Here is a 55,536-nt window from a genome sequence, read left to right on the forward strand (position 1 = left end):
TACACCGCGCTCGGAATACCTGTCACCGAGCCCATGGGATAAGTGCGTCCGGGGAAAGGGGAGCCTCGGCTATCAGGCGATTTGCGCAACAGAGCTGAGCTCGGGGCGAAAGTCGGTCAGCAAAATCCTGTTCGACCAACGCCTTGCCGGTTCGAGGGCGTTCGCATGAGGCCCCCGGGCGCAAAACGATCTGTGGACAGCCGCCTTGAACCCACCAGGACGGCGGCGCCGTGGGGGGTGGCGGACCGGGGCTCTGCCCCGGACCCCGGAATATTTGTGCCAAGAAGAAGCCCGATGTCAGTCCGGACGCGGCGGGCAGTGGTCGCCCAGCGGCGTGCCGTCGTAGGCCTTCTGGCCGCAGTCGTTGAGCTCGTGCCAGGTGTAGCCGCGGCCGTCGTCGGTGATGGCGGTGACGCGGTCGACGCCGAACTCGATGTTGCCTTCGCCCAGGAAGACCTGTGCGCGGCCGTCCTCGATCATCTCGCCGATATTCTCGGCGTCGAAGCAGCCGAACCAGAAGGGCGCGTTGCGCGGCTGGGCCCCTGGGTAGCTCTCGAAGCGCTCCGTCAGGTCGCCGAGGTCGGCCTCGGTGGTGAAGCAGGCGCGGTAGCGGATCGGCGAGGAGATCGCGTCGATCGCCTCGAAGTCCCCGAACGGGATCTGTTCGTGTCCGCCGTCGGGCAGGGCCAGCGTCACCTCGATGCCGGTGGGGTCCACGCGGTCGTAGTAGTAGAAGACCTGGAAGTAGTAGACGACGGCGCCGAAGATCAGCGCGGTTGCGACGATGAGGATGCCGAGGAGCTTGCCTGTCATGGGGTCAGGCCGCGTATCCGCCAGCCTCGGTCGACACGAACGCATCGGCGCACATCTTGGCGAGCGCGCGCACGCGGCCGATGTAGGCTTGGCGTTCGGTGACGGAGATCACGCCGCGGGCGTCGAGCAGGTTGAAAATGTGGCTGGCCTTGATGCACTGGTCGTAGGCAGGGTGGGCCATGACGATGCGGCGGCCGGTCTTGGGGTCCTCGGCGGGCTGCTCGAGGATGCGGGCGCATTCGGCCTCGGCTTCCTCGAAGTGGCGCAGCAGGACCTCGGTGTCGGCCACGTCGAAGTTCCAGCGCGAGTATTCCTCCTCGGTCTGGCGGAAGACGTCGCCGTATTTCAGCGCGATCTCGGTCTGAGGGTCGTTGAAGGGCATCTCCATCACGTGGTCTATGCCGAGCACGTACATGGCGAGGCGTTCGAGCCCGTAGGTCAGCTCGCCCGAGACCGGGTGGCAGTCGTGGCCGCCGACCTGCTGGAAGTAGGTGAACTGCGACACTTCCATGCCGTCGCACCAGACCTCCCAGCCCAGGCCCCAGGCGCCCAGCGTGGGGCTTTCCCAGTCATCCTCGACGAAGCGGATGTCGTGGTGCGCCATGTCGATGCCGATGGCGGCGAGCGAGCCCAGGTAGAGCTCCTGCAGGTTCGGCGGGCTGGGTTTGATGAGCACCTGGAACTGGTAGTAGTGCTGCAGCCGGTTGGGGTTCTCGCCGTACCGCCCGTCGGTCGGCCGGCGCGAGGGCTGCACGTAGGCCGCGGCCCAGGGCTTGCTGCCCAGCGAGCGCAGCGTGGTGGCCGGGTGGAAGGTGCCGGCGCCGACCTCCATGTCGTAGGGCTGCATCAGCGCGCAGCCCTTGCCCGCCCAGTAGGTCTGGAGCCGCAGGATGATTTCCTGGAAACTGCGCGGTTTGTCGGTGGTCTCGGCCATGGATCTCGCCCCTTCGCGTGTCGCGGCGTTGCATAGGGGGCGCGGCGGGAAGAATCAATTGTCTGTGGGGTGGCATTTTCGGCGTGCACACATTGCCGGGGATGCATAAGACTTGGCCGGAACACACTATTTTCCACCGGGATTGGATGACGGGATGACATATCGGCGCGGCTTGGCTTTGGCAGCGGTTCTGGTCATGGGGCAGGCGGCCTTCGCACAGGCGCCGGGGGGCGTCTACATCCAGGTCGAGGCCCGCTCGACCCTGTCGGGTGCTCAGGACAGCGCGCGCAGTTTCTCGCAGGCCTTCGATAACGTGAACGGCTTCGCACTCGGCAGCGGCTGGTACGGCATCGCGCTCGGCCCCTTTACCGAGGCGGCCGCCCAGCAGGAGCTCAACCGCCTGCGCGCCTTCGGCCAGATCCCGCCCGACAGCTACCTTGAGGAGGCCGCCGACTACGGCCGCCAGTTCTGGCCCGTGGGGGCCACCGGCGGCGCCACCACCGCCCCGGTCGAGACGCAGCCACTTGGCGAACCCGGCGAGGACACGGCCGAAAGCGCCGAGGCCCCGGCCGATCCCGCGCCGGTGCTTGAAACCCCGCGCGAGGCCCGCGAGGGCGAGCGCCTGCTGACCCGTGGCGAGCGCGAGCAGCTGCAGGTCGCCCTGCGCTGGGCGGGGCATTACAACGGCCGTATCGACGCCGCCTTCGGGCGCGGCACCCGCAGCGCCATGGCCAGCTGGCAGGGCGCCAACGGCTACGAGGCGACCGGCGTGCTCACCACCCGCCAGCGGGCCGACCTGCTGGGCCAGTACAACGCCGTCTTCGACGGGCTGGGCATGCGCCGCGTCACCGACAGCCGCGCCGGCATCTCCATCGAGATGCCCGCCGACGTGGTCTCGCGCGACCGCTACGATCCGCCCTTCGCCGTCTACGATCCCTCCGGCGACCTGCAGGCCCGCGTCCTGCTCATCAGCCAGCCCGGCGACAGCCGCACGCTGGCTGGGCTCTACGAGATCATGCAGACGCTCGAGATCGTCCCGCTCGAGGGCGAGCGCTCGCGCGACGGCGACAGCTTCCTGCTCACCGGCGCCAATGACGAGATCGTCAGCCACACCGAGGTCACCCTCTCGGGCGGCGAGCTCAAGGGCTTCACGCTGGTCTGGCCGGCGGGTGACGAGGAACGCCGCACACGTGTCCTGCAGCGCATGCAGTCGAGCTTCGAGCGCATCGGCGGCGTGCTCGACCCCGCGCAGGTCACCAATGACTCGGCCTCGGTCGACCTCGTCTCGGGGCTGCAGGTGCGCCAGCCGCGCGCCAGCGGCTCGGGCTTCTTCGTCTCGGAGAACGCCGTGGTCCTGACCAGCTACGACACGGTCGGCGACTGCACACAGATCACGCTCGACGGCAGCTATGACGCGCGCCTCGTTGCCGGCAACGCTGCCCTCGGCGCGGCCCTGCTGCGCCCCGAGGGCCGGCTTGCCCCGCGTGCGGTGGGCGCCTTCCGCGATGGCCTCCCGCGCCTGCAGTCCGAGATCGCCGTCGCCGGCTATCCCTATGGCGGCGTGCTCAGCGCGCCCACGCTGACCTACGGCACCTTCGAGGACATCCGCGGCCTTGGCGGCGAGGAGGGGCTGAGCCGCCTCGCGCTTGCCGCCGAGCCCGGCGACGCCGGCGGCCCGGTGCTGGACGAGGCCGGCGGCGTTGTGGGCATGCTGCTGCCTGCCGACGCCACCAGCGGCCAGCAACTTCCGCAGGACGTGCGTTTCGCGCTCCAGGCCCGGATGATCGCGCCGCTGCTGGACGAGGCCGGCGTCACCACGCCGCTCTCCACAGGCACCGCGCGCATGGCGCCCGAGGATCTCACCGAACGTGCCGCTGCGATGACCGTCCTGGTCAGCTGCTGGGACTGACCCGCGCCGCCTGACGGTATCCGCAACCTGAGGTAATTCCGGTCCGGCGGCGAAGTTCCCGCCGGACCCACCCCGCGCCCCCGGCCTTTCCCGGTTCGGCAAGGGCCTGCCGAAGGGGCAGGGGGTGTTTGGCGAGCCTTCGCCACCCGGCCACACGGCCCTCCGGCCGCTCTCGATTTCCACGCCACGTTGTCCTTCTCTGCCGAGGGGAGGAGATCCGGCCCGCCCCGGCGGCCGGCAGTGTAGCAGCGTAAACGGAACCGGAGTGCCATGCCCGACTTGCCCCTTTCCCGCCGTGATCTCTTCACCGGTGCCCTCGGCGCCGGCGCCTTCTTCCTCCTCCCGCGCGTCGCCCGCGCCGAACTTGGCCCCGAAATGCTGGGCCCCGAGGAAGCCTTCAGCTTCGACAGCCTGAAGGAACTGGCCCGCAACCTCGCGGGCGAAAGCTTCACGCCCATGCGCGTGGCCGACGCGCCGACGCTCGAACGCATCGACTACGATGCCCACGGCGCCATCCGCTTTCGCGAGGACAGGGCGCTCTGGGGCGGGACGCAGGACCGCGCGCCGGTGCATTTCTTCTACCCCGGGCGCTACTTCAAGGAACCGGTGCACATCTACGCGCTCGAAGGCGGCATGGCGCGCGAAGTGCGCTTCTCCAACGATCTTTTCGAGATCCCCGAGGACAACCCCGCCCGGCAGCTCGACGGGACCGAGGGCTTCGCCGGTTTCTCGGTGCAGGATCCCGAGCAGCGCGCCGACTGGATGGCCTTCCTCGGCGCCTCCTACTGGCGCACCGCGGGCTACAGCGGCCAGTTCGGCCTCTCCGCGCGCGGCCTCGCGCTAGACACGGCGATCGCCGATGGACCCGAGGAGTTTCCCCGCTTCACACGTTTCTGGGTGGAATCGCAGCCAGAGGGCGCCTTCATCGCCCACGCGCTGCTCGAGAGCCCCCGGGCCACCGGCGCCTACCGGATCACCTCGCACCGCCGCCATGATGGCGTCGTGCAGGACATCGAGGCGCAGGTCTTCCTGCGCGACGGGGTCGAGCGTCTGGGCATCGCGCCGCTCACCTCGATGTTCTGGTTCGGCAAGCACAACCAGCACGTCTCACCCGACTGGCGCCCCGAGGTGCACGATTCAGACGGGCTCGAGATTCACCTCGGCACGGGCGAACGCCTCTGGCGCCCGCTCAACAACCCGCCGCAGGCCACCGCCAACAGCTTTCAGGCGCAAAGCCCCACCGGCTTCGGCCTCATGCAGCGAGAGCGCAACTTCTCCGAGTACCTCGACGACGGCGTCTTCTATGAAAAGCGCGCCTCCGCCTGGATCGAGCCGCAGGGCGACTGGGGCGACGGCACGGTGACGCTGATCGAGCTGCCCACCGACGACGAGATCCACGACAACATCGTCGCCTTCTGGACCCCGGCGCAGGCGGCCGAGGCCGGGTCGGAATTCGACTTCGCCTATCGTCTGTCCTGGGTCGAGGACACGCCCGTCGCCCCCGAGGCCGCGCGCTACACCGCCTGCCGCATCGGCGCCGGCGGCGTGCCGGGGCAGCCGCGCCCCGAGGGGGTGGTCAAGGTGGTCTGCGATCTCGAGCCCCGCGGTTTCGAGGGCCTGGAGCCCGATCCCGAAAAGCTGCTGCCCATGGTTACCACCTCGCGCGGCGAGGTCTCGCTGCGCGCTGCCTACCCTGTGGTGGGGGCGGACTACTGGCGCGCCATCTTCGACCTCGACTTCTCGGGCCTGCCGCCGGGCGACGACACGCCCGTCGACCTGCGCGTTTACGTCGACAACGACGGCACCGCCATGACCGAGACCCTCGTCCTGCAACTCTTCCCCTCCCAGCTCCGCGACCTGCTCGAAGCCAGCACCTGACGCGCAGTGCCGGCCGCTGGCGCAACACCATCCCCTCCCCATGCCAGGGGGAGGGGATGGGGCGAGGTACGCCTGCAACCAGGTCCCATCGCCGGGCAAACGCGCTTCCCTCTCCCCTCGGGGGAGAGGGTCAGGGTGAGGGGGCGGCAAAGCCGAGAAACTCACGAACCAGACCGCCGACTCACTCCCGCCAAACCCGGGACATTCCTAACAACTGGTGAATCCGTCTCTGTAAGCCATTGATTCCTATAGAGCGAAAACATGTCCCGGCCCGGGACACCCCGGGACACCCCGGGACACGAAAAATCGCCGGCCCCGTTTCCGGGACCGGTGCCAGCCATCTCATGTGGTCCGGGTCAGACCTTCTTGGGCCCCATGGCAAGGATACAGGCCACGGTGATGATCGCCGCCACCAGCAGGTAGTAGCCGACGTAGGCCATCCCGTAGGTGCTCTGAAGCCAGGTCGCGATGTAGGGCGCCAGCGAGGCCCCGAAGATGCCCGCGAAGTTGAAGGTCAGCGACGAGCCCGTGTAGCGCACGTTGGTCGGGAACGGCGCCGCCAGCGCCGCACCGATCACCCCGTAGGTCTGCCCCATCAGGAACATTCCCACCGCGACGAAGGCATAGACCCCGGCCACGCCGGATTCGAGCAGCGAGGCCAGCGAGAACGAGAAGAGCCCGATCAGCGCTGTCACCACCAGCAGGAACTTGAACCGCCCCGTCCGGTCGGCCACCCGGCCCGCGATCACGATCGAAACCGCGAAGACCAGCGCCCCGAAGATCTGGATCCGCAGTGCGTCGAGGAAGGGGATCTCGATGACCTGGACGTTGTAGGACAGCAGCCAGGCCGTGCAGATATAGAAGAGCACGAAGGTCACCAGCGCCACGAAGGTGCCCAGGAACAGGCTTCGCTTGTGGTTGCGGAAGATGTCCGCCGCCGGCACCGCCGCCCGCTCGTCCTTTTCCACCGCCTTCGCGAACTCGGGCGTCTCCGAGATCGACAGTCGCACCCAGAGCCCGAGGCCGATCAGGATGATCGAGCTCAGGAACGGCAGCCGCCAGCCCCAGCTCAGCAGCGCCTCTTGGTCGATGAAGTGCAGCAGCACCCAGAAGAAGCCCGAGGACAGGAACAGCCCCACCGGCGCGCCGAGCTGCGGGAACATCCCGTACCACGACCGCTTGCCCGGAGGCGCGTTTTCCGTGGCCAGCAGGACCGCGCCGCCCCATTCGCCGCCAAGCCCGAAGCCCTGCCCGAAGCGGCAGAGCGCCAGCAGCAGCGGTGCCACCACGCCGATCTGCGCGTAGCTTGGCAGCAGGCCGATGATGACGGTCGATATCCCCATGGTCAGCAGCGCCGCCACCAGCGTCGCCTTGCGCCCGATCCGGTCGCCGAAGTGGCCGAAGACCAGCGCGCCCAGCGGCCGCGCGAAGAAGGCGATGGAGAAGGTCGCGAAGGAGGCCAGCAGCGCGGTCATCGGGTCGGCGCCGGGGAAGAACAGCGTCGGAAAGACCAGCACCGCGGCGGTTGCGTAGATGTAGAAGTCGAAGAACTCGATGGTCGTGCCGATCAGGCTGGCCAGCAGCACCCGGTAGGGGGCGTTCTTTGGTCGTGTCTCGGCGCCCAGGGCGTCGAGCGTGGGGGATGCATCAGACATTTTTATATTGCCGGGTAATTTTGTTTCTCATGGCCGTCCCGAAATGGGGCGGCTGTTGCGTCGACTGGCGCTATCCGCTCGCTTGCCCAAGCGAAAGGGTGTGCGCCCTGCCGTTTAGCGGGGTTGCGAAAATTGCATGGCTGCCCCGCCAAACGAAATCGGGCGGCCACTGGGGCCGCCCGTTCCGCAAGGATGTTCCTCGGGATCAGTTCTTGGACTTGTCGACCATGCGGCCGGCCGAGATCCAGGGCATCATGTCGCGAAGCTTCTCGCCGACCTGCTCGATCTGGTGCTCGTCGTTGATGCGGCGGGTCGCCTTGAACATGGGCTGGCCGACGGCGTTCTCCATCATGAAGTCGCGCACGAACTTGCCGGTCTGGATGTCCGTGAGGACCTCCTTCATGCGCTTCTTGGTCTCCTCGTAGGGCAGGATGCGCGGGCCCGACACGTATTCGCCGTACTCGGCCGTGTTCGAGATCGAGTAGTTCATGTTGGCAATACCGCCTTCGTAGATCAGGTCCACGATCAGCTTCACCTCGTGAAGGCACTCAAAGTAGGCCATCTCGGGCTCGTAGCCGGCCTCGACCAGCGTCTCGAAGCCCATGCGGATGAGCTCGACCAGGCCGCCGCAGAGCACAGCCTGCTCGCCGAAGAGGTCGGTTTCGCATTCCTGGCGGAAGTTGGTCTCGATGATGCCGGACCGGCCGCCGCCGATGGCGGAGCAGTAGGACAGGCCGATTTCCATGGCGCGGCCCGAGGCGTCGGTGTCGACTGCCACGAGGCAGGGCACGCCGCCGCCCTTGACGTATTCGCCGCGCACGGTGTGGCCGGGGCCCTTGGGCGCCATCATGATGACGTCGACGCCGGGCTTGGGCTCGATCAGGCCGAAGTGCACGTTCAGACCATGCGCGAAGGCGATCGCGGCGCCTTCCTTCAGGTTGTCATGCACGTACTTCTTGTAGGTCGCGGCCTGAAGTTCGTCGGGCATGGTGAACATCATCAGGTCGCACCAGGCCGCGGCTTCCTCGATGCCCATGACCTGCAGGCCTTCGCCTTCGGCCTTGGCCTTCGAGGGCGAGCCCTCGCGCAGTGCGACGACCACGTTCTTGGCGCCGCTGTCGCGCAGGTTCAGCGCGTGGGCGTGGCCTTGCGAACCGTAGCCGAGAATGGCGACCTTCATGTCCTTGATGAGATTGATGTCGCAATCGCGATCGTAATAGACGCGCATCTTGCTTCCTTCCTTCGGAGTCTGTCGCTTTGTTGTTCTGACGGTCTTATCGCGCCGTCGGGAGCGAGAGAGTTTGCGTTTTCGCGAGGAATTCCGGTATATGCGCGAGGATCATTCTCTGGTTTCTGGGTTTACGGTAAATTCATGCTTGATGACACTGATAGGCGTATTCTCAGGCAGATGATGGCCGCGCCCGAGCTTCCCAACGCGGAGCTTGCCGAGCGCGCGGCGGTCACGCCCTCCACGCTGGCCCGCAGGCTGGAGCGGTTGCGCACGCGCGGTGTGCTGAAGGGCACGCGCGGCCTCGTCCACTGGCCTGCACTCGGTTACGAGGTCGAGGTCTCGCTGCGCGTGACGCTGGACAAGACCGCGCCGCGTGCCTTCGACGAGTTCATCGCCGCCGCGCGCGAGGTGCCCGAGGTGCTCGAGATCCAGACCTTTCTCGGCTCGGTCGACGTGCGGCTGGCGGTGATCGCTAGGGACATGGCGCATTATCAGCAGCTCTACCGCGAGCGGCTGCTGACCCTGCCGCATCTCGCCGACATCGAGGCGCTGATGCATGTGGCGCAGGTCAAGGAAGGCGAGACGGTGCCGCTTTGATGGAGCTGGACGAGATCGACCGCGCGCTTGTCCGGGCCCTGTCCGAGGACATGAACGCCACCGCCGGCGCGCTGGGGCGTCAACTGGGCCTGTCGCAACCGGCGTGCTGGCGCCGCATCCAGCGTCTACGCGACGGTGGCGTGTTCCGGGGACGGCGCGTCGATCTGGACCTTCAGGCGCTGGGGTTCGGAGTGACCGTCTTTCTTGGCGTGAAACTGGCTACCAAGGGGCGCGTCAGCCTCGAGGATTTCGAACGCGCCGTCAGCGCCATCCCCGAGGTGCAGATCGTCGAGCACGTGCTCGGCCTCTTCGACTACCGCCTGCGGGTCGTGGCCCGCGATCTGCCCGATTTCGAACGGGTTCTTCGGCGGCGGATCATGACGTTGCCGGGTGTCGGCAACGTCGAGGCCAACGTGGTGCTGAGCGAGGAGCGGCGACCGGGCCCGCTTGGATAAGGACGGTCGCCGAAGCCCGCCGCCGTCTTCCCGGGCTACTGCTTGTAAGAGGCGAGTTGTTCGGCGCGCAGGATCGGCACCAGGTTGAGGTGACCCGACAGAGCGGTGGCCGGGGCGGCGCAGATGTCCGCTCCGGCGGCGTTGCCGGGACAGAGAGCGTGATCCGTGTGCAATCCGAGGTAGGCATTGCCCGCCACGATTTCGGACATCACGAAGGTGGCGTCGATCCCGTCGTGCTTGCGTCCCAGTGGTGCCTCTACCGACCAATCCTCAAGGCGGAATTCGAAGCCGGTTTCGGTCGCGGTGAACTCTCCGGGCAGTTGGAGGATGAAGAAATCCGGTCCGCCCTGCGGATAGTTGTGGATATGGACAGGGCCGAACAGCCCCTCCGGACCGGCATTGGCGAGCCGGTCAGGCGGCACGCCATCGATGCGCAGCACGAGCTCCTTGATATGGCCTGCCTCCGGGTCGAACAGGATGTAGGCCGCGCCCTTGCCAGGCACCGTGGAGCCCCAGTGTGCGGCCACCTCGTGCCCGGGACTGATCTCGGTCACAGCGCGTGACATTTCGGCAGCGGCCGGAGCGGCAGCCATCAGGCAAAGCACGGCCATGCGCGGAATCGCGTTTATCTTCATGTGATTACCTCTGGGTTTTCGAGTGGATCTCAAATGTGGGTAGAGATTTCGGCCTACCCATTTAAGGCGAGGTAAACCGTCACGAAGACGGGTGAGGATGTTCGCGTGCCGTTCACGCTGGAATTGTGTCAGCGCCTGTCGTCCCGCGCACCGACCCTGAAAAACCCTCGAGAATCCGCCTTTTCCGATAAAAATCGCTGGCGTAAGGACAAGGCGAATAACGGAGGCACTCATGGCATTGCGCGACGATATCGACCCCGATGGGCTCGACGAATTCTCGGTGGTCTTCACGGACCGTTCGCTCAACCACATGTCGGCGACGTTCCAGCAGGTGATGCGCGATATTTCCCGCATCTCGAAGGAGGTCTACGGCGGCAGCGGCGTGGCGCTGGTGCCGGGCGGTGGCACCTACGCCATGGAGGCCGTCGCGCGCCAGTTTGGCCGGGGCGCCGAGGTTCTGGTCCTGCGCAACGGCTGGTTCTCATATCGTTGGAGCCAGATCTTCGAGCCGGGCGGCTTCGCCGGCACGACCGACGTGGTGCTTGCTCGGCAGGCGGGCAACGGGGCGCAGGCGCCCTTCGCCCCCGCGCCGATCGAGGATGTGGAGGCGCGCATTGCCGAAGCGAAGCCCGACGTGGTCTTTGCGCCCCACGTCGAGACGAGTGCGGGCATCATCCTGCCCGACGCGTACATCGCCCGCATGGCCGCGGCGGCCCACGAAGTGGGCGCGCTCATGGTGCTCGACTGCATCGCCTCTGGCTGTGCCTGGGTCGACATGACGGCGACCGACGTCGACGTGCTGATCTCGGCCCCGCAGAAGGGCTGGTCCTCGACCCCCTGCGCAGGCCTTGTGATGCTCTCCGAGCGCGCCGAAGCGCGGCTGGAGCAGACCGTTTCGGACAGCTTCGCGCTGGATCTCAAGAAATGGCGGTCGATCATGGCGGCCTACGAGGGCGGGGGGCACGCCTACCACGCCACCATGCCCACCGATGGCCTGCGCCAGTTCCGCGATGCAATGGAAGAAACCGCCGCCTTCGGGTTTGCCCGGGCGCGCGAGGCGCAGTGGGCCCTGGGCGAGGCGGTGCGCGAGATGTTGGCCGAGAAAGGCGTGACCTCGGTCGCCGCCGAGGGCTTTGGCGCGCCGGGCGTGGTGGTGAGTTATACTGGAGATCCGGAGGTGAAATCGGGCCGCGCCTTTGCCGCCGAGGGCCTGCAGATCGCCGCCGGCGTGCCGCTTCAGGTGGGCGAGCCCGAGGGCTTCAGCACCTTCCGGCTGGGGCTGTTCGGGCTCGACAAGCTGCGCGACGTCCAGGGAACCGTGGCTCGTCTGCGCGCGGCGGTCGACAAGCTACTCTGATCCGGCGGAGCGCGCCCTGCGGGCGCGCGCTCCATTCCCCGGGGGCTTTGCCCCCGGACCCCCGGCAGGGGCGCTGCCCCTCTGGCGCGCGCGCCATTCACCCCGAGGTATTTAGGGCGAGAAGAAGGGCTGGTTTCAGCCCCGGGCGCCGAGGCCGAGCTGCATCATCGCGGTGCGGACGGGCTTCATGCCGTAGAGCGCGTCGAGGCCACTCGCGCGCAGGTCGCGCAGGCGGGGGGCGCTGAGCATGGAGATCCTGTTCAGTGCCGCGATGCCGGCGACGCGGGCGCGGACATCGGCGATCCGGGACCTGTGGTAGGTGTCGAGCATGGCGCGGTCGCCGAGGGTTCCGGGGCTGGCGCTGGCCAGCTCGGTGAGCTTCGCGATGTCCTTGAGGCTCATGTTCAGGCCCTGCGCACCGATGGGCGGCACTACGTGGGCGGCTTCGGCAACGAGGGCGAGCCGCTGTGCCGAGAGGTGCTCGGCCTCCTGCGCGATGATCGGCCAGATCGTCCGGCGCGAGGCGAGAGTGAGCGGGCCGAAGAGCCCGCAGGACCGGCGGGTCATCTCTGCCTCGAAGGCGGCTGTGTCGAGCTTCGCCAGGGCTTCGGCCTTCGGTCCTTCCTCCATCCAGACGATGGCCGAGCAGGGGCGGCCCTCGTGGTCGGGCAGGGGGACGAAGGTGAAGGGGCCGCCGGTGCGGTGGACTTCGGTCGAGACGTTGTGGTGGGGAAGGTCGTGGGTGACGGCGAAGGCGAGTGCCTTCTGACCGAAGCGGGTGGTCTTCACGTCGATGCCCGCGGCCTGCCGCATCGGCGAGTTGCGCCCGTCGGCGGCGACGACGAGCCGGACGCGCGGGCGGGTGCCGTCGGTGAGGGTGACGCGGGCCTCGGCCTCTCGGGTAAAGAGGGATGTCGTTCCGGCACCTGTGCGGTAGTCGACGTTTGCCATCTCGCCCAGGTGGGCCGCGATCTCGCGGCGCAGCAGCCAGTTGGGCAGGTTCCAACCGAAGGGGCGGTCGGAGATGTCGTCCGACTGGAAGTCGTGGCTGACGCGCGGTTCCGGGTCCGGGCCGCCGGCGTCGACGATCCGCATGGTCTGCAGGGGCATGGCCTGGGGGGCGAGGTGGCCCCAGAGGCCGATCTGATCGAGGAAGTCGCGGGCCGGCTGCAGGAAGGCGGTGCTGCGCAGGTCGGCGCCCTCGGCATCGCGGTCGGTGACGGGCGGGGTCGGGTCGACCACGAGGACCGAGAAACCGGCCTGTCCGAAGGCGGCGGCCGCGGTGAGACCGGCTATGCCGCCGCCCGAGACGAGGATGTCGAAGTCTTTGCCTGGCATGGCGGCGCTCTCCGGCTTGGCTATTTCCCGACGCTGATCAGGACGAGGATGACGAACATGACCGGGGTGAAGAGCACCGCCGGCAGGGCGAGGGCGACGAGACCCCAGGTCTTCACCGCGAGGATCGCGAGTGTGAGGACGATGACGAGGAAATACCAGATATGGCCTTCGGGATCGCGGGCAAGGTCGCGGGCGAACCAGCCGATGACCGGCAGGCTGTAAAGGAGGCCGCGGGGGCGGATGTCTATGGCTGTCATGGCGCTGCGTTTCCTGTTTCCGTGGCGCCTCAGATGGCGCGCGGGCGGTGCGGTTTCAAAGCGACATTCCGTCCGGGGAGGCCCTGTCCCGGGGTGTCCCGGGCCGGGACATCGCGTCGGTCTATAGAAATCAATGGGTTAGTTATGCGAATTCACCATTCGTTAGGATTGTCCCACACCGTGTCGCCCTGTCCCGGCATTCAAAGGCTGGCGGCGCGTGCGGCTGGATGACAGGCTGCGGGCATGGCGAGACTCGTGGCCCTGTCCGGACTGCCGGGCGTCGGAAAGACCACCCTGGCCCGCGCGCTGGCGCGGCGGACCGGGGCGGTGCACCTGCGCGTCGACACGGTCGAGGCCGCGCTGGCGCAGAGCACGCTGGCGATCCGCGAGGCGGCGGACGCGGGCTATGTCGTCCTTGCCGGCGTGGCGAAGGACAACCTTCTGCTCGGGCGGGACGTGATCCTCGACACGGTGAACCCCGTCGCGCTGATCCCGGAGATGTGGGCCGGGGTGGCGCGGGACACGGGATGCAAGCTGACCAATGTCGAGGTCACCTGCAGCGACCGGGCCCTGCATCGCAGGCGTGTCGAGACGCGGCAGAGCGATGTGCCCGGTCTTGTCGTGCCGAGCTGGTCCCAGGTGCTGGCGCGGGAGTTCGAGCCCTGGCAGGGTGACCGACTGGTGGTGGACACCGCCGGACGTGACGTGAGCGACTGCGTGACCCGGATCGTCGACACGATCCGGGAAAGCCCGTGAGCCCGGTCGCATGGGCTGCGGCGGGGAGGGCGCGGAGCCGGGGTTACCTCTCTTGTCGAGGGGCTGCATTCGGGAATCGCGCCCCGCTGGAGCCCGTAGCCTGCCCGGTCGGATATGGACCTGTAGCCACGGGCTCTGCGGGACGACCGCTGAAAGCAGGAAATCCCGGCAGGGTCGGCAGGTGACGACGTCGAGGTCGGTCGCGACAGGACTGGGCGACCCGGCTCAGCCTGCCTGCGCCAACGCAACCGCGTCCGGACCTGCCGGGAAATGCAGACGGTCTGTCTCGTCATGCGCTGCCTGCCAGACCGCTTCGGCAACATCGCGTTCCGATGTGGTCAAGGCGGGCGCCGCATAGGCTGCGAAGATGGGGGCCGCGAAGTCGGCATATGCTTCGGGGATCAGGTCGGCGACGTCGAGTTCGGTGTTCTGCGCAAAACGGGTGGTCGGGGCGTAGCCGGGCTCGACCAGTTTGGCGCGGAGACCGAAATGCGCAAGCTCGTGCGCGAGTGATCCCGTAAAGCCCTCGATCGCCTGCTTGCTGGCCGTATAGGCGGCCGCCAGGGGCATCGCGGCCAAGGTCACGCTGGAGGTGATGTTCACGATCACACCGGACCCACGCGCGCGCATGGCGGGAATGGCGGCCTGGACCATGGCCATCGTTCCCAGCGTGTTCGTTTCGAACACCTTTCGGACATGTGCCATCGGCGTCGCCTCGAAGGCCCCCACCACCCCGATGCCGGCATTGTTGACCAGGACGTCGACGGGGCCTGCGGCCTCGACCGCGGCCCGGATGCTGTCGGGATCGGTCACGTCCAGCGACAGCATCCGGAGGCGATCGGAAGCCACGAACAGGTCGTCGCGAGGCGTGCGCATCGTCGCGATGACCTGCCACCCCTGGTCGTGGAAATGGCGCGCGGTTTCGAGCCCGTAGCCCGACGAACAGCCGGTGATAAGGACGGTCTTCATGTCAGTCTCCTGTCTATGATGTTGACGAGACCGAGATAGCTGACACTATCTGGACAATCATCGACTGGAAGTCCGGATATCATTTGCGAAAGTCCAGAATGACCGATCCCCTGGAGCAGATCATGCGCCTCTTGCAGCCCAAGGCCGTCTTCTCGAAGGGGATCAGCGGCGCGGGTGACTGGGCCGTGCGCTACCCTGCCTTCAAACATCCAGGCTTCTGCGCGATGACGCTGGGAAGCTGCCTGCTCAAGGTGGAGGGGGAAGCGCCGGTCCTGCTGAAGGAAGGCGACTTTGTCCTCCTCCCCGCGACGCCAGCCTTCACGATGTCTTCCCCCGATGCGAGCGGGCGGATTGTCGATGCCGGCAGCATGACGTCACCCGGTGAAGAGGTTCGCCACGGTCGAAGGGACGGACCCGCGGAGATGCGTCAGTTCGGCGGCTATTTCGAATTTGTCTCGCCGGACGCGGCCCTTCTCGTGTCGATGTTGCCCCGGGTGATCCACATCCGCGAGGTGCCGCGGCTGTCCCGGCTCGTGCGGCTGGTCGGCGACGAGGCCGGTCGCGACGACGTCGGTCGTGACCTGGTCCTGGAGCGGCTGGTCGAGATCCTGCTGATCGAGGCGCTGAGAGCCGCGCCTGGCGCGACGGCTGGGCCGGGCCTGTTGCGCGGGCTGGCAGATGACCGCGTCGTGACAGCGTTGCGGCTGATGCACGGGGATATCGAGCGCAACTGGACGGCAAGCGAGCTCGCACGGAACGTCGGCATGTCGCGCTCCGCCTTCTTCGACAGGTTCCTGAGGACCGTCGGCATGACGCCGATGGACTACCTGCTGACATGGCGGATGGCCGTGGCCAAGTCGCTGCTGAGAGCCGGCCGGCTGTCGCTGGCCCAGATCGCGGGTCAGATCGGCTACGGATCCGCGAGCACATTCAGCACGGCGTTCAGACGCCATGTCGGCGAACCTCCGGGCCAGTTCATGAGGCGCGCGATGCAGGCGGGCCCGGTAGAGGAGCGTGGTGGAGCATGAGTTGCGGGCAGAGTCCGTCGATCGGTTCGGGCCAGGCCGACAACCGGCAGCGTGATAAGGGCCAGATCCTGCAGGTATCCCGGGGAAGGGCTGCCTCGGCATCGCCGCCGGGTCAGAGGCAGCCCCCCCGACCCGGCGAACAGGACCATTCAGCCGTTGATCGCGGCGAAGGTTTCCGCGAAGCGGCCTTCCGCCTCGGCGCGGCGCTGGAAGTCGACACGGCTCACGAGGACTTCGTCGGGCACCTCGTCGCGCGAGAGGATGCCGACGACCTCGTCCGTGAATGCCTGCAGGGGCATCGCCGCGGCGACCTTCGACTGGCCTGGTGTCAGTTCCGTCCCGACCAGCGGCGGTGCGATCTCGTGGACGGCGACCGACGTCCCGCGCAGCTGATGCCGTAGGGCCTGGCTCCAGGAGTGGATCGCGGCCTTGGTGGCGGAATAGACCGGGTTGGCGGCCTTGGGCACGAAGGCGAGCCCGGAGGACACGGTGACGAGCGCCGCCTTGGGACGGCCCTGCAGGTGTGGCAGCAGTGCCGCCGCCATGCGGATGGGGGCGGTGAGGTTCGTGGCGATGGTGCGTTCGGCCACGTCGAGCTGCACGGGGTCGGCGGTGTAGTCCTCGGCCTCCATGATGCCGGCGTTCAGGATGACGGTGTCGAGGTCCGGATGTTCGGAGAGAAGGCGGGCCGGAAAGCTGGCCAGCGCGGCCTCGTCCGTGACGTCGAGCGTGTAGCCCGCCATGGCGGGATTGGCGTCCAGCGCGGCCTGCAGGCTGTGCGGCTTGCGCCCGGTGATGATGATGCGGTTGCCCTTCGCCTGAAGCGCCTCGGCAAGGGCGCGGCCGATGCCGGAGTTGCCGCCGGTGATGAGGATCGTTCGGTTCGTGAGAGCCATGCGGATTTTCCTTTTCCAACAACTGGCCCGAAAATGATCCTCCTGCTATCCACGGGAAAGAAGGCACCCGAAAGATTTATACTTACCAAAAAGAGAGCATGGGCTATGACGGACGATGCGCTGCGGCGGGAGTTGCTGGATATCCCCCCGACCGACCCGGCGGTTGACCGCCTCGTGGAAGAGATCATCGGCCGGGTTGCCGACAAGTGGACGATGCTGCTGATCGAGATCCTGACCGAGCGGGGGTGCTGCCGTTTCGGGGAACTGTCCCGGGCCTGCGAGGGGATCAGCCAGAAGATGCTGACCCAGACGCTGCGCGCCATGGAGCGGGACGGGCTGGTGACCCGCACGGTCTATCCGGTCGTGCCGCCGAAGGTGGAGTACCGGCTGACGGACCTCGGACTGGGTCTCAGCAAGGCGTTCTGCGGCGTGTGGATCTGGGCCGAGGAGAATTTCCGCAGGATCGAGCAGGCGCGCAGCGACTACGCCGAACGGAAGGCGGCCGAGGGCGGCGCCGGCTAGGGCCGGTTCAGCGCAGAGCGCGCAGGAAGCCCGTCAGGTCGTCGGTGTGGTGGTGGATGTGGTCGGCGGGTTCCGGCGCGGGGGCGACGTGCACCGTGCGCATGCCCATGGCGTGGGGCGCGGCGAGGTTGCGGGCGTCGTCCTCGAACATGGCGCCGGTTTCCGGATCGAGCCCGTCGAGCGCGAAAACCTTTTCGAAGGCCGCGCGGCCGGGTTTGGGCGCATAGCCCGCGTTCTCGACCCCGTAGATCGCGTCGAAGGCCGCTTCCAGCCCGCGGGCCTTGAGAACCTGCGCGGCGTAGGGGGCGGAGCCGTTGGTGTAGACGATCTTGCGGCCGGGCAGCTGGGAGATGAGATCGGACAGGTGCGGGTCGGGTTCGAGCGCGTCGAACGAGATGTCGTGCACTTCCAGGAGATAGTCCTCGGGGGCGATGCCGTGGTGATGCATGAGCCCCGCCAGCGTGGTCCCGTATTGCGCCCAGTAGTCCTTGCGCAGCTGGTCGGCCCGCGCGCGACCGACGCCGAGGCGGCGCATGACGAAATCGGTCATCTTCACCTCGATCTGGTCGAAGAGGCGCATGGCGGGCGGATAGAGCGTGTTGTCCAGGTCGAAGACCCAGTTGCGGACATGGGAGAAGGCGGAACGTGGCATGTGATGTTGCTACGACGGGCGCGGGGGCGTGGCAATGGGGCAGGTTGAACGTCCCGCCGTTGGCGCTATCGTGGCCCGATACCGACGGAGGAGACGGACGTGCAGCAGGCCAGACCGGCGCAGAAGGATGCCTATGCGCTGATCCTCGAGGCGATCGATGGCGGGATCTACCGTCCCGGCGACAGGCTCGTGGAAAGCGAACTGGCCGAGCGCTTCGGCGTGTCGCGCACCCCGATCCGCGAGGCCTTGCAGCGCCTCGAGACGCAGTCGTTGCTGGTGCGGGACGGGCGGTCGCTGATCGTGGCCTCGCTCGACCACAACCAGATGGCCGAGCTTTATGCCGTGCGGACCGAGCTCGAGGGGCTGGCGGCGCGGCTGGCGGCCCGGCACGCCACCGCCGAGGAAATCCAGGTTCTGCGCGAGATGGTCGACGAGGACCGCGCGTTGCTGGACGATCCGCCGGCGCTGGCGCGCGCCAACAGGCGCTTTCACCGGATGATCCAGCTTGCCTCGCACAACCGCTACCTCGTGCAGCAGCTCGATCTCGTGCATCGGTCCATGGCGCTGATGGCGAACACTTCGCTGGCCGTGGCCGGGCGGGGCGAGGTGGCGCTGGGCGAGCATGCGGCGATTGTCGAGGCCATCGCGCGGCGTGACGAGGAGGCCGCCAACAAGGCGCTGCGCGACCATATCTCGGTGGCCTTCGTGACGCGACTGAAGCTCGACTCGCGGACGCGACTGGAAGGCTGAGCTCATCGCGGCTGCTCGGGCAGATCGTCGTCGGGATCGCCGGGCTGCGAGACGCCGTGCCGGGTCTTGTCCCAGTGGAAGGGGCGGAGGGCCGCTTGCCAGAGGCCGCGATAGAAGGCGAGACTGCCGAGCGGAAAATAGAACACCAGCGTCAGGATCCAGGGCAGCAGGCGGCTGTATGGTCCGCGGGCGAGTGCCGTGGCGGCGGCCACGATGCCGATGCCCTCGGCGCAGAGGAAGACGGTCACCATCAGCGCCAGAAGATTGCCGGTCAGCAGCGGGGTGAGCGGGTGCGGCAGGCCGACCAGCACCAGCCAGAAGGACCAGAGCACCGGGGCGAGGGCGAACTGCAGCAGGGTGGTCAGCAGCAGCGCCTGAAGGCCCAGGAAGCGCCAGGTGCCGAGATCGCGCCAAAGCCTCAGCGGGCGCCGTGAATGCACCCACCAGGTGACCGCGTAACCCTTGAGCCAGCGCGACCGCTGCCGGATCCAGGGCCAAAGCCGGTTGTTGGCCTCTTCCCGTGTGACGGTCGCGACAAGTTCGGTCCGGTAGCCGAGCCGGGCGAGGCGGATGCCGAGATCCGCGTCCTCGGTCACGTTGTGCGAATCCCATCCGCCCGCCGACTCGAGCGCGCTACGGCGAATGAAGACCGAGGTGCCGCCAAGCGGCACCGGCAGGCCAAGCCGCGCGAGGCCCGGCAGCATAACCCTGAACCAGGTGGCGTATTCGATGGTGAAGCAGCGCGAGAGCCAGTTGGCGCGCGGGTTGTAGAAGTCGAGGATGCCCTGCAGACAGGCGGTCTGTGGCGGGGCCTTTGCGAAGCGCGAGACGATCCGTTCGAGCTGGTCCGGGGCCGGGGCATCCTCGGCGTCGTAGATGCCGATGATGTCGCCGCGTGTGAAGTTCAGCGCGTAGTTGAGCGCGCGCGGCTTGGTCATGACGGTGCCCCGTGGCACCTCGACCACGCGCATCCAGGGCGGCAACGCGGCCTCGGCCAGCCCCGCACGGGTCGGTGCGTCGTCTTCTTCGAGGATCAGCACGATCTCGAGCCGCACCTTGGGGTAGGTCAGGCGGCCGAGCCGCGCGATCAGGGCGCCGGCGATGTCATACTCGTCGAAGAGTGGCACCAGCAGCGAGACCATGGGCAGATCCGCGGGCAGCCGTCTGGGATCGGGTGGTGCCGGGCGCGCGGCGCTTGCCACGAGGGCCGAGAGCTTCAGCAATTGCGAGACCGCGAGCGAGGCCAGCGCCAGCATCACCACCGCCGCGAAAAAGACCTGCGGGGCCAACGCGAGCGCCGCGACGCAGGGTGCGGCCAGACCGGCGGCGAGTGCCGCGCTGCACCAGGTGGCCTGAGCAAGATCGCGGCAGCTGTCGGCGGCGGGCAGGCGCTGCTCGGCCTGGCGGGCGAGGGCCGCGCCGTAGCGCATGGCGATCTCGGCGTGGATGTCGGCCTCTGACACCAGCGCCTTGGCGATCCGGGGCGGCGCGTCCGGGGACAGGTGCTCGAGCGCGGCGGCGAGGCGATCGGGATCGCAGGTGCCCACGACCAGCGCGTCGCCCTCGATTTTCCACGGCAGCACACCGTGGGACAGGCAGACATGCACGGGCAGGTAGCCGGTCACGGTGGCGTCGGGAGGATCGGAGGCGCGGTCGAGGCGGGCAAGACCCATGCTCTGCGCGCGGGCTTTCAGGACCTCGCTTTCGGACACCAGCCCTTCGCGGGCGAGCACGTCCTCGACAGGGGCGCCGGAGAGGCCGCTTTCGGCCAGCGCCCCGGCAACGGCGCGGGCCCCGATGGCACCCTCGGCCAGAAGCTGCCCGGCAGGGGTGCGCACGGCACGGGGGGGGGACCTGCGCCGCGCCGTCGCGTTCCACATCGGGTGACTGGACTTTCATGCGCGAGCTCCCGGCTGCCGCGCCGCAAGCTTCACGCAATCATGCTTAACGTTAGGTTAAACCTGCGAGGTGCCGGCGGTAGCGGCTGGGGGCGCAGCCGTGGCGCGCCGCGAAGGCGCGGCTGAAGTAGGCCGGGTCGTTGAAGCCGAGGTTCATGGCGAGGGGCGTGATCCCCGGGCGGGGAGACGCGCGGAGCGCCTCGGCTGCGCGGGCGAGGCGCTGGTCGAGGATGACGCCCTGCATGGTTTCGCCCCGGCGCTGGAAGACGCGCTGCAGGCTGCGCGGGCTGACGCCGAGCGCGGCGGCGATGGTGGCGGGCGACAGGTCGGCGTCGCCGAGATTGCGGGCGATGTGCAGCATGGCCTGCCGATGGAGCGAGAGCGCGTCCGCCGGCGCATCTTCGGCCGGTTCGGGGGCGAGCAGGCGGAAGGCGTCGAGCAGGGTGTCGGCGAGCACCCTCTGACGGGTTTCGGGGCCGTCGGACTGGAGCAGGGGCAGCACCGAGCGCAGGATCCCGGTGATGCAGGCCACGTCGGCGCGTCCGGCGCAAAAGCGGGTGCCGACGAGCGGCCCGGGATCGCCGTAGCGTGCAACGAAGTCCTCGAAGGGCAGGCGCAGGGTGACGAGGCGGCTTTCGCCGCGCGTGGACAGGCTCCAGTCGCGGGAGAGATCGCGCAGGTAGATGTCGCCGGGCCCCACGAGGACGGGGTCCGCGCCGGGGTGCGCGTAGCGGAAGCTGCCCGCGAGGGGCAGGCTGAAGAGGATCGCGTCGTCCGGTTCGCCGGGCGTGGCCTTGGCGGCGGAGGCGGCGCTGAAACGCATGACCGAGATCGTGGCGGACCCCGCCGTCATGCGTGCCGCCGCGCCGCGAAACCGGGCGGGATCGCGCGGCTGCACGCGGATCGCGCCGATGGCGCGTTCGCCCCACCGCATCCAGTGGGAAAGCGCGTCACGCGGGGTGTGGCCGGTCGTCGAAAACCGGTCCCATGCGGCGTGGGTCATGTCCTCCTCCCGGCTGCGCGGGGTCTTTGGCGGCAGGGGCCGGGCCGCCCCTCCCGGCGGTGCAGTGCAAGCCCCTGTCGCCCGGCTCCAAGCCCGGCAGCACGATCGCAGGTTAGGCTTGCCGCGACGGAGATGGCAAGACGAGGAGGAGAGTCATGACATCACTCGAGGAGAGACTTCAGGGCTACGGGTCGGCGCTGGAGATGCTGCGCAGTTCGCAGATGGGACCCTACCAGTTTCCCATCCCGGCGGAGTTTTCCAACTGGCGGGAGGAACAGCAGGCATGGCGCGAGGGCGTCGCGCTGATGGACCAGTCCTTTCACATGACGGATCTCTACGTGGAGGGGCCGGACGTGGTGCCCTTTCTTGCCAGCCTCGCGATCAACGGGTTCACGGGGTTCGGAGAGGGCAAGGCCAAGCAGCTTGTCTGCTGCGCCCCGGACGGTCACCTGATCGGCGACATGGTCCTGACCGGGCTGGGGCCGGAGCTGGTCAACGTGATCGGCCGTCCCACGGTGGCAAGCTGGATCGAGTTCAACGCATCGCTTGGCAAGTTCGACGTGCGCTGCGACCGCGACGAGCGCAAGCTCGACAATCCCAAGCCGAAGAAGACCTTTCGCTTCGAGGTGCAGGGACCGAAGGCCTGGGAGATGCTGGAGGGGCTGAACGGCGGGCCGCTGGAATCGACTGGGTTCTTCCGCATGGGCCACATCCGGGTCGGCGGACGGAGCTACCGCACCCTGCGGCACGGCATGGGCGGGGCGCCAGGGCTCGAGTTCTGGGGGCCGGTGGAGCAGTACGACGAGGTGAAGGGCCTGCTTCTCGAGGCGGGGAAGGCCTACGGTATGCGGAAGGTGGGTGCGCGGGCCTACGGATCGGCCACGGTCGAATCCGGCTGGTGGGGCTGCGTCTTTCCCGCGATCTACGAGGGCGAGGCCATGCGCCCCTTCCGCGAGTGGCTGCCCGCGATGAGCTATGACGGGCTGGCCTCGCTCGGGGGGAGCTTCGTCGGCGACAGCCTGTCGGAGTACCTCTTCACGCCGTGGGATCTAGACTACGGGCGGCTGATCCGCTTCGACCACGATTTCGTCGGACGCGAGGCGCTGGAGGCGATGGTGGAGCAGCCGCACCGGCGCAAGGTGTCGCTGGTGATCGAGCCGGAGGACGCGGTGGCGGTCTATCGCAGCCAGATGGGCGAGGGGCCGAAGGGCAAGGCGATGGAGGCGCCCTCGGCGCATTACGCGGCCTATCCGTTCGACGCGGTGCTGGACCCGGCGGGCAAGCGGGTGGGCGTGTCGTGCTACCTCAACTTTATCGCGCCGGACCGGACATGGGTGGCGCTGGCCTGTGTCGACGCGGAGCACGCGGCCGAGGGCACGGAGTTGCAACTGGTCTGGGGGGAGCCGGACGGCGGATCGGGCCGTCCGACGGTCGAGCCGCACGTGCAGATGCCGCTGAAGGGGACCGTGACGGGCTGGCCGTTCTCGGCCTCGGCCCGGGCGGGCTATCGCAAGGATTGAGAGGGGACGGTCGGGCCCTTGGCGGGTCCGGCCGTTCGGGACTGTTCAGCCCGCGGTGGCGGCCTTGCGGTCCATGTTCTGCGCGAAGCGTTCGAACAGGTAGAAGCTGTCCTGCGGGCCGGGGCTGGCCTCGGGGTGGTGCTGCACGCTGAAGACCGGGCGGTCCTGCATGCGGATGCCGCAGTTGGAGCCGTCGAAGAGGCTCACGTGGCTTTCCAGCACGCCGCTGGGCAGGGTCTGGGTGTCGACCGCGAAGCCGTGGTTCATCGACGTGATCTCGACCTTGCCGGTGTCGATCTCCTTCACCGGGTGGTTCGCGCCGTGGTGGCCGTGGTTCATCTTGATGGTGCGCGCACCGAGCGCGAGGCCAAGTAGCTGGTGCCCGAGGCAGATGCCGAAGATCGGCAGTTCGGTCTTGTCGAGAAGGCCGCGGATCATCGGCACGGCGTATTCGCCGGTCGCTGCCGGATCGCCGGGGCCGTTCGACAGGAACACGCCGTCGGGCGAATGGGCCATGATGTCCTCGGCCGTGGCCGTGGCGGGCAGCACCGTCACCTCGCAACCGGCGCTGGCAAGGCAGCGCAGGATGTTGCGCTTGGCGCCGTAGTCGATGGCGACCACGCGGTGGCGCGCTTCGGTCTGGCGGGGATAGCCGTCGGGCCAGGCCCACCGCATCTCGTCCCAGCGGTAGCTCTGCGCGCAGGTCACGCCCTTGGCGAGGTCGCGTCCGGTCAGGCCGGGGAAGCCGCGCGCCGCGGCAACCAGCGCCTCGACGTTGAACTTGCCCTCGGGGTCGTGGGCAAGCGCCACGTGCGGGGCGCCCTGCTGGCGGATCGCGCGGGTCAGGCGACGGGTGTCGATGCCGCCGATGGCGACCCGGCCGCGCGCGGCGAGCCAGTCGGAAAGCTCCTGCGCCGTCCGCCAGTTGGAGGCCTGCGTCGGCATCCACTTGACCACCATGCCCTCGGCCACCGGATCCGCCGTCTCGTCATCCTCGGGGGTGACGCCGACATTGCCGATGTGCGGGAAGGTGAAGGTCACGATCTGGCCCGCGTAGGAGGGGTCTGTCATGATCTCCTGGTAGCCGGACATGGCGGTGTTGAAGCAGAGTTCCGCCTCTCGCTGGCCGGTCGCTCCGAACCCCTGACCGTAAAAGACCGTCCCGTCGGCAAGCGCGAGGCAGGCGGTCGGGAAGGGGGCTTGGCTGATCGGCATGGCAGAGACTCCGGGCTGGCGGCAAATCCACGCTTACCTATGGGGCAGCGCGGGGGCCGTCAAGGGCCGCGAAAACGCGGCGTCACGGCGGTTTTGCCCTTGTTTCAAAGGCTTGGGCGCGCCTTGCGTGGGACCGGGCGTTTGGATAGATTGCGCTTTCGTGACAAGGGACCGGGGATGAGACGATGGAACTGCGCGCCAAGGTGAATACGGCCGTCAAACAGGCCATGCGCGAGCGCGACCAGACACGGCTTTCGACGCTGCGTTTGATGAACGCCGCGTTCAAGGACCGCGACATCGCTGCCCGCGCCGAAGGCAACGAGAACGGCGTCGACGAGGTCCAGCTGCTGGCCATACTCGACAAGATGGTGAAGCAGCGCCGCGAGAGCGTCCGCAGCTACGAGGAAGCCGGTCGGCTCGACCTTGCGGACCAGGAACAGGAAGAGATCGAGATCATCGAGGAATTCCTGCCCCGCGCGCTGAGCGACGACGAGGTCGAGAAGGCCGTGGACGATGCCGTCGCCGAGATCGGCGCAAGCTCGATCCGCGACATGGGCCGCGTGATGGGGGTGCTTAAGACCCGCTACACCGGACAGATGGACTTCGGGCAGGTGGGCCCGAAGGTCAAGCAGCGGCTCGCCGCCGGCTGATCCCCCTCAAAGCGGGGGGAAGCCCTCGCGCGCGATCCGCTGCCCGTGCTCCGAAAGCGCGAAGCGCTCGACGTAGCGCGTCTTGAAGCTCGTGCGGCCACGGCGTGCGCCGAAGTTCTCGCCATGGTTCAGGATGTAGAGCACCCTCGGCTCGCCAAAGGGCTCGAGCCGGCGTCCGGCGAGACCGGCGAGGTAGGGGAACATCCGGTGTTCGTGGGCTGTCATCGCCCGCAGGAAGGCCGTGCATTCGGGAAGGCCGGGATCGTAGCGGAGCGCCACGCAGGAGCCGCAGAGCTTCCAGAAGGCCTTGCGCCCGGGGGCGCCGGGATCGGCCGGCGCGGCGAGCGCCATGGTGCCGGTGCCCGCGTCGAGCACGTAGCCGGTTTCGGCGATGTAGCCGCCCGGGGCCTGCCGGCCGAGCATCTCGGCCACGGTCCCCTGACGCAGGATGTCGTCGGCGTCGAAGCTCATGACGTAAGCGGGGTCGGGCGCGCTGTCCTTCAGATGGCTGCAGAGCGCCGCCAGCTTGCGCCACTTGTCGTTGCCCTCGACCTGTTCGTCGAACGGCAGGTGGGTGATGCGCGGGTCGTTGGGCAGGGGCGGGCGCTCCTGGCAGCAGATCACTGCCCGCCAGCGCGTGTCGTCCTGGCTGATGAAGCTCTGCAGCGTGGCCTCCAGCCGCGTGGTCACCGCCGCCCAGTCGCTCACGTCCGAAGGCGCCACCAGGGGGATCAGGAAGATGACCTCGCGCGCCGGGCCGCTGAGCTTGTCGCGTTCCGCAGCGCGCAGGGCGAGCGCGGCCTTCTCCGAAGGAGCCGGCCGCAGCGTGCGGGTCGGAAGTCCGATGTCGGCGGCAAGGCGCAGGGCGCGGCGCTTCCATTTGGGGGTGGCGGGTGCCTGAGCCATTCTCAGTCTCCGTTCTTGTTATTCAGCCGGGCCAGGGCCCGGATCAGGTCGTCATGCAGCGCCTTGCGCTCGTCCTCGGCGAGGAAAGAGCCGATTTCCACCTCGCGTCCGTCGCCCTTGAGCGTGACGTAGTAGGGCACGGGGCCGCCGGTCTCGTGCAGGAAGACACGTAGCCAGTAGGGATTAGTTTCCCAGAACTGGTCGTTTCCGCGCGGATTCTTCCGGCTGAGCGTTGCTCGGTGGGGGGAAAGCGTGAGTTCTTCGAGGATCTGTCGGTCCCGGTCATTGCGCCGGAGCGCGTAATAGATCCCGGCAGTGGCCGCCAGCATGAAGGGCAACAGCCCCCACAGCACGAAGGTTCCCAGAAAGCCCACCATTGGGATAGCCGCCATGACGAAGAACGTCAGCATGAAGGCCGCGAAGCCCTGCGGCGGCAGGGACTGGTGCGGCCAGAGCGTCAGGATCCTGGTCTGTGGGCGGGCGGGGTCGTCGGACCATCTGTACGGCATGGCAGGGCAGTCACTTAGCGAGGGAATCCGGGAAGGCGAACAGAAAAGGCCCCGCCATGGCGGGGCCTCCCTTTTGTCTGGCTTGTCGGGCCGGGATCAGTGGGCGTGGCCCTTGTCCCAGTCCTCCTGCTTCGGCAGCTGCTCGAAGGTGTGCTCCGGCGGCGGCGAGGGCAGGGTCCATTCCAGCGTGTCCGCGTATTCGTTCCACGGGTTCGCGGCGTGCGAGACGGCGCCCTTGCGCAGGGTGTAGATCACCAGGCCGATGAAGAACACGAACGAGGCGAAGGAGAGCAGCGCACCCCAGCTCGAGACGTGGTTCCAGAAACCGAAGGCCTCGGGGTAGTCGATGTACCGGCGGGGCATGCCCTGACGGCCCAGGAAGTGCTGGGGGAAGAATGTCAGGTTGGCACCGATGAACATCATCCAGAAGTGGATCTTGCCGGCCCGTTCGGGGATCATGCGCCCGGTCATCTTGGGGAAGTAGAAGTAGATCCCCGCGAAGATCGCGAACACGGCACCGAGGCTCATCACGTAGTGGAAGTGCGCCACGACGTAGTAGGTGTCGTGGTAGGCGCGGTCGACGCCTGCCTGGCTCAGCACCACGCCGGTCACGCCGCCCATGGTGAAGAGGATCAGGAAGCCGAAGGCCCAGAGCATGGGCGTCCTGAACTCGATCGAGCCGCCCCACATCGTCGCGATCCAGCTGAAGACCTTCACGCCCGTCGGTACCGCGATGACCATGGTGGCCAGCATGAAGTAGCTCTGCTGCGAGAGGCTCATGCCGACGGTGTACATGTGGTGCGCCCAGACGACGAAGCCCAGCACGCCGATCGCGATCAGGGCCCAGACCATCGGCAGGTAGCCGAAGATCGGCTTGCGCGAGAAGGTCGCGATGACGTGGCTGATGATGCCGAAGCCGGGCAGGATCACGATGTACACTTCCGGGTGGCCGAAGAACCACAGGATGTGCTGGTAGAGGATCGGGTCACCGCCGCCAGAGGGCTGGAAGAAGGTGGTACCGAAGTTGCGGTCGGTGAGCAGCATGGTGATCGCGCCCGCGAGCACCGGCAGGGCCAGCAGGATGAGCCATGCGGTGATGAAGACGGACCACGCGAAGAGCGGCACCTTGAACAGGCTCATGCCCGGTGCGCGCATGTTCAGGAAGGTCGTGATGATGTTGATCGCGCCGAGGATCGACGATGCACCCGAGACGTGCACGGCGAAGATGGCGAGGTCCATCGCGATGCCGCCTTCGGAGGTCGACAGCGGCGGATAGAGCACCCAGCCGACGCCCGCGCCGAGCTGGCCGTTGCCGCCGGGCGAGAAGACCGAGCAGACCGCCAGCGTCGAGCCGGCCACGAAGAGCCAGTAGGACAGGTTGTTGAGGCGCGGGAAGGCCATGTCCGGCGCGCCGATCTGCAGCGGCATCAGGTAGTTGCCGAACCCGCCGAAGAGGGCGGGAATGACCACAAAGAACATCATCAGCACACCGTGGCCGGTGATCATGACGTTCCAGAGGTGGCCGTTGGGGGTGCAGTTCTCGGTCGCGGTCGGGAAGAGGCGCGCCCCTTCCATACACATGAACTGAACCCCGGGCTCCATGAGTTCGAGCCGCATGTAGACGGTGAAGGCCACCGAGACGAAGCCGACGAGCGCCGCGGTCACCAGGTAGAGAATCCCGATGTCCTTGTGGTTCGTCGACATGAACCAGCGGGTAAAGAAGCCCCGCTCGTCTTCATGCTCGTGGCCGTGAATGGCGGCGTCAGCCATCTTTGTGCCTCCTGCTGTTCCTTGCGCGGCCGCAGAAGGGAGTCCCCCCACGTCCGTGATCGAGCTTCGTTCTAGAATGCGGGCTGCGGTCGGGCAATGGAGGGATTTGACGCAGATCAAGGAAATTTGTCGCACCGCAAGGGCCGCGCAGCTGGCGCGGCCCCGATCCTGCCCCGCGCGGGGCAGGGTGAAGGTTGTCCGGCGGGTCCGGATCAGGAGGACTGGCGAATCCTCTCGGTGGACACCGGGATGCGGACGACGCCGCCCGAGGCAGAGATCCCACCGCCGCCGATCTCGACGCAGTTGGTGCTGCCCGAGGAAATCGCCCGGGTCATGAAGCGGACCCGGCCGATCGAGCCGTCTCCGGCGAGAAGCGCGTCGTGCACCACGCCGATCCGCTGGCCGCCGGAGCTCACGACCGGCATGCCGGTGAAGGCCGTGGTGTTGCCGCCGTTGTAGCAGGTCAGCGAGGCATTCCGCGTGCCGGCTCCCGCGGCCGTGGGGCTTCCCGGGTTCCAGTCCATGTTGCCGCTGCTCCGGGAATCATCGTCCGTGCCACCGCTGGACGAGCCCGGTGTATTGGCGCCACCGCTGGAGCCGCTGCCGCCGGCCCCGCTGCCGGTCCCGCCGCTGCCGGAGCCACTTCCGCCCGAGCCACCGGAGCCACCACCGCTGCCGGAGCCGCCTGTGCCGCCGTTCAGTGCGTCGCCTGTACCGTCGACCACGTCGTCCACCGCTCCGCCGAGATTGCCGCCACCGAGCGCGTCGTCGACGCCGTCGCCGAGCCCGCCGCCGCCGTCATCGGCGCCGTTCAGCGCGTCGCCCACGTCGTCGACGGCATCGTCCGCGCCCTCGGTGACACTGTCGACGGCATTGCCGACCGCGTTGTCGCCCAGCCCGTCGCTGAGCCCGTCTCCGACGTCTTCGACCGCGTCGCCGAGGCCGCCCTCCTGTGCCAGGGCCGGGGTTGTCATCAGGGCGATCGCTGCCGCCGATATCCAGAGCTTGCCAGTCCGCATCGTCTCCTCCTCCATGCGAATTGAGGTCATGAAATGGAAGGGAAGCGCCAGATGGCGCCGGGACCATCCTCCGCAAGTCGTAGTCGTCTGGGCATGGCGCATTTACGCCATTCGGCTGATGGATTTCGCGATGTCAAGGAAATGACGGATTCCGCGCTATGTTGATATTCACCCGTGTGCTCTGGGAAAACTCTTTGGGAACAGGCGTATCGCCATGCTTGAGAGATTCACCACGCGCATGCAAATGCGTTGCCTGCTATTCTGCGTTCTCATGATCGGGGCAGTTCAGGTCGCCAATATCCTTGAACGTCCGAACGTAGCTCCGGCCTGGCTGCTGGTCGACTTGTCCATGCTTCCGCTCATCGCGCTTTGCGGTCTCATGGGGCTCTTGGTCTATCGGCGTCAGTCGAGGGCCCGTGATCAGCGCGCGGAACTCGAGGCCCGGCTGAGCGCCGCTTCGGGTGATATCGCCGGGCTGCTGGAACGGCGCTTTGCCGATTGGCGCCTGAGCCGTACCGAACGTGAGGTGGCGCTGCTGATCATCAAGGGCTTCAGCAACTGCGAGATCGCGGAACTGCGCGGAACACGACCGGCGACGACCAAGTGCCAGACCTCCGCGATCTTCCGCAAAAGCGGGCTGTCGAACCGGCAGCAGCTGGCGTCGATGCTGCTCGAGGACGTGGTCGACCGGATGTCGGAAGCGGAACCCGGAAGGCAGGGCGCGACCCCCTGACCGCGGGCATTCGGGAGCATCGCCGCGCCGCCGTTGCGAAAAGGTTCCGGAGTCCTGACGCTAGGTAATCAGGGTGGCGGCGGAACCATGCAGGTGCTTCGGCAGTTTCCTGCCAAGTCATTGCGTCGCCTCGAGGGGGTGCCGGGCCCGGCTTCCGCAGGGAAACCGAAGGGAGACCCGGGTTTGCCGGATTTTCCGGCAAGGCGCTTCGGCGTCGCCTTGGCAGATTGAACAGGTAACCCTTTCCAAGGAGGGACGCATGGCATCTTCGCCCTCGTCCGTGCGGCCACGCACGATCCTGATCCTGGCCGGGGCGCTCGCGGGCGCTGCGGTTGCGGTCTACAACTACCTTACTCCGCTGACGGGGGTGACTGGCAGCCTCGGGGCGCTGATCGTCATCGCGTCGAGCATCCTTCTCATCATTGCAGGCGTCCTGATCCAGCTGTCGCAGCCCGGCGGCTGGCGGTCGCTGCTGCGGACGCTGGTGGTGCTCGGGGCCATCGGCACCGGGCTCGCCGCGTATTTCCTGCATGAATGGTGGCTGATCGTCGCCATGGTCATCGTGCTCGTCGGCGTCGTGCTCGACGTCTCCACCACCCGTTCCGCAGGCAAGGGAGCCACGGCATGATCCGCACTATCCGACCCGTCAGCCACACCGTGCTGGCCCTGGCGCTGGCCGCATCGGCGCCTGCCTACGCGCAGGATGTGGGCGCGACCGGCACGCCCGATACTCCGACCGAACAGTCGCAAGATCCCGGCACATCGACTAACACCGACAGCGACGAGGCGCCCGAGGAAGCCACTGACGGCGGAATCGAGGACACGTCCGGCGAGACCGGGGAAGACGCCGGGGCGGGGGAGACCGATGCCCCGGACGCCGAGCCGACCGAGGCTGAAGAAAGCACCGGCACGCAAGACGCGAGCGAGGCTGAAGGCACCGACGCGACCGATACGGAAAGCGGCGCGGACGATGCCGCGGCGAGCGGCGACGAAGCAACGTCCGATACCGACGCGGAGGCCACCGAGGGCAGCGATGCCGTGACCGAGGGCGAAGGCGCCAGCGCCGAACGCACCCGCATGGATATTCCGCTTGTTCCCGAAACAGCCGTCTGGGAAGGCTTCCATGGCCAGGCCAACGCGCAGAAGTATTCGCCCCTGACCCAGATCACCGCCGACAACGTGGGTGAGATGGAGAAGGTCTGGGAGGTGCACACCGGGGACGTGTCAGACGGCACGGGCGATCTGCCCGCTACCGTCTGGTCGGCCACGCCGGTCTATGCCAACGGCATGCTTTACATCGGCACGCCCTTCTACCGGGTGCTGGCGCTCGATCCAGCCACCGGCGAGGAGATCTGGAGCTTTGACACCGAAAGCACGCTCGAGGCGCTGACCCAGCCCGCGCTCAAGAACCGCGGTGTCTCCTACTGGGAGGCGGACGAGCCCGTCGAGGGCGAGGCCTGCCAGAAGATCGTCTACCTCGGCACCATGGACGCGCAGCTTTTCGCGATGGATGCCGACACCGGCGAGCTTTGCGAGGATTTCGCCGAGGGTGGCGTGCTGGACGTGAACCAGTGGAACGACACCAACGACCGTTGGCCCCTGTCGCTTCTGCAGCCGCCCACGGTGGCGCGCGACAAGCTCATCATCGGCTGGGCCGGCAAGGACTGGGAATGGGCCGCGGCACCTCCGGGATCGGTCTTCGCGGTCGACGCGCAGACCGGCGAGCGGGACTGGGCGCTGCAGATCCTGCCCGAGGAAGTGCGCGAACAGACCGGCACCGCCAACGTCTGGACTCACATGAGCGTCGACGAGGGTCTTGGCCTCGTCTACCTGCCGGTGTCCTCGCCCTCGCCAAACTACTGGGGGGGCAACCGGCTTCAGGACATCCCGCTGTCGACGTCTACCACTGCGGTGGACATCGAGACGGGCGAGATCGTCTGGTCCTACCAGTACGTGCACCATGACGTCTGGGACTATGACACGAACGCCGCGCCGACGCTGATGGACATCACGGTCGACGGCGAGGAAATCCCGGCGCTGATGCAGTCCACCAAGATGGGCATGCTCTTCGTGCTGAACCGCGAGACGGGCGAACCTGTCTGGCCGATCGAGGAAATCGAGGTCCCCACCGACACCGATATCGAGGGTGACGAGCTGCGCCCGACCCAGCCCATCGTGACAAAGCCCGAGCCGGTGGTGTCGCTGACCGAGCGGCCCGACGTCTGGTGGATCGCGGACATGCTGAGCCTCGGGGAATGCTCGCGCATCTTCGACAACGCGCGCTATGACGGGATCTACACGCCGCTTTCGGCCGAGGGCACCGGCACACTGGTCTATCCCGCCACCTTCGGGGGTCAGCAGTGGGGCGGTACTGCCTTCGATCCCGAGAACCAGATCTCGATCGTGAACACGTCGCGGGCGGTGCAGATGCTCGAGATGTTCCCGCGCGAGGAATACGACGAGGTCGCCGGCAGCTCGGGCAACGAGACGGGCTTCTATCCGCAGACCGGCGCGCCCTACGGGTTCAATCTCTACGTGCCGCTGAACTGGCTGGGCATGCCCTGCTGGGAGCCGCCCTACGGCGACATCCGCGCCATCGACATGACGACCGGTGAAACGCTCTGGACGCGGCCCATCGGCGCCTCGCAGAAGTACGGCTTCTACATGCCCGAGAGCATGGGCTCGCCCACAATCGGCGGTCCGGCCGTGACGGCGGGTGGCGTGATCTTCATCGGTGCCTCGATGGACGCCAAGGTGCGCGCCTACTCGGTCGAGAACGGCGACGAGCTCTGGTCCGACGTGGTCGAGGCGCCTTCGGTGTCGAACCCCGCGGTCTACGAGCACGAGGGGCGCCAGTACGTGGCCTTCGTCGCCGGCGGCAACTCGATCCTGAAGAACCAGGTCGGCGACCAGGTGGCGGTCTACGCGCTGCCCGAGGACTGATCGCGTCGCCGGGTCTTCGGGCCCGACGTGGCGCTGGACAGGGGCGGTCCCGGCGATATGCCGGGGCCGCCCTTTTTTTGTTGGGGGTGACCTGGTTGCCTCGCGCTTCATCCTCCCTCGACAACCAGGGGTATCGGCGGGGGAAAGACTGCCTGCACGAGGCCCTTCGTGCAGTGGGAGCCGGGCCAGCGCCGGACCGTGGTTTGGCGCAGCGACGGCGGGTCGGAGCGCTTTATGGCAGCCACATCCGGACGACCGATGAGCGGCGCTCTGCAATTGCCAAAGCGCCAGACCGCGCGGACGGTCCGGCGCTGGCCCGGCGGGGCTGACGCCCCTTGTTCCGGGCTTTTCAGGCCGTGATCCGGACGGCCGGTTAGCGCCTCACGGCATCGGGTTGCGCTATCTCGTTCCTTCCCGTTACCCGTAGGGCCTCCTCACTGCGCCAGAACGCGGCCTTCGCCGGGGGCTAGGTCGCCCGAGTCGTTTCCGTGGGTCGAGATCAGGCAGGTGCCGGGATCGGGGCAGGGGGCGGCGGTTTCGCCCAGGTTCAGCGTCACGGCGAGCGTCCGGCCCTCGAACGTCCGGCGGTAATGCAGAACCTCGCCGGTGGCGTTGACGCCGGTGAGGTCCCCCAGCGTGAGCGCCTTTTCCCGCTTGCGCAGCGCCAGCAGCGCCTTCTGGAAGGCCAGCATCGATCCCGGGTCGGCCTGCTGCGTCTCGACCGCCACCTCGGGGCGGGGGTCGATAGGCAGCCAGGGCGTCCCGGTGGTGAAGCCCGCGCCGGGGCCGGTCTCCCACGCGATGGGCGTGCGCACCGGGTCACGGCCGAGACCCTGCCCGGGGACGTTGCGCTCCCACGGGTCCTGCACCGCCTCGGGCGGGATCGGCACGTTCTCCATCCCCAGCTCGTCGCCTTGGTACAGGGTCGGCGTGCCGCGCAGGGTGAGCAGCAGCATGGCCGCCAGCCGCGCGCGCCACGGCCCGATGCGCGAGGCGATGCGCGGGCGGTCGTGGTTGCCCAGCACCCAGTTGGGCCATGCGCCCTCGGGCAGCGCGGCCTCGTAGGCACGGATCATGCCAGCGAGGGGCTCGGCCTCCCAGACGGCCTCGATCAGGAGGAAGTTGAAGGGCAGCTGAAAGGCGTCGTGGTTCTCGCCATAGTATTTCATCAGCTGCTCGGTGGTGCCGTAGATCTCGCCCACCAGGAGCCGCTCGGGATCGTACTCGTTGGCGACGGCGCGCATGTCGCGCCCGGCGGCGAGGATCTCGGGCTGGTGCTTGATGTTTACGGCGAGGTGGCTGCGGGCCGGCCCCATGCTTTCGACCCAGTCGGGGTTGGGCGGGTTGTCGCCTAGGTCGGGGTTCGGCATCAGGTTTTCCAGCGCGTCCACGCGGAAGCCATCCACGCCCCGATCGAACCAGAAGCGCATGACGTCGTACATGGCCGCGCGCAGTTCCGGGTTGCGCCAGTTGAGCGCGGGCTGTTCGGGCAGGAAGACGTGCAGGTAGTACTGGCCGGTCTCGGGGTGGAAGGTCCAGGTGGGGCCTGCGAATTCGCTGATCCAGTTGGTGGGCGGGCTGCCGTCGGGCAGGGGATCGCGCCAGACGTACCAGTCGCGCTTGTCTGCATCGCGCGACTGGCGCGCCTCGAGGAACCAGGGGTGCTGATCGGAGCTGTGCGAGGGCACGAAGTCCAGCAGCAGCTTCAGGCCTGCGTCCTTCACCGCCGCTGACAGCCGCTCGAAATCCTCGAGGCTGCCGAAGAGCGGGTCGATGTCGCAGTAGTCCGCCACGTCGTAGCCCGCGTCCTTCATCGGCGAGGGGAAGATGGGAGAGATCCAGATCGCGTCGATGCCGAGATCGACGAGATGCGGCAGACGCTGACGGATCCCCTCGAGGTCGCCGATACCGTCGCCTGTGCTGTCCATGAACGAGCGCGGGTAGATCTGGTAGATCACCCCTTCTTTCCACCAGGGCTGCGTCGCTTGGTGTGTCACGTGGGGCCTCCGTTTCCTGCCTGCCTGTCGTGGGCAGTCTGGAAGCGCCGCTCCCCGGGCGCAAGCAGGCTCCGGGGGGCGGGGATCTCGGCGGGAACCATTCACCCCTGATGGGGCGTTAATATGGAAATGATGTCATTGACATCCTGCAGACAATGCTCCGCTAGGGGCGCTTGAGGAGACGATCCGATGGCCTTTTACGACGACCTGATGACCCGCGAACGCCCGTCGCTGCGCAACTGGGTCGCCCGCATTGTGGAAACCCCCTTCGACCGCCGTCAACGCCAGCTGGCAAGCCAGGTCGAGGCCCTGCGGTCAAAGTCCGACGCCCAGTTGGCCGAGCTTGGCCTGCAGCGCGAGGATATCCTGTTTCACGTCTTCGGCGCCGGTCGCCGATAGGGCGGGTTGGCGGCCGCGGCGAATCCCCCCGCTGCGGCCGCCGTCCGGACCCTAGAAAACCCGAAACCCGGTGGCGTCAGCTCCCGGGTTTTTTGTTGGCAAGTCGTGGTCCTCTAGTGGGGGCGACAAGTAATCCGCCGATCAGTCGCCGAAGACATCCCCGAAACTGCGCTTCAGCGCCGTGTCCACGTCGCCCATGGTAACCGGCAGCCCGAGATCCACGAGGCTTGTCACCCCGTAGTCGGTGATGCCGCAGGGCACGATTCCGTCGAAATGGGACAGGTCCGGCTCCACGTTGATCGACACGCCGTGGAAGCTGACCCACTTGCGCAGGCGGATGCCGATGGCGGCGACCTTGTCCTCGGCCATGCGGCCGTCGGGCAGGGGGGGCTTGTCGGGGCGTTCGACCCAGACGCCCACGCGGCCCTCGCGGATGTGACCGGTCACGTTGAACTCGGCCAGCGCGGCGATCACCCAGGCCTCGAGTTCGGCCACGAAGCGGCGCACGTCATGGCCGCGTTCGCCCACGTTCAGCATGACGTAGGCCACGCGCTGTCCGGGGCCGTGATAGGTGTACTGACCGCCCCGGCGGGTGTCGTGGACGGGGAAACGGTCGGGGTCGCGCAGGTCCTCGCGCCGGGCGGATGTCCCGGCGGTGTAGAGCGGCGGATGCTCCAGCAGCCAGATGCATTCCTCGGCCTCGCCCGCCGCGATGGCGGCAGCGCGCGCTTCCATGAAGGCCAGCGCCTCGTCGTAGCCCGTGAGACCGTCTGTCGTGATCCATTCCACCATGTGCGATGCTCTATGCGCGTCCGCGGGGGCTGTCAAAGCCGGACGGCGAGCGTGTCGCGCGGGACTGCGGCATGCTTTCGTTACGGCAGGCGCGCAGATGAAAAATTTCCTCTTTTCATCCTGCGCGGGCTTCGCTAAGAGGCGCGTCACCAAGCCTAGACAGTGCGGTCGTGGCGGAATTGGTAGACGCGCAGCGTTGAGGTCGCTGTGGGGTAACTCCCGTGGAAGTTCGAGTCTTCTCGACCGCACCATTCTCTCCCGAGGCCAAGGCCCGGTGATCGAGATCCCTAAGATCCCAGAGTGGTGACAGGTCGCTGCGTCTGATGACGCGCTACTTGCTTGGAACGCGGTTCCGCTTTCGACCAAACCGAGTTCATGGTGCCGGGCGTATGCCATTTGATCGCGTGCCTCTGGCAAGGCCGCCTGGCGTGCTCCACGACTTCGGAAAACTGTGTCCTAATTGTTGCGCGCCGGACACTGCGCGTACCTCGGGTGTACTCCCGTCTTGTTCACGTAGCGTCAATCGCGCCTAATGATCGGGCCGGAGATCCTGCTGCCATACGGGGTTCCGGCGCGACGGATCGTTTGGGGGGAGGTCACATGCCCTGTGTCCTGTTGCGCGCGTTCGCGGACGCGGCGACCGGCCTCTGGCAGGTTGCGCGGCCGGTGTGCCGTGCCGATACCGTGCGGGCCATGCCGGCGTGAGCCGCTTCGGTCCCCAGTCCGGCAATGGCCGGATCGGCGGCGGGGCGATGCCGCCGCTGCGCGTGACGCGACCCGCGCGCGCCGCCGCCCGTCGGGCGCAGGATTCCGTGACCGAACGTCTTGCCGCGGAACTTGCCGCGCTGCGTGCGGCGCAGGGCTGGACCCTCGAACAGCTTTCGGAGCGCAGCGGTGTCAGCCGCGCGGCGCTGTCGCGCCTCGAACATGCCGAGGTCAGTCCCAGCGCCGACGTGCTGGCCCGCATCTGCGGGGCCCACGGGCTGCGGCCCTCGCAGCTCATGGCGCGAATCGAGGAGGCCTTTCAGGCCAGCGTCCCGGCCGAGGATCAGCCCCACTGGCGCGACCCCGAGCGGGCGGTCAGCACGCGCATGGTGTCGCCCTCCGGCCCGGGGCTTGCGGGCGAGGTGACGGAATGGCGGCTCGGGGCGGGGGTCAGCGCGGATCTCACCAACCTGCAGAACACGGTGCGCGAATGTCACCTGGTGCTGCTGCAGGGCCGGCTGCGGGTGACGCTGGAGGGCACGCCGCAGGATCTGGCACGTGGGGACGCGCTGCGCTTTCACCAGGGCGGGCCGGTGCCCGTGGTCGTGCTGGGAGACACCGGCGTGCGTCTGCTGCTGTTTGCCGCCGCGCCCTGAGGGCGCGGGCGCTCAGCAGTTGGGGATGTTCACCGCCAGCCCGCCAAGCGCGGTTTCCTTGTACTTGTGGCTCATGTCCTCGCCGGTCTGGCGCATGGTCTCGATGCAGGCGTCGAGGGGCACGAAGTGGTCGCCGTCGCCCCGCAGCGCCAGCGAGGCGGCGCTGACCGCCTTGATCGCGCCCAGCCCGTTGCGTTCGATGCAGGGCACCTGAACGAGCCCCTTCACCGGGTCGCAGGTCATGCCGAGGTGGTGCTCCAGCGCGATCTCGGCGGCGTTCTCGATCTGCTCGGGTGTGCCGCCCATGACGGCGCAGAGCCCTGCGGCGGCCATGGCCGAGGCGCTGCCGACCTCGGCCTGGCAGCCGGCCTCGGCCCCGCTGATCGAGGCGTTGTATTTTACCAGCCCGCCGATGGCAGCGGCGGTGAGCAGGAAATCGGGGATCTTGCTGCGCGCGGCCCCTGGCACGTGGTCGAGCCAGTAGCGGATGGTGGCGGGCACCACGCCGGCGGCGCCGTTGGTGGGTGCGGTGACGACCTGTCCACCGGCGGCGTTCTCCTCGTTCACGGCCATGGCGTAGACGCTCATCCAGTCGTTGATCGTGTGCGGCGCGGAGAGGTTGCGGCCGCGTTCGGCCAGAAGCTGGTCATGGATGTCGCGTGCCCGCCTGCGCACCTTGAGCCCCCCCGGAAGGATACCCGGCGCCTCCAGGCCCCGCTCGATGCAATCCTCCATAACTTGCCAGATCCGCGCCACGCCACGGTCGAGGTTGTCTGCGCCCCCGCGCGAAATCTCGTTGGCGCGCTTCATCTCGGCGATGCTCTTGCCCGAGGCGCGGGCCATGTCCAGCATCTGCGCGGCGCTCTTGAAGGGGTAGGGGACCGGCGGGCCATGATCGGTGTCCTCGCCCGAGGCCAGTTCCGCCTCGGTCAGGACAAAGCCTCCGCCCACGGAATAATAGGTCTCCTGCAGGATCACGTCGCCCTGCGCGTCATGCGCGGCGAGGATCATGCCGTTGGCGTGCCCGGGCAGCGGGTCGCCGAAATCGAAGCGCAGGTCCTTTTGCGGGTCGAAGGCGAGCGGGGCGAGGCCATCGGGCGTCACCTGCCGATCCTTGCGGATCTGCTCCATCGCCGCATCGGCGGCCTCGCGGTCGTAGCTTTCGGGCCGGAACCCGGCGAGGCCGAGGATCGTCGCCCGGTCCGTCGCGTGACCGACGCCGGTGAAGGCGAGGCTGCCGTAGAGCGCCGCGCTCACGCCATGCGCGGTGAAGGGCGCCTCGCGCAGCGTGTCGAGGAACCGTGCCGCCGCCACCATGGGCCCCATGGTGTGCGAGGAGGATGGCCCGATCCCCACCTTGAACATCTCGAAGACCGACAGGAACATGGATGACCTCCCGTTGCGCGTCCCGCATCTGTGGCACGCCACCACGCCTTGCGATGTGCCGCAAGCGCCTTCGCGTCCACCTAATGCGTCAGCCCCTGCGGGAAAGCCGCGTGGCTCAGGTCGCGGAGCCTTCGGGCGGCTGCGGTGGTTCCGGCCGGGTGAAGGGCTTCGCGCCCAGCCCCTCGGCCGCGATGGCCGCCTTGGTGGCGGGCCGCGATTCGAGGCTTTCGGCGAGGTCCCAGAGCGCGGGGTAGCGCGCGAGGTCGAACCAGCCGGTGTCGCCCTGCGGGTAGAGCCCCGCCCACCGCAGGCAGCAGGCCACGTAGTAATCGAGCACCGTCACCTCGGCCGCGTTGAACCAGCCGTGGGCGCGCCGCGCCTCGGCATCCAGCAGCCGCAGCTGGGTGTCGAGGCCGGTGCGGGTGCCGGTGCGCAGGGCCGCGTGGTATTCCGGCGCATCGCCCACGTAGTTCTGCGGGTAGAAGGTCAGCCGCAGGCCGGCGTGCAGCGTGTTCGACACGAAGATCAGCCATTTCAGGAAATGCCCGCGCTGCACGTCGCCCGGCGCGGGGCCGAGGCCGCCGTGCGTGTCCGCCAGCCAGAGCAGGATTGCCGCCGTCTCGAACAGCACGCCGCGCGGCGTCTCGAGCGCCGGGATCAGCCCCACCGGGTTGATCTTGCGATAGGCCGCGCCCTTCTGCGCTTCGCTCGCGCGATCCACCAGCGCCGTGCGGTAGGGCAGGCCCCGGTCCTCCAGCGCCAGCCGCACCACCAGAGAGGCGTTGTCCGGCGCGTAGTGCAGGATGTAGTCGTCCATGACGTCCATGTACCGCGACCGAAAGCAGGGCGAAACCTCTCACGACATGCGACGCTGGGTCGGAATTCCCCCTCGCACCACGGCAGCCGCGCCCCTATAAGGCGCGCAACCAGCCAGGAGGGAAGTCATGACCGGAGAGCTCTCGCCCATCGACACGGCGAAATTCGTGGCCGCGCGGCGCGCCGCCGACATGGTGCAAAGCGGCATGCGCGTGGGGCTCGGCACCGGCTCGACCGCGGCCTGGCTTGTCCGCTGCCTGGCCGAGGCGGTGCGCGAGCGCGACCTGCACTTCCGCGGCGTGCCCACCTCGACCCGCACCGCCGAGATGGCGCGCGATCTGGGGCTCGAGGTCATCACGCTGGAAGAGGCCGGCTGGCTCGACATCACCATCGACGGTGCGGACGAGTTCGACGGCGAGCTGAACCTGATCAAGGGCGGCGGCGGGGCGCTGCTGCACGAAAAGATCGTGGCCAGCGCCAGCGACCGCATGGTGGTCATCGCCGACGCCGCGAAGGAGGTCGAGAGCCTCGGCGCCTTCCCCCTGCCGGTCGAGGTCATTCCCTTCGGCTGGAAGGCCACGCAGACCCTGATCGACGAGGCGCTGACCGCCATGGACGTCATGGGCAAGACCATCGAGCTGCGCCCCGGCGCCGACGGACCCTACCGCACCGACGAGGGCAACCTGATCCTCGACCTGAAGCTCACCCGCATCGGCAACCCCCGCCAGCTCGCCATGGTGCTGAACCAGGTGCCCGGCGTGGTGGAGAACGGGCTGTTCGTGGACATCTGCGACCAGGTCGTCATCGGCCACGCCGACGGCCGCGTCACCCTGCGCGACGTGACCGCCGATACCGTGTCTGAAGAGCAGTACGACGTGGGCGGTGACGGGAATGCCTTCGGGGATCTGGGGGAGTAGGCTGTCCCAGTCTCTGTGCTTAGCCGCGCATCGCCGACGCGCGCGGTGGCGATCCTGCCCGTCGATCCTAGCGCTTTATGCCGGCCACTCCGAAAGACCTCTACACGTCGCGCCTTTCCTCACCAAATCGCCGCCGCATGGGAGCGCGTCGGCGATGCGCGGCGGGCCTGCGGCCCTTGATTCCGCGCAATATGCCGAGCATGCCACACTGCTATGCAAGAGCTTGGTGATATTCCGACAGCATCACAGTCCCGTTTCTGCAGGCCTTCGATGGGAAGGAAGATCTCCGAAACGCAGATGCATTGGATGTATCAGGGCCTCCTAGCATCCGTCGTAATTCTTGTTTCCGCTTGCCGTGAGCGTGTAAGTTCCACCTCTTGGGCCAGTGTAGCACGTTGATCGAGCTCTCCGCGATATACTTCGCGACGCCTGAAGAGACTTAGCCTTTCGCACTGCTTCTCGAAGGTAGGTCCCCCACTCGCAAGCAAGCCCGTCACCATCGCGGTCCAGGCCGTTCGGGTCTCTTTGAGGCCCTCCGTGACGCAGGAAGTACTTTTGTGCACTTCCAGAGGATGGAAAATCGTCACAGTTGACGTCGGAATTCGATGTCTCTTCCCGTGAATATATCTTCTTTCCGTACGCTGCCGCGGTGTTTTCGCCTAGAAAGGTATATCCACCAGTTCCGGATGTTGTCTCTCCTCTTGAGCCGAGTTCCGCCTCGATGAGGGCGACTTCCATTGGCGAGTCGGCGAGCACTCTTTCAGTCCAAAGGCGGCTGCTGGACATGGTTTCGTATCTGGGAGCAAGCAGGTTGGGGCTTGTGCACGATGCAATCGCCAAAGCCACCAATATTACTGTAAGGTTGCGTTTCATGGCGTTCCCAATTCAAAATTCTATGTAACGGTATTAACCGAATATTAACGGTTGTTTAGTGAGGGCGGTCAAGGAATTCCCTTCGACGAATTCCGACGTATGCACTCTGTGAGTCGCGTGTGAGCACTCCCCAAATCCCTAAGTCCCGGTTAATGCACCCATCTAACCCATTGAAATTATTGATCTACAAAAATGTCCCGGCCCGGGACATTCCTCTGTCCCGCACCAAGGGCCGCGCCGGTCCGTCCGGCTCGGGCGTTGAAGCCCGGTGCCCGGCGTGGGACACATCCGCTATCCGAAACAACGTGAGGACCGGCGCATGACCAAGACCCCGCAGGACGGCAAATCCTTCGATCTCAGGGGCGGGACCACCGATCCCGAGGCGGTCTCGGGCTACTACGATGCCTGGGCGGCCACCTATGACGCGGACACGATGAAGGCCTGGAACTACCGGGCGCCTTCGGATGCCGCCGACCGGCTGGCGCCGCATCTTTCCCAAGGCGATGCGGTGCTCGACATCGGCTGCGGGACGGGGCTTTTCGGCGTGGCACTGGCCGAGCGGGTAGGCGTGGCGCTGACCGGTCTGGATATCTCGGCCGAGAGCCTGAAGCTGGCGGGCAAGCGGGATCTCTACGACCGGCTGGTGGAGCACGATCTCCAGAAGCTGCCGCTGCCGGTGGAGGACAACTCCATGGCCGCCGCCGCCTCGGTCGGCGTGCTGACCTATATCGAGGATGCCGGCGCCCTGCTGCGCGACGCCTGCCGCTGCGTGGCCTCCGGCGGGCTCATCACCTTCACCCAGCGCACCGACCGCTGGGAGGCGCTGGATTTCCGCGCGACGGTCGAGGGCATCGCGAGTGAGGGGCTCTGGGAGGTGGTCGAGATCAGCGACCCGCAGGACTACCTGCCGGGGCACGAGGATTTCGGCGACCGGATCCGGATCATCCACACCGTCTGCCGGGTGCGCTGAGCCGCGGCGCCCGCCTCGCGCGCACCCACCGGGACGTGACCGCGCGCGGGCGGGTCGCACTGGCCAAGGCGCCGCCCATGTGAAATACCTCTCGCAATCACTACGAGGGCGAGACATGAGCGATTTCGACTACGACCTTTTCGTGATCGGCGGCGGTTCCGGCGGTGTGCGTGCGGCGCGCATGGCGGCGGCCGAGGGAGACGTGAAGGTCGCACTGGCCGAGGAAGACCGCTACGGCGGCACCTGCGTGATCCGGGGCTGCGTGCCCAAGAAGCTCATGGTCTTCGCCTCGGAGTACAGCGGCATGCCCGAGGAGGCGCGCGCCTACGGCTGGGAGATCGCCGACGGCACCTTCGACTGGGCGACCTTCCACGGAAATCTCGAGAAGGAACTGGACCGGCTGGAGGGCGTCTACAAGAAGCTGCTCGACGGATCGGGCGTGGAGCGTTTCGAGGCACGGGCCAAGCTGCGCGATCCCCACACCGTGGAGCTTTCGACGGGCGAGGTGAAGACCGCCAAGCACATCCTGATCGCCTCGGGCGGTCGTCCGCAGCGCCCCGACGTGCCCAACGCGCATCTCGGCATGGTCTCGGACGACATCTTCCACCTGGAGAAGCTGCCCCGCTCGGTGCTGATCATCGGCGGCGGCTACATCGCCTGCGAGTTCGCCTGCATCCTGCACGGGCTTGGCGTGAAGGTCACGCAGTTCTACCGCGGCGCCCAGATCCTGCGCGGCTTCGACGAGGAGGCCCGCGGGCTGATCTCGGAGGCGATGCAGGAGCGGGGCATCGACCTGCACGTGGGCACCAACATCGTCGAGATGCGCTGCGCCGAGAAAGCGGACTTCGAGGGCGATGGCGACGGGCGGCTGGGCGTCTCGGTCCAGGAGGTTGGCGACATCCCGGGCGACAGCTCGATGACGGGCGAGACCGAGGACGAGGCCGAGGGGCCGCTCTGGGTGAAGGCGACGAACGGGCAGGAGGGTATCTTCGACGCGGTTCTCTTCGCGACGGGCCGCACGCCCAACACCGAGGACATGGGCCTTGAGGAGTGCGGCGTCGCGCTGGGCAACGGCGGCGAGGTCGTCGTGGACGAGTACTCGCAGACCGGCGTGCCCTCGATCTACGCGATCGGCGACGTGACCGACCGGGTGAACCTGACGCCGGTCGCGATCCGCGAGGGCATGGCCTTCGTCGAGACCGTCTTCAAGGGCAACCCGACGCCGGTGGATCACGAGCTGATCCCCAGCGCGGTGTTCACCCAGCCCGAGTTCGGCACGGTCGGACTGACCGAGGAACAGGCGGCCGCGCAGGAGGCGACCGAGGTCTACTGCACGTCGTTCCGGGCGATGCAGTCGGCCTTTGCCGGCAAGAACGATCGCGTGCTGATGAAGCTGCTCGTCTCGAAGGAGACCCGTAAGGTGCTCGGCTGCCACATCGTGGCCCCTGGCGCGGGCGAGATGATCCAGTTGGCCGGTATCGCGGTAAAGATGGGTGCGACCAAGGAAGATTTCGACCGGACCTGCGCGGTGCATCCGACCATGTCCGAGGAAATCGTGACCATGCGCCAGCCGGTGCGTACAGCTTGAATTACAGAGTGGGGCCCACAGGTATCGGGAACGCGTCTGACAGGATGATGGAAGGAACAGTCTTAATGGCAGGACAGAACGGCGGCCCCTGGGGGGGCGGCGGTAGCTCGGGCCAGGGCGGCCGCGGCAGCGGCGGCGACAATGGCGGCGGGCGTGGTCCGTACGGAGGAGGCGGCGGCGGTGGTCGCCGGCCGGAGGACAGCCAGATCCCCGAGATCGACGAACTGATGAAGAAGGGCCAAGAACGGCTGCGCGTGCTCATGGGCGGGCGCGGCAACGGGGGCACCGGTGGTGGTTCCGGTTCCGGCGGGCCCGGGTTCAATCGCGGCACGATCATCATCGGTCTGCTGGTGGTGCTGGGGCTTTGGCTCTGGTCGAGCCTCTACACCGTGCGGCCGGAAGAGCAGTCGGTGGAGCTTTTCCTCGGTAGCTATTCCTCGACCGGTCAGCCGGGCCTGAATTTCGCGCCCTGGCCGGTGGTGACATACGATGTCGTCAACGTGACCTCGGAGCGGACCGAGAACATCGGTGGAAGCCGGGCGGAATCGGACGGCCTGATGCTGACCACGGATGCGAATGTCGTGGACATCGAGTTCCAGGTGGTCTGGAACATCAAGGATCCGGCGCAGCTTCTGTTCAACATCCGCGATCCGCAGCTGACGGTTCAGGCGGTGTCGGAATCCGTGATGCGTGAGATCATCGCGGCCTCGAACCTGGCGCCGATCCTCAACCGTGACCGGGGGCTCATTGCCCAGACCGCGGTCGAGCAGATCCAGGCGACGCTGGACGAGTACAACTCGGGCATCGCGATCGTGCGTGTGAACCTCGACCAGGCGGACCCGCCGCGCGAGGTGATCGACGCCTTCCGCGAAGTGCAGGCGGCCGAGCAGGAACGTGACCGGCTCGAACGTCAGGCCGACGCCTATGCCAACCGTGTGGTGGCCGAGGCGCGCGGTCAGGCTGCCGAGACGCTGGAAGAGGCCGAAGGCTATCGTGCTCGCGTGGTCAACGAGGCCATTGGTGAAGCAAGCCGTTTCGAAAGCGTTCTGGAGGAGTATTCCCGCGCGCGCGACGTGACCCGCCGCCGTCTCTACCTCGAGACGATGGAGCGTGTCCTTGGCGGCGTGGACAAGATGATCCTCGATCCCTCGCTGACCGAAGGCGGAGGACAGGGGGGTGTCGTGCCTTACCTGCCCCTGAACGAGCTGCGCAACAGTGGCTCCAACTCCAACACCAACGGGGGTAACTAAGCCATGGGCAAGCTGACAGCCTTTATCGTGGCGGTGGTCGTCGTCGTGGTCATCGCCCTCTCGTCGATGTTCGTGGTGGATGAGCGTGAAAAGGCGCTCGTGCTTCAGTTCGGTCAGATCCGGGCGGTGAAGGAAGAGCCGGGGCTCGCCTTCAAGGTGCCGCTGATCCAGGAAGTCGTGCGCTACGACGACCGGATCCTGTCGCTGGATACCGAGACCATCGAGGTCACGCCTTCGGATGACCGGCGCCTCGTCGTGGACGCCTTCGCGCGCTACCGGATCGAGGACGTGGTCCAGTTCCGTCAGGCCGTTGGCGTCGGCGGCATCCGCAGCGCCGAGGACCGTCTTCAGGGCATCCTCAACGCGCAGATCCGCGAGGTTCTGGGTGCCGACCAGGTGACATCCGACCGGATCCTCTCGGAGGACCGCCGCGACCTGACAGTGCGTATTCGTGAGAATGCGCGGGACGAGGCGCAGGCGCTTGGCATCGACGTGGTGGACGTGCGTCTGAAGCAGACGAACCTTCCGTCGCAGAACCTCGAGGCCACCTTTGCCCGGATGCGGGCCGAGCGTGAACGCGAGGCCGCAGACGAGATCGCTCGCGGTAACGAGGCGGCGCAACGTGTGCGTGCGCTTGCCGACCGGACCGTGGTCGAGACCCTGTCCGAGGCGGACCGGGAAGCCAACGTGATCCGCGGTGAGGCGGATGCGCAGCGGAACCGGATCTACGCCGAGGCCTATGGTCAGGACCCGGAGTTCTTCGCCTTCTACCGATCACTGCAGGCCTACGAGACGGCGATCCAGGGTGGGACCTCCTCGATGGTCATGACCCCGGACACCGAGTTCTTCGAGTATTTCTCGAACGCGCAGCCGGACGAGACCAAGGCACTTGCCGAGGTGCCGGCGCAGCCGTCTTCGGGGCGCACGCCGGAAGAGACGGCGCGCGAGTTCGAGGAAGAGACCGGCACAAGCACCGGCGGTGCCGCAGAAGAGCTGCAGAACCTGAGCGAGACCGCGCTTCCCTCGGAAGACGAGGAAGAGGATGACCAGGGCTCCGGCGCTTCGGGTGACTCCGGCGCGACGGACAGTCAGTCCGAGGGGGGCGATGACACCTCGGGTGACGGTTCCGGCAGCGCCGACCAGAGCGCCGATGGCGGTTCGAGTGAAACCGGGTCCTCCGACGACGGATCGTCGGATCAGGAGGACGAGACCGGGTCCGGTTCGGAGTGACCGGATCGGATCTGCTGACGGGGCTTGCCTTCGTCCTGATCGTGGAGGGGCTGGTGTACGCACTGGCCCCTTCGCTTGTGGAACGTCTGCTCGAGGCGCTACGCGCTATGCCGCCGGAGATGCGGCAAGTGCTCGGGCTGCTGACGTTGACCACCGGCATTCTGCTGCTTTGGGTCGCGCGATAGGGGCGCTTTGGTCACGTGAGGGCGATTTCCAGTCACATGCGCTTGAGGCGGTGAAACCAGACCTTTGGTGTTGCCGCGCTGCACCTATCTCTGCGACACTACAGTGAGGCAGGCGGCCCTCTGCGTGGCCGGCTGGCAGAGACAAGGAGTGACCTGTGACATCTCAAGCATTGGCAATCCCACAAAAATCGGCGCATCCGCTGAGGCTTTTCTGGATTGCATCCCTCTCGATGATGCTGATCGTCGCGCAGTCGGTGATGGCATCGGCCCGCGGCGCGCCGGAAACCTTCGCGGATCTGGCCGACCAGGTGAGCCCTTCCGTGGTGAACATCACCACCTCGACTACCGTGGCCGGGCGCGCGGGGCCGCAGGGTATCGTTCCCGAAGGTTCGCCTTTCGAGGATTTCTTTCGTGAATTCCAGGACCGCCAGGGTCCCAGCCAGCCCCGCCGCTCGTCGGCTCTGGGCTCGGGTTTCGTCATTTCCGAAGACGGCTACATCGTCACGAACAACCACGTGATCGAATCCGCCGACGAGATCACCATCGAGTTCTTCTCGGGTGAGGAACTTCCCGCCGAAGTCGTCGGCACCGATCCCAACACCGACATCGCGCTGCTCAAGGTCGACTCCGACGAGCCGCTGCCCTTCGTTCCTTTCGGTGACAGCGATACCGCGCGCGTCGGCGACTGGGTCATGGCCATGGGCAACCCGCTCGGCCAGGGGTTCTCGGTAAGCGCGGGCATCGTTTCGGCTCGCAACCGCGAGCTTTCGGGCACGTATGACGACTACATCCAGACCGACGCGGCCATCAACCGCGGCAACTCTGGCGGACCGCTTTTCAACATGGCCGGCGAAGTCATCGGCGTGAACACGGCGATCCTGTCGCCAAATGGCGGCTCGATCGGCATCGGTTTCTCGATGGCTTCGAACGTCGTGACGCGGGTCGTCGACCAGCTGCAGGAATACGGCGAGACGCGCCGCGGCTGGCTTGGTGTGCGGATCCAGGACGTGACCGACGACGTGGCCGAGGCGCTTGACCTTGCAAGCTCGGAAGGCGCGCTGGTCTCCGACGTCCCCGAGGGCCCCGCGGCTGAGGCCGGGATGGAAGCCGGCGACGTGATCGTCAGTTTCGACGGCAAGAAGGTCACCGACACCCGCCAGCTTGTCCGGATCGTGGGCAACACGACGGTCGGCAAGACGGTTCGCGTCGTTGTCAATCGTGATGGCGAGACGCAGACGCTGCGCGTGACGCTCGGCCGCCGCGAGGATACCGAGACCGCCGTTCCCGCTTCGCAGGAAGTCGTTCCGGATCAGCCGTCGAGCATGGACCTGATGGGCCTGACGCTCGCGCCGCTGGATGACGAGATGCGCGAGAACCTCGAGCTTGGCGGAGACGTCGAGGGGCTCGCCGTGATGGATGTCGATCCCACCTCCGAAGCCTACGAAAAGGGGCTGCGTGCGGGTGATGTGATCACCGAAGCGGGGCAGGACAACGTGGCCAGCCTCGGCGACTTTGAAACCCGCCTGCAGGATGCCCGCGACGCGGGTCGCAAGTCGATCCTGCTGCTGGTCCGCCGTGGCGGCGATCCCCGGTTCGTGGCTCTGAGCCTCGAACAGGAGCCGGAGGCGGCGCCTGCCGAAGAATAACTGGACCTGAAGTTCGGTTCGCGACGGGCGCCCTTCGGAGCGCCCGTTTCGTTTTGAGGCTTAGCGGTCCGAGGGTGTGGGCAGGATGATTGGCATGAGGCCGAGATCGCGCGCCATCTCTGCCGAAAGGCGGTCGCTGTCGAGACCGCGCGCCGACTGGTAGCTGCGGATGGCGGCCCGGGTCGCGGCGTCGAGCTCACCAGTGATCGGGGCATCGAACAGGCCGCGCGCCGCCAACGCCCGTTGCAGCGAGGCGATGAATTCGGGCGTGAGCGCGTCCGGGCAGGGGGTCTCGAAACGAAGTTCGTCCCGGGGGCGCACCACGCGCGGCACCGGGGCGCGGCGATAGACAGGCGCCCGCAGCACGGTGCCATCCGTGGCGATCTCGGCGGGGATGACCTGAACCTCTCCCATGACCTGTTCGTAGATGGCGGGCTGCAGCGTCTCGCTGGCCCAGCAGCGCTCAGGCGCGCCGGTTTTCTGCGGCGCCGGCATGGCGCAGGCCGAGAGGACGCCGAGTGCCGTGAGAGGGGCCAAGAGGCGGGGCATTGCGGGCGGTGCCTTTCTGCGGCTGCTGATGCGGTATCGCAGCGACGTTAGTGGCATTTTCGGCGGTCGGAAAGAAAGTGCCGGGCGTGTCGCTGCCTTTGCAACCGTCACCGCGGCGGGGATAGCGCAGGATTGACCCGGAAAGGGCTGGTCGTGTCGGACCGATGCGACTAACGATGGCGCCGATCGACGAAAGGGAGAGCTTGATGGCGAAGATCACCTATATCGAGCACAACGGGACCGAGCATGTCATCGATGTCGCCGATGGACTCACAGTCATGGAAGGGGCGCGCGACAACGGCGTCCCGGGCATCGAGGCCGATTGCGGCGGTGCATGTGCCTGTTCGACCTGCCACGTCTACGTTCACCCCGACTGGGTCGAGAAGCTTCCGCCCATGGACGACATGGAAGAGGACATGCTCGATTTCGCCTTCGAGCCCGATCCGAAGCGGTCGCGTCTGACCTGTCAGCTGAAGGTGTCCGGCGAGCTTGAGGGCCTGGTCGTCCAGATGCCCGAAAAGCAGATCTGAACCTTTGGCCGGGGCGCCGCGCAATCCGTCGCGCCCTTGGTGGCCGTTCGCCCGCGGCGTTGGGCTGATGCTGGGCCTGTGGCTTGCGGCGGCCGGGCCAGCGCTGGCCGACAGGATCGTGGCGGCGGAGTATGGCGACCCGACCGGGCGATATGCGCACGGCGTGCTTGGCGATGACCTGGAATGGGGATCTCTGGAGATGCGGCTCGCGGACGGGAGCCTGAGGCGGTTCATCCTGGACGAGTCGCTGGTGTTCGAGGATCTCGCGCCGCGGCTTTACGACGTTGAAGGGGTGGCGGGCCCCGAGGTGATCGTGGTGGAAAGCCATGTAGACGCCGGGGCGCGGCTTGCCGTCTGGGGGCCTGGGGGCCGTATCGCCGCAACTCCCTTTATCGGGCAGCCCTTCCGCTGGCTGGCGCCGGTTGCCGCGGGCGACCTGGATGGCGACGGCCGGGTCGAGATCGCTTACGTGGATCGGCCGCATCTGGCGCGGGTCCTGCGGGTCTGGCGCTTCGAGGGCGGGGCACTTCGCGAGATCGCCAGTTTCGAGGGCGTGAGCAATCATCGTATCGGCTGGGCGCGGATCGTCGGGGGCTTGCGTGCCTGTGAAGGTGGTCAGGAGTTGGTTCTGCCGAGCGGCGACTGGCAGGACGTGCTGGCGCTGAGGCTGGAGGATGGGCAGGTCCGGGCGCGCAGGGTCGGAGCCTACTCGGAGCGCGCACTGGATGCGGCGATGGCCTGCGATTAGGCGAGGCCGACCGTTCGGGCATCGTGGGGCTTTGCTTTCGCGCGCGAGGCACTTAAGCCTGCACCCATGAAAATACTTTATCTTGGCGACGTGATGGGGCGTGCGGGGCGCGCAGCGGTGGCAGAGCGGCTTCCAGCGCTGCGCGAGGCCTGGAAGCTCGATTTCGTGATCGTGAACGGCGAGAATGCGTCGAACGGCAGCGGGCTGACGGCGGAGCACGCGGGCGGGCTTTTCGAGGCGGGTGCGGACGTGGTGACGCTGGGCGATCACGCCTTCGACCAGAAGGACATGCTGACGCATATCGAGAAGGACAACCGGATCGTCCGCCCGCTCAACTATGCCAAGCAGGCACCGGGCCGGGGCGCGGCGCTTTTCTCCGACCGCCGTGGTCGCAAGGTGCTGGTGGCGCAGGTGCTGGGCCAGGTCTTCATGAAACGCGCCTTCGACGATCCCTTTTCGGCCCTCGACGAGGTGCTGCGCCGGCATCCCATGGGCGGGCAAGCGCAGGCCATCGTGGTGGACATCCACTGCGAGGCGACCTCCGAGAAGATGGGCGTGGGGCATTTCTGCGACGGCCGGGCGAGCCTTGTGGTCGGCACGCATACGCATGTGCCGACGGCCGATGCGCAGATCCTGCCGGGCGGCACCGGCTTTCTCAGCGACGCGGGCATGTGCGGCGACTACGATTCCGTCATCGGCATGGAGAAGACCGAGCCGATGCGGCGCTTCGTGACCGGCATGGGCAAGACCCGCTTCCAGCCGGCACTGGGCGAGGCGACGCTGTGTGGCGTACTGGTGGAAACCGACGACCGGACGGGCAAGGCCACGCGCATCGAGCCTGTCCGGCAGGGCGGCCGCCTGCAACAGGCCGGCGCGTGAAAGGCGTCTTGCCCTTTGCCGCCTTGATCCTGATCGGGGCGGCTTGGGGCGGGACGCAACCGCTGGCCAAGGTCGCCGTCTCGGAAGGATATCGGCCCTTCGGTATCCTCGTCTGGCAGAACGCGCTTGTCGCCGTGATCCTGGCCGGGATCACACTCCTGCGCGGGCGCAGCCTGCGGACCGACGGGGTGGCCCTGCGGCTCTACCTGCTTATCGCGGTGATCGGGACGGTCCTGCCGGGTCTCGCTTCCTACAGCGCGGCTGTGCATCTTCCCTCGGGGGTGCTCTCGATGCTGCTGAGTTCGGTCCCGATGCTGGCCTTTCCGGTGGCGCTTGCGCTTGGCATCGACGTCTTCGGCTGGCGGAGGCTTGCGGGCCTCAGCCTGGGGCTGGCGGGTGTCGCGCTGCTGGTGATGCCGGAGACCGGAGCGACCGGCGTGGTTCCGGCGGTCTGGGTCGCGGTCGCACTGCTGGCCTCGGCCTGCTACGCGATCGAGGGCAATTACGTCGCGCGGTTCGGGACCGACGGGCTCGACCCCCTGCAGCTACTCGCGGGGGCCTCGGTCGTGGGGATGGTGCTGAGCCTGCCACTTGCCATCGCCACCGGGCAATTCATCGATCCGCGGGGCGCCTGGACGCAGCCCGACACGGCCATCGTCGCGTCGTCCCTTCTGCATGCTGCGGCCTATTCCGGCTATGTCGGACTGGTCGGGTTGGCGGGATCGGTCTTTGCCGTGCAGGTGAGCTATTTCGTCACGCTGTTTGGCCTGGCCTGGGCGATGCTCTTCCTAGGCGAGGGATATTCGGGCTGGTTCTGGGGGGCTTTGGCGCTGATGTTGGCAGGGCTGGCGCTCGTGCAGCCGCGGCCGGCTGCTTCGCTTGTGCCGGTCCGACCCATGGGGCAGGATGCCCGGCGATGAACGAGGCATTGGTTTCCCCGAAATGATTTTCTTCGACCTGAGCCAGGCGGCGGCCGCGTATCTGACGCTCGCTGTGGTGGTTGGCATGTTCGTGCTGTTCGTGCGTGAGACCTATCCGACCGAGGTTGTCGCCATCGGCGGGGTTGCGGTGCTGCTGGCGCTCGGAGTGTTGCCCTACGATGCCGCGCTGGAGGTCCTTTCGAACCCGGCGCCCTGGACCATTGCCGCCATGTTCCTCGTCGTCGGGGCCCTGGTGCGGACCGGGGCGCTCGAGACCTTCTCGAGCTATGCACAGGGGCAGGTCAGCAAGCAGCCCAAGGCCGCCGTGGTGGGCATCCTCGTGGTGGTGGTCGTTGCCTCGGCCTTCATGAACAACACCCCCGTCGTGGTGGTGATGCTGCCGATCTTCGTGCAGATCTCGCGCTCGCTCGGCGTGGCACCATCAAAGCTGCTGATCCCGCTCAGCTATGCCTCGATCCTCGGGGGGACCGCGACCCTGATCGGGACGTCGACGAACCTGCTTGTGGACGGGGTTGCCCGGACCCGGGGGCTCGAGCCCTTTTCGATCTTCGAGGTGACGCCGCTGGCGCTGATCCTCATCCTCTGGGGCGGCATCTACATGGCGCTCTTCGGGCGCAAGCTGCTTCCGGAGCGGGATTCGATGGCCGGCATGCTCTCGGATCGTTCGCGGATGAAGTTCTTCACCGAGGCGGTGATCCCGCCGGATTCCAACCTCGTCGGACGCGAGGTGCTGGGCGTGCAACTGTTCAAGCGCGAGGGCGTGCGGCTGGTGGACGTGGTGAGGGGCGATGAATCGCTGCGTCGCAATCTCGACGGTGTCATTCTGGAGGTCGGCGACCGCGTGGTTCTGCGGACCCAGATGACCGAGCTGCTGAGCCTGCAGCGCAACAAGTCGCTGAAACGCGTGGATCAGGTCTCATCGAAGGAGACGACCACGGTCGAGGCGCTGATCTCGCCGGGCTGCAAGATGGTCGGGAGGTCGCTGGGGGCGCTGCGCCTGCGACGGCGCTATGGCGTCTATCCGTTGGCGGTGCACCGGCGGAACCAGAACATCGGGCGGCAGCTTGACGATCTCGTGGTGCGGGTCGGCGACACGCTGCTGCTCGAGGGCTCGCCGGAGGATATCAGGCGCCTTTCGGAAGAAATGGACATGGTCGACGTCTCGCGGCCCTCGGCCAAGGCCTTTCGCAGGAGCCATGCGCCCGTGGCGCTCGGCGCTCTAGCGGGCATCGTGATCCTCTCCGCGCTCGGTGTGGCGCCGATCCTCGCGCTCGCGGTCATCGCGGTGGCGGTGGTGCTTCTGGCGCGCTGCGTCGATGCCGAGGAGGCCTTCGGTTTCGTCGAGGGGCAGCTGCTGGCGCTCATCTTCGCGATGCTGGCCATCGGGGCGGCGCTCGAATCCTCGGGGGCGGTGGAGTTGCTGGTCGGGCTGGTGGCGCCGGTCATGGAGATGCTGCCGGGCTGGCTTCTGGTCTGGGCGGTCTATCTGCTGACCTCGCTTCTGACCGAAACGGTGAGCAACAACGCCGTCGCCGTGGTCGTGACGCCAGTGGCGATCGGACTGGGGCAGGCGCTTGGGCTCGACCCGCGGCCGCTGGTGGTGGCGGTCATGGTGGCGGCAAGCTGCAGCTTCGCCACGCCCATCGGCTACCAGACCAACACCATGGTCTATGGCCCCGGCGGCTACCGCTTCGCGGACTTCCTGCGGGTTGGGGTGCCGCTGAACATCAGCGTCGGCCTTCTGGCATCGCTTCTGATCCCGCTGTTCTGGCCCCTCTGACGCCCTACGCGCGCACGCTCTTGGCAAGCGGTGGGGGCTTGGCCTATATCACGCCCGATCAGAAACAGGTGGACGAGCGAGAGGCAAGCATGGCCGGGCACTCCAAGTGGGCGAACATTCAACACCGCAAGGGGCGGCAGGACGCGGCGCGCTCCAAGCTGTTTTCGAAGCTGTCGAAGGAGATCACGGTGGCCGCCAAGATGGGCGACCCCGATCCCGAGAAGAACCCGCGTCTGCGGCTGGCAGTGAAGGAAGCCAAGGCGAGCTCGGTCCCCAAGGACGTGATCGACCGCGCCATCAAGAAGTCGCAGGCCGGTGACGGCGAGAACTACGAAGAGATCCGCTACGAGGGCTACGGCCCCAACGGTGTGGCTGTGATCGTCGAGGCGATGACCGACAACCGCAACCGGACCGCGTCCAACGTGCGCTCGACCTTCTCCAAGAACGGCGGCAACATGGGCGAGAGCGGCTCGGTCGCCTTCATGTTCGAGCGCAAGGGCGAGATCATCTACCCTGCGTCTGCCGGCGATGCCGACGACATCATGATGGCAGCTATCGAGGCGGGCGCCGAGGATGTGGAAAGCAGCGAGGAAAGCCACGTGATCTGGTGCGCGGACACGGATCTCAACGAGGTCTCGACCGCGCTGGAAGAGCAGCTTGGCGAATCCGAGAGCACCAAGCTGACCTGGAAGCCCTCGAACACCACCGAGCTCGACCTCGAGGGGATGCAGTCGCTTATGAAGCTCGTCGACGCGCTCGAGGACGACGACGACGTGCAACGGGTCACGACCAACTTCGAGGCCAGCGACGAGGTCATGGCGCAGCTCTGAGCGCGCGCTCTGGATAGGCGGGAACAGGAACACCCCGAAGGTCTTGGGCCGCGGGGTGTTTTCTTTGGGAGGGGGCCATCATGCAGGCAGTTCTCGCGGGCTTCGCGCTCGGGTTCTCGCTGATCCTCGCGATCGGGGCGCAGAACGCCTTTGTGCTGCGGCAGGGGCTTCGACGGGCGCATGTGGGATCGGTGGTCCTCGTCTGCGCGCTGTCGGACGCGGCGCTGATCGCCGCCGGGGTCGCGGGCTTCGGGGCTCTGGCGCAGGCGGTGCCGGGACTGGAATGGGCCATGCGGATATTCGGGGCGGCCTTCCTTGCCTGGTACGGGGCGCGCACGCTCTGGGCCGCGTGGAAGGGGGGGCAGGTGATGGAGGCGGGCGAGGCGGCGCAGTCGCGGCGGTCGGCGGTTCTGACCTGTCTCGCGCTGACCTGGCTCAATCCGCATGTCTACCTCGATACGGTGGTGCTGCTGGGATCGGTCTCGTCCCGCTACCCGGCGCTGCCCTTCGCACTGGGGGCGATGGCGGCCTCGGGAGTGTTCTTCACCGCGCTGGGATACGGCGCGCGGGGGCTGGCGCCGCTCTTTGCCCGACCGGCCGCCTGGCGGGCTCTGGACCTGGTCGTGGGGCTGACCATGTGGGCCATCGCGGCGAGCCTGATCTGGGGGTGAGCGGGGATGTCCCGGGCCGGGACATTTTGGCGCCTTAGAGAAATCAATGGGTTAGTGGATCGCGTTAACCGGGACTTAGGAATGTCCCGTGCTTTGAGCGGCGTTCCCTGCCCCTCACCCTGACCCTCTCCCCCGAGGGGAGAGGGGACGCGTTGCGCCGGGTTTGGAGGGGGTGCTGGCCTTTTCGGGGGGCTGGATGCGCCTCGATCCGGCCCTGGCGTCCGCGGGCGCCGGTGGCTCAGCGGCCCTTTTTCTCGCCCAGAGAGAGCGGCTTGACCGCCCCCGAGTTGGCCGTCGCAAGCGCCTTGGGCTTGTCCTGCTTGGGCTTCTTGACTTCCTTGTTGCCGCGCCTGTTGTTGCCTTTTCCCATCACGATCTCGCATGTTTGAGGACCGTTCCG

The 55,536-nt window shown here is 67.3% G+C and carries 54 protein-coding genes and 1 tRNA gene; 31 read left to right on the top strand and 24 right to left on the bottom strand.

All coding sequences use genetic code 11. The features are described from left to right. Positions 1–297: 297 nt before the first annotated feature. Positions 298–813 carry a DUF6446 family protein gene (locus C8N44_RS14085; protein ID WP_107977416.1) on the bottom strand — a complete coding sequence of 172 codons (516 nt, stop codon included), beginning with the start codon at positions 811–813 and terminating at the stop codon, positions 298–300. 4 nt (positions 814–817) lie between these two features. Further along, a complete protein-coding gene (locus C8N44_RS14090) occupies positions 818–1,747 on the bottom strand; it encodes a glycine--tRNA ligase subunit alpha (RefSeq protein WP_107977417.1) in 930 nt (309 codons plus the stop codon). Positions 1,748–1,901: 154 nt separating this feature from the next. Between C8N44_RS14090 and C8N44_RS14095 the strand changes: the two genes are divergently transcribed. After that, positions 1,902–3,656: a trypsin-like peptidase domain-containing protein gene (locus C8N44_RS14095; RefSeq protein WP_107977418.1), complete on the top strand. Its 1,755-nt coding sequence runs from the start codon at positions 1,902–1,904 to the stop codon at positions 3,654–3,656. Between the two features lie 270 nt (positions 3,657–3,926). After that, positions 3,927–5,534, top strand: coding sequence for an OpgD/OpgG family glucan biosynthesis protein (locus tag C8N44_RS14100; protein ID WP_107977419.1), 1,608 nt, complete (start codon positions 3,927–3,929; stop codon positions 5,532–5,534). Between the two features lie 356 nt (positions 5,535–5,890). Here C8N44_RS14100 and C8N44_RS14105 read toward each other — a convergent pair whose 3' ends face one another. Next, entirely contained in the window at positions 5,891–7,189 is a 1,299-nt protein-coding gene (locus C8N44_RS14105; protein ID WP_107977420.1) for an MFS transporter, read from the bottom strand. Between the two features lie 205 nt (positions 7,190–7,394). Further along, complete coding sequence (gene ilvC, locus C8N44_RS14110; RefSeq protein WP_107977421.1) at positions 7,395–8,417, bottom strand: ketol-acid reductoisomerase; 1,023 nt, start codon at positions 8,415–8,417, stop codon at positions 7,395–7,397. A 144-nt stretch (positions 8,418–8,561) separates the two neighbouring features. Here ilvC and C8N44_RS14115 point away from each other — a divergent pair, with 144 nt between their 5' ends. Together C8N44_RS14115 and C8N44_RS14120 are read left to right on the top strand one after the other, a co-directional pair. Next, a complete protein-coding gene (locus C8N44_RS14115) occupies positions 8,562–9,017 on the top strand; it encodes an Lrp/AsnC family transcriptional regulator (RefSeq protein WP_107977422.1) in 456 nt (151 codons plus the stop codon). Continuing rightward, a complete protein-coding gene (locus C8N44_RS14120; RefSeq protein ID WP_107977423.1) occupies positions 9,014–9,472 on the top strand; it encodes an Lrp/AsnC family transcriptional regulator in 459 nt (152 codons plus the stop codon). Before C8N44_RS14115 ends, C8N44_RS14120 begins: the two co-directional genes overlap by 4 nt. Positions 9,473–9,507: 35 nt before the next feature. On the opposite strand, the gene C8N44_RS14125 is transcribed toward C8N44_RS14120, so the two are convergent. After that, positions 9,508–10,107: a hypothetical protein gene (locus C8N44_RS14125; protein WP_107977424.1), complete on the bottom strand. Its 600-nt coding sequence runs from the start codon at positions 10,105–10,107 to the stop codon at positions 9,508–9,510. 232 nt (positions 10,108–10,339) lie between these two features. Here C8N44_RS14125 and C8N44_RS14130 point away from each other — a divergent pair, with 232 nt between their 5' ends. Beyond that, positions 10,340–11,464 carry an aminotransferase class V-fold PLP-dependent enzyme gene (locus tag C8N44_RS14130; RefSeq protein ID WP_107977425.1) on the top strand — a complete coding sequence of 375 codons (1,125 nt, stop codon included), beginning with the start codon at positions 10,340–10,342 and terminating at the stop codon, positions 11,462–11,464. A gap of 135 nt (positions 11,465–11,599) precedes the next feature. On the opposite strand, the gene C8N44_RS14135 is transcribed toward C8N44_RS14130, so the two are convergent. Together C8N44_RS14135 and C8N44_RS14140 are read right to left on the bottom strand one after the other, a co-directional pair. Next, positions 11,600–12,802, bottom strand: a complete 1,203-nt coding sequence (locus C8N44_RS14135) for a UbiH/UbiF family hydroxylase (RefSeq protein ID WP_107977426.1) — start codon at positions 12,800–12,802, stop codon at positions 11,600–11,602. A gap of 20 nt (positions 12,803–12,822) precedes the next feature. Next, positions 12,823–13,059 (bottom strand): hypothetical protein, encoded by a 237-nt coding sequence (locus C8N44_RS14140; RefSeq protein ID WP_107977427.1) that lies wholly within the window; start codon positions 13,057–13,059, stop codon positions 12,823–12,825. 243 nt (positions 13,060–13,302) lie between these two features. On the opposite strand from C8N44_RS14140, the gene C8N44_RS14145 reads away from it, so the two are divergent. Next, the gene (locus tag C8N44_RS14145; RefSeq protein WP_107977428.1) at positions 13,303–13,815 is read left to right on the top strand and encodes a P-loop nucleotide/nucleoside kinase family protein; all 513 of its coding nucleotides are present in this window, start codon (positions 13,303–13,305) and stop codon (positions 13,813–13,815) included. Positions 13,816–14,040: 225 nt separating this feature from the next. Here the strand turns inward: C8N44_RS14145 and C8N44_RS14150 are convergent, their stop codons facing one another. Beyond that, on the bottom strand, positions 14,041–14,784 hold the full coding sequence (locus tag C8N44_RS14150; RefSeq protein WP_107977429.1) for an SDR family oxidoreductase: 744 nt from the start codon (positions 14,782–14,784) through the stop codon (positions 14,041–14,043). A gap of 98 nt (positions 14,785–14,882) precedes the next feature. On the opposite strand from C8N44_RS14150, the gene C8N44_RS14155 reads away from it, so the two are divergent. After that, on the top strand, positions 14,883–15,812 hold the full coding sequence (locus tag C8N44_RS14155) for an AraC family transcriptional regulator (RefSeq protein ID WP_107977430.1): 930 nt from the start codon (positions 14,883–14,885) through the stop codon (positions 15,810–15,812). Positions 15,813–15,961: 149 nt separating this feature from the next. Here C8N44_RS14155 and C8N44_RS14160 read toward each other — a convergent pair whose 3' ends face one another. After that, positions 15,962–16,708, bottom strand: a complete 747-nt coding sequence (locus C8N44_RS14160; RefSeq protein WP_107977431.1) for an SDR family oxidoreductase — start codon at positions 16,706–16,708, stop codon at positions 15,962–15,964. Positions 16,709–16,813: 105 nt separating this feature from the next. Between C8N44_RS14160 and C8N44_RS14165 the strand changes: the two genes are divergently transcribed. Continuing rightward, on the top strand, positions 16,814–17,230 hold the full coding sequence (locus tag C8N44_RS14165) for a winged helix-turn-helix transcriptional regulator (RefSeq protein ID WP_107977432.1): 417 nt from the start codon (positions 16,814–16,816) through the stop codon (positions 17,228–17,230). A 7-nt stretch (positions 17,231–17,237) separates the two neighbouring features. Here the strand turns inward: C8N44_RS14165 and C8N44_RS14170 are convergent, their stop codons facing one another. Next, a complete protein-coding gene (locus tag C8N44_RS14170; protein ID WP_107977433.1) occupies positions 17,238–17,882 on the bottom strand; it encodes a pyrimidine 5'-nucleotidase in 645 nt (214 codons plus the stop codon). 99 nt (positions 17,883–17,981) lie between these two features. On the opposite strand from C8N44_RS14170, the gene C8N44_RS14175 reads away from it, so the two are divergent. Further along, positions 17,982–18,632, top strand: a complete 651-nt coding sequence (locus C8N44_RS14175) for a GntR family transcriptional regulator (protein WP_107977434.1) — start codon at positions 17,982–17,984, stop codon at positions 18,630–18,632. A 2-nt stretch (positions 18,633–18,634) separates the two neighbouring features. Here the strand turns inward: C8N44_RS14175 and C8N44_RS14180 are convergent, their stop codons facing one another. Both C8N44_RS14180 and C8N44_RS14185 read right to left on the bottom strand, forming a co-directional pair. Further along, positions 18,635–20,470 carry a glycosyltransferase family 2 protein gene (locus tag C8N44_RS14180; RefSeq protein WP_244641097.1) on the bottom strand — a complete coding sequence of 612 codons (1,836 nt, stop codon included), beginning with the start codon at positions 20,468–20,470 and terminating at the stop codon, positions 18,635–18,637. Between the two features lie 112 nt (positions 20,471–20,582). Beyond that, the gene (locus C8N44_RS14185; RefSeq protein ID WP_107977436.1) at positions 20,583–21,533 is read right to left on the bottom strand and encodes a helix-turn-helix domain-containing protein; all 951 of its coding nucleotides are present in this window, start codon (positions 21,531–21,533) and stop codon (positions 20,583–20,585) included. 155 nt (positions 21,534–21,688) lie between these two features. Between C8N44_RS14185 and C8N44_RS14190 the strand changes: the two genes are divergently transcribed. After that, complete coding sequence (locus C8N44_RS14190) at positions 21,689–23,053, top strand: aminomethyltransferase family protein (protein WP_107977437.1); 1,365 nt, start codon at positions 21,689–21,691, stop codon at positions 23,051–23,053. A gap of 45 nt (positions 23,054–23,098) precedes the next feature. On the opposite strand, the gene carA is transcribed toward C8N44_RS14190, so the two are convergent. Then, positions 23,099–24,268, bottom strand: coding sequence for a glutamine-hydrolyzing carbamoyl-phosphate synthase small subunit (carA, locus tag C8N44_RS14195; protein ID WP_107977438.1), 1,170 nt, complete (start codon positions 24,266–24,268; stop codon positions 23,099–23,101). 185 nt (positions 24,269–24,453) lie between these two features. Here carA and C8N44_RS14200 point away from each other — a divergent pair, with 185 nt between their 5' ends. Next, positions 24,454–24,918, top strand: a complete 465-nt coding sequence (locus C8N44_RS14200) for a GatB/YqeY domain-containing protein (protein ID WP_107977439.1) — start codon at positions 24,454–24,456, stop codon at positions 24,916–24,918. A 6-nt stretch (positions 24,919–24,924) separates the two neighbouring features. On the opposite strand, the gene C8N44_RS14205 is transcribed toward C8N44_RS14200, so the two are convergent. The 4 genes from C8N44_RS14205 to C8N44_RS14220 all read right to left on the bottom strand — a co-directional run bounded on the left by C8N44_RS14205 (position 24,925) and on the right by C8N44_RS14220 (position 29,122). Next, positions 24,925–25,824 carry a hypothetical protein gene (locus C8N44_RS14205; protein ID WP_107977440.1) on the bottom strand — a complete coding sequence of 300 codons (900 nt, stop codon included), beginning with the start codon at positions 25,822–25,824 and terminating at the stop codon, positions 24,925–24,927. Between the two features lie 2 nt (positions 25,825–25,826). Then, entirely contained in the window at positions 25,827–26,333 is a 507-nt protein-coding gene (locus C8N44_RS14210) for a DUF2244 domain-containing protein (protein WP_107977441.1), read from the bottom strand. A 96-nt stretch (positions 26,334–26,429) separates the two neighbouring features. Further along, positions 26,430–28,103 carry a cytochrome c oxidase subunit I gene (gene ctaD / locus C8N44_RS14215; protein ID WP_107977442.1) on the bottom strand — a complete coding sequence of 558 codons (1,674 nt, stop codon included), beginning with the start codon at positions 28,101–28,103 and terminating at the stop codon, positions 26,430–26,432. A 212-nt stretch (positions 28,104–28,315) separates the two neighbouring features. Continuing rightward, positions 28,316–29,122: a hypothetical protein gene (locus C8N44_RS14220; RefSeq protein ID WP_107977443.1), complete on the bottom strand. Its 807-nt coding sequence runs from the start codon at positions 29,120–29,122 to the stop codon at positions 28,316–28,318. A gap of 214 nt (positions 29,123–29,336) precedes the next feature. On the opposite strand from C8N44_RS14220, the gene C8N44_RS14225 reads away from it, so the two are divergent. The 3 genes from C8N44_RS14225 (at position 29,337) to C8N44_RS14235 (ending at position 32,798) form a co-directional block, all read left to right on the top strand. Next, positions 29,337–29,855, top strand: a complete 519-nt coding sequence (locus C8N44_RS14225) for a helix-turn-helix transcriptional regulator (RefSeq protein ID WP_107977444.1) — start codon at positions 29,337–29,339, stop codon at positions 29,853–29,855. Positions 29,856–30,114: 259 nt separating this feature from the next. Beyond that, entirely contained in the window at positions 30,115–30,483 is a 369-nt protein-coding gene (locus tag C8N44_RS14230; protein ID WP_107977445.1) for a hypothetical protein, read from the top strand. Further along, positions 30,480–32,798 (top strand): pyrroloquinoline quinone-dependent dehydrogenase, encoded by a 2,319-nt coding sequence (locus C8N44_RS14235; protein ID WP_107977446.1) that lies wholly within the window; start codon positions 30,480–30,482, stop codon positions 32,796–32,798. Before C8N44_RS14230 ends, C8N44_RS14235 begins: the two co-directional genes overlap by 4 nt. Positions 32,799–33,232: 434 nt before the next feature. Here the strand turns inward: C8N44_RS14235 and C8N44_RS14240 are convergent, their stop codons facing one another. Then, on the bottom strand, positions 33,233–34,795 hold the full coding sequence (locus C8N44_RS14240) for an alpha-amylase family glycosyl hydrolase (RefSeq protein WP_244641096.1): 1,563 nt from the start codon (positions 34,793–34,795) through the stop codon (positions 33,233–33,235). 189 nt (positions 34,796–34,984) lie between these two features. Between C8N44_RS14240 and C8N44_RS14245 the strand changes: the two genes are divergently transcribed. Then, positions 34,985–35,194 (top strand): hypothetical protein, encoded by a 210-nt coding sequence (locus C8N44_RS14245; RefSeq protein WP_244641095.1) that lies wholly within the window; start codon positions 34,985–34,987, stop codon positions 35,192–35,194. Positions 35,195–35,335: 141 nt separating this feature from the next. On the opposite strand, the gene lipB is transcribed toward C8N44_RS14245, so the two are convergent. Then, positions 35,336–36,022: a lipoyl(octanoyl) transferase LipB gene (lipB, locus tag C8N44_RS14250; protein WP_280514088.1), complete on the bottom strand. Its 687-nt coding sequence runs from the start codon at positions 36,020–36,022 to the stop codon at positions 35,336–35,338. A 128-nt stretch (positions 36,023–36,150) separates the two neighbouring features. On the opposite strand from lipB, the gene C8N44_RS14255 reads away from it, so the two are divergent. Both C8N44_RS14255 and C8N44_RS14260 read left to right on the top strand, forming a co-directional pair. Next, positions 36,151–36,237, top strand: a tRNA-Leu gene (locus C8N44_RS14255). 450 nt (positions 36,238–36,687) lie between these two features. Continuing rightward, positions 36,688–37,347 carry a helix-turn-helix domain-containing protein gene (locus C8N44_RS14260; RefSeq protein WP_146178847.1) on the top strand — a complete coding sequence of 220 codons (660 nt, stop codon included), beginning with the start codon at positions 36,688–36,690 and terminating at the stop codon, positions 37,345–37,347. 12 nt (positions 37,348–37,359) lie between these two features. Here C8N44_RS14260 and C8N44_RS14265 read toward each other — a convergent pair whose 3' ends face one another. Together C8N44_RS14265 and C8N44_RS14270 are read right to left on the bottom strand one after the other, a co-directional pair. Continuing rightward, a complete protein-coding gene (locus tag C8N44_RS14265) occupies positions 37,360–38,733 on the bottom strand; it encodes an L-serine ammonia-lyase (RefSeq protein WP_107977449.1) in 1,374 nt (457 codons plus the stop codon). A 115-nt stretch (positions 38,734–38,848) separates the two neighbouring features. Beyond that, positions 38,849–39,559 (bottom strand): glutathione S-transferase family protein, encoded by a 711-nt coding sequence (locus tag C8N44_RS14270; RefSeq protein WP_107977450.1) that lies wholly within the window; start codon positions 39,557–39,559, stop codon positions 38,849–38,851. Between the two features lie 118 nt (positions 39,560–39,677). On the opposite strand from C8N44_RS14270, the gene rpiA reads away from it, so the two are divergent. Further along, positions 39,678–40,466: a ribose-5-phosphate isomerase RpiA gene (rpiA, locus tag C8N44_RS14275; protein ID WP_107977451.1), complete on the top strand. Its 789-nt coding sequence runs from the start codon at positions 39,678–39,680 to the stop codon at positions 40,464–40,466. 321 nt (positions 40,467–40,787) lie between these two features. On the opposite strand, the gene C8N44_RS14280 is transcribed toward rpiA, so the two are convergent. Further along, positions 40,788–41,339, bottom strand: a complete 552-nt coding sequence (locus C8N44_RS14280) for an excalibur calcium-binding domain-containing protein (RefSeq protein ID WP_107977506.1) — start codon at positions 41,337–41,339, stop codon at positions 40,788–40,790. 319 nt (positions 41,340–41,658) lie between these two features. Here C8N44_RS14280 and C8N44_RS14285 point away from each other — a divergent pair, with 319 nt between their 5' ends. From C8N44_RS14285 to C8N44_RS14310, 6 genes are all read left to right on the top strand, one after another. Continuing rightward, on the top strand, positions 41,659–42,309 hold the full coding sequence (locus tag C8N44_RS14285) for a class I SAM-dependent DNA methyltransferase (RefSeq protein ID WP_107977452.1): 651 nt from the start codon (positions 41,659–41,661) through the stop codon (positions 42,307–42,309). 115 nt (positions 42,310–42,424) lie between these two features. Then, positions 42,425–43,897: an FAD-dependent oxidoreductase gene (locus tag C8N44_RS14290; RefSeq protein ID WP_107977453.1), complete on the top strand. Its 1,473-nt coding sequence runs from the start codon at positions 42,425–42,427 to the stop codon at positions 43,895–43,897. 65 nt (positions 43,898–43,962) lie between these two features. Further along, a complete protein-coding gene (hflK, locus tag C8N44_RS14295) occupies positions 43,963–45,147 on the top strand; it encodes an FtsH protease activity modulator HflK (RefSeq protein ID WP_107977454.1) in 1,185 nt (394 codons plus the stop codon). Positions 45,148–45,150: 3 nt separating this feature from the next. Continuing rightward, positions 45,151–46,377 (top strand): protease modulator HflC, encoded by a 1,227-nt coding sequence (hflC, locus tag C8N44_RS14300; protein WP_107977455.1) that lies wholly within the window; start codon positions 45,151–45,153, stop codon positions 46,375–46,377. After that, positions 46,374–46,562 carry a DUF2065 family protein gene (locus tag C8N44_RS14305; RefSeq protein ID WP_107977456.1) on the top strand — a complete coding sequence of 63 codons (189 nt, stop codon included), beginning with the start codon at positions 46,374–46,376 and terminating at the stop codon, positions 46,560–46,562. The genes hflC and C8N44_RS14305 overlap by 4 nt, the downstream gene beginning before the upstream one ends. 230 nt (positions 46,563–46,792) lie before the next feature. Next, on the top strand, positions 46,793–48,208 hold the full coding sequence (locus tag C8N44_RS14310) for a DegQ family serine endoprotease (RefSeq protein ID WP_107977507.1): 1,416 nt from the start codon (positions 46,793–46,795) through the stop codon (positions 48,206–48,208). Positions 48,209–48,268: 60 nt separating this feature from the next. Here C8N44_RS14310 and C8N44_RS14315 read toward each other — a convergent pair whose 3' ends face one another. Next, a complete protein-coding gene (locus C8N44_RS14315) occupies positions 48,269–48,757 on the bottom strand; it encodes a peptidoglycan-binding domain-containing protein (RefSeq protein ID WP_107977457.1) in 489 nt (162 codons plus the stop codon). A gap of 206 nt (positions 48,758–48,963) precedes the next feature. Between C8N44_RS14315 and C8N44_RS14320 the strand changes: the two genes are divergently transcribed. The 7 genes from C8N44_RS14320 (at position 48,964) to C8N44_RS14350 (ending at position 55,136) form a co-directional block, all read left to right on the top strand. After that, positions 48,964–49,287, top strand: coding sequence for a 2Fe-2S iron-sulfur cluster-binding protein (locus tag C8N44_RS14320; protein ID WP_107977508.1), 324 nt, complete (start codon positions 48,964–48,966; stop codon positions 49,285–49,287). 67 nt (positions 49,288–49,354) lie between these two features. After that, complete coding sequence (locus C8N44_RS14325; protein ID WP_107977458.1) at positions 49,355–50,035, top strand: hypothetical protein; 681 nt, start codon at positions 49,355–49,357, stop codon at positions 50,033–50,035. 66 nt (positions 50,036–50,101) lie between these two features. Further along, on the top strand, positions 50,102–50,914 hold the full coding sequence (locus tag C8N44_RS14330; RefSeq protein WP_107977459.1) for a TIGR00282 family metallophosphoesterase: 813 nt from the start codon (positions 50,102–50,104) through the stop codon (positions 50,912–50,914). Then, positions 50,911–51,834, top strand: a complete 924-nt coding sequence (locus C8N44_RS14335) for a DMT family transporter (RefSeq protein WP_107977460.1) — start codon at positions 50,911–50,913, stop codon at positions 51,832–51,834. Before C8N44_RS14330 ends, C8N44_RS14335 begins: the two co-directional genes overlap by 4 nt. 22 nt (positions 51,835–51,856) lie before the next feature. Next, positions 51,857–53,635, top strand: coding sequence for an SLC13 family permease (locus C8N44_RS14340; RefSeq protein ID WP_107977509.1), 1,779 nt, complete (start codon positions 51,857–51,859; stop codon positions 53,633–53,635). Positions 53,636–53,724: 89 nt separating this feature from the next. Beyond that, the gene (locus C8N44_RS14345) at positions 53,725–54,465 is read left to right on the top strand and encodes a YebC/PmpR family DNA-binding transcriptional regulator (protein ID WP_107977510.1); all 741 of its coding nucleotides are present in this window, start codon (positions 53,725–53,727) and stop codon (positions 54,463–54,465) included. An 80-nt stretch (positions 54,466–54,545) separates the two neighbouring features. After that, positions 54,546–55,136 (top strand): LysE/ArgO family amino acid transporter, encoded by a 591-nt coding sequence (locus C8N44_RS14350; RefSeq protein ID WP_107977461.1) that lies wholly within the window; start codon positions 54,546–54,548, stop codon positions 55,134–55,136. Positions 55,137–55,374: 238 nt separating this feature from the next. Here C8N44_RS14350 and C8N44_RS24045 read toward each other — a convergent pair whose 3' ends face one another. Then, the gene (locus C8N44_RS24045; RefSeq protein WP_280952941.1) at positions 55,375–55,506 is read right to left on the bottom strand and encodes a hypothetical protein; all 132 of its coding nucleotides are present in this window, start codon (positions 55,504–55,506) and stop codon (positions 55,375–55,377) included. Positions 55,507–55,536: the final 30 nt, after the last annotated feature.

Source organism: Allosediminivita pacifica (assembly GCF_003054175.1).
Taxonomy (GTDB): Bacteria; Pseudomonadota; Alphaproteobacteria; order Rhodobacterales; family Rhodobacteraceae; genus Allosediminivita; species Allosediminivita pacifica.

Coding starts and splice junctions, on each gene's coding strand:
- C8N44_RS14085 (WP_107977416.1), bottom strand. CDS start 813: ATGACAGGCAAGCTCCTCGGCATCCTCATCGTCGCAACCGCGCTGATC.
- C8N44_RS14090 (WP_107977417.1), bottom strand. CDS start 1,747: ATGGCCGAGACCACCGACAAACCGCGCAGTTTCCAGGAAATCATCCTG.
- C8N44_RS14095 (WP_107977418.1), top strand. CDS start 1,902: ATGACATATCGGCGCGGCTTGGCTTTGGCAGCGGTTCTGGTCATGGGG.
- C8N44_RS14100 (WP_107977419.1), top strand. CDS start 3,927: ATGCCCGACTTGCCCCTTTCCCGCCGTGATCTCTTCACCGGTGCCCTC.
- C8N44_RS14105 (WP_107977420.1), bottom strand. CDS start 7,189: ATGTCTGATGCATCCCCCACGCTCGACGCCCTGGGCGCCGAGACACGA.
- ilvC (WP_107977421.1), bottom strand. CDS start 8,417: ATGCGCGTCTATTACGATCGCGATTGCGACATCAATCTCATCAAGGAC.
- C8N44_RS14115 (WP_107977422.1), top strand. CDS start 8,562: ATGCTTGATGACACTGATAGGCGTATTCTCAGGCAGATGATGGCCGCG.
- C8N44_RS14125 (WP_107977424.1), bottom strand. CDS start 10,107: ATGAAGATAAACGCGATTCCGCGCATGGCCGTGCTTTGCCTGATGGCT.
- C8N44_RS14130 (WP_107977425.1), top strand. CDS start 10,340: ATGGCATTGCGCGACGATATCGACCCCGATGGGCTCGACGAATTCTCG.
- C8N44_RS14135 (WP_107977426.1), bottom strand. CDS start 12,802: ATGCCAGGCAAAGACTTCGACATCCTCGTCTCGGGCGGCGGCATAGCC.
- C8N44_RS14140 (WP_107977427.1), bottom strand. CDS start 13,059: ATGACAGCCATAGACATCCGCCCCCGCGGCCTCCTTTACAGCCTGCCG.
- C8N44_RS14145 (WP_107977428.1), top strand. CDS start 13,303: ATGGCGAGACTCGTGGCCCTGTCCGGACTGCCGGGCGTCGGAAAGACC.
- C8N44_RS14150 (WP_107977429.1), bottom strand. CDS start 14,784: ATGAAGACCGTCCTTATCACCGGCTGTTCGTCGGGCTACGGGCTCGAA.
- C8N44_RS14155 (WP_107977430.1), top strand. CDS start 14,883: ATGACCGATCCCCTGGAGCAGATCATGCGCCTCTTGCAGCCCAAGGCC.
- C8N44_RS14160 (WP_107977431.1), bottom strand. CDS start 16,708: ATGGCTCTCACGAACCGAACGATCCTCATCACCGGCGGCAACTCCGGC.
- C8N44_RS14165 (WP_107977432.1), top strand. CDS start 16,814: ATGACGGACGATGCGCTGCGGCGGGAGTTGCTGGATATCCCCCCGACC.
- C8N44_RS14170 (WP_107977433.1), bottom strand. CDS start 17,882: ATGCCACGTTCCGCCTTCTCCCATGTCCGCAACTGGGTCTTCGACCTG.
- C8N44_RS14185 (WP_107977436.1), bottom strand. CDS start 21,533: ATGACCCACGCCGCATGGGACCGGTTTTCGACGACCGGCCACACCCCG.
- C8N44_RS14190 (WP_107977437.1), top strand. CDS start 21,689: ATGACATCACTCGAGGAGAGACTTCAGGGCTACGGGTCGGCGCTGGAG.
- carA (WP_107977438.1), bottom strand. CDS start 24,268: ATGCCGATCAGCCAAGCCCCCTTCCCGACCGCCTGCCTCGCGCTTGCC.
- C8N44_RS14200 (WP_107977439.1), top strand. CDS start 24,454: ATGGAACTGCGCGCCAAGGTGAATACGGCCGTCAAACAGGCCATGCGC.
- C8N44_RS14205 (WP_107977440.1), bottom strand. CDS start 25,824: ATGGCTCAGGCACCCGCCACCCCCAAATGGAAGCGCCGCGCCCTGCGC.
- C8N44_RS14210 (WP_107977441.1), bottom strand. CDS start 26,333: ATGCCGTACAGATGGTCCGACGACCCCGCCCGCCCACAGACCAGGATC.
- ctaD (WP_107977442.1), bottom strand. CDS start 28,103: ATGGCTGACGCCGCCATTCACGGCCACGAGCATGAAGACGAGCGGGGC.
- C8N44_RS14220 (WP_107977443.1), bottom strand. CDS start 29,122: ATGCGGACTGGCAAGCTCTGGATATCGGCGGCAGCGATCGCCCTGATG.
- C8N44_RS14225 (WP_107977444.1), top strand. CDS start 29,337: ATGCTTGAGAGATTCACCACGCGCATGCAAATGCGTTGCCTGCTATTC.
- C8N44_RS14230 (WP_107977445.1), top strand. CDS start 30,115: ATGGCATCTTCGCCCTCGTCCGTGCGGCCACGCACGATCCTGATCCTG.
- C8N44_RS14235 (WP_107977446.1), top strand. CDS start 30,480: ATGATCCGCACTATCCGACCCGTCAGCCACACCGTGCTGGCCCTGGCG.
- C8N44_RS14245 (WP_244641095.1), top strand. CDS start 34,985: ATGGCCTTTTACGACGACCTGATGACCCGCGAACGCCCGTCGCTGCGC.
- C8N44_RS14265 (WP_107977449.1), bottom strand. CDS start 38,733: ATGTTCCTGTCGGTCTTCGAGATGTTCAAGGTGGGGATCGGGCCATCC.
- C8N44_RS14270 (WP_107977450.1), bottom strand. CDS start 39,559: ATGGACGTCATGGACGACTACATCCTGCACTACGCGCCGGACAACGCC.
- rpiA (WP_107977451.1), top strand. CDS start 39,678: ATGACCGGAGAGCTCTCGCCCATCGACACGGCGAAATTCGTGGCCGCG.
- C8N44_RS14280 (WP_107977506.1), bottom strand. CDS start 41,339: ATGAAACGCAACCTTACAGTAATATTGGTGGCTTTGGCGATTGCATCG.
- C8N44_RS14285 (WP_107977452.1), top strand. CDS start 41,659: ATGACCAAGACCCCGCAGGACGGCAAATCCTTCGATCTCAGGGGCGGG.
- C8N44_RS14290 (WP_107977453.1), top strand. CDS start 42,425: ATGAGCGATTTCGACTACGACCTTTTCGTGATCGGCGGCGGTTCCGGC.
- hflK (WP_107977454.1), top strand. CDS start 43,963: ATGGCAGGACAGAACGGCGGCCCCTGGGGGGGCGGCGGTAGCTCGGGC.
- hflC (WP_107977455.1), top strand. CDS start 45,151: ATGGGCAAGCTGACAGCCTTTATCGTGGCGGTGGTCGTCGTCGTGGTC.
- C8N44_RS14310 (WP_107977507.1), top strand. CDS start 46,793: ATGATGCTGATCGTCGCGCAGTCGGTGATGGCATCGGCCCGCGGCGCG.
- C8N44_RS14315 (WP_107977457.1), bottom strand. CDS start 48,757: ATGCCCCGCCTCTTGGCCCCTCTCACGGCACTCGGCGTCCTCTCGGCC.
- C8N44_RS14320 (WP_107977508.1), top strand. CDS start 48,964: ATGGCGAAGATCACCTATATCGAGCACAACGGGACCGAGCATGTCATC.
- C8N44_RS14325 (WP_107977458.1), top strand. CDS start 49,355: ATGCTGGGCCTGTGGCTTGCGGCGGCCGGGCCAGCGCTGGCCGACAGG.
- C8N44_RS14330 (WP_107977459.1), top strand. CDS start 50,102: ATGAAAATACTTTATCTTGGCGACGTGATGGGGCGTGCGGGGCGCGCA.
- C8N44_RS14340 (WP_107977509.1), top strand. CDS start 51,857: ATGATTTTCTTCGACCTGAGCCAGGCGGCGGCCGCGTATCTGACGCTC.
- C8N44_RS14345 (WP_107977510.1), top strand. CDS start 53,725: ATGGCCGGGCACTCCAAGTGGGCGAACATTCAACACCGCAAGGGGCGG.
- C8N44_RS14350 (WP_107977461.1), top strand. CDS start 54,546: ATGCAGGCAGTTCTCGCGGGCTTCGCGCTCGGGTTCTCGCTGATCCTC.
- C8N44_RS24045 (WP_280952941.1), bottom strand. CDS start 55,506: ATGGGAAAAGGCAACAACAGGCGCGGCAACAAGGAAGTCAAGAAGCCC.